Origin of the sequence: Desulfacinum infernum DSM 9756 (assembly GCF_900129305.1) — a bacterium.
GTDB lineage: Bacteria > Desulfobacterota > Syntrophobacteria > Syntrophobacterales > DSM-9756 > Desulfacinum > Desulfacinum infernum.
The window spans coordinates 113648-171318 of sequence record NZ_FQVB01000003.1; the positions used below are offsets into that span (position 1 = coordinate 113648).

Annotated in this window: 42 protein-coding genes (2 of these 42 running past the window's edge); 26 read left to right on the top strand and 16 right to left on the bottom strand. The window is 62.7% G+C overall.

The window, feature by feature from the left end:
* Positions 1-71, top strand: the end of a protein-coding gene (locus tag BUB04_RS00560) for a Rossmann-fold NAD(P)-binding domain-containing protein (RefSeq protein ID WP_073035931.1). Its footprint begins 658 nt before the window's first position; only the last 71 of its 729 coding nucleotides appear in the window; its start codon lies beyond the left edge, outside the window; its stop codon occupies positions 69-71.
* Here the strand turns inward: BUB04_RS00560 and BUB04_RS00565 are convergent.
* Together BUB04_RS00565 and BUB04_RS00570 are read right to left on the bottom strand one after the other, a co-directional pair.
* Positions 23-739 (bottom strand): MazG family protein, encoded by a 717-nt coding sequence (locus tag BUB04_RS00565; protein WP_073035933.1) that lies wholly within the window; start codon positions 737-739, stop codon positions 23-25. The genes BUB04_RS00560 and BUB04_RS00565 overlap by 49 nt on opposite strands.
* 32 nt (positions 740-771) lie before the next feature.
* Positions 772-1305, bottom strand: a complete 534-nt coding sequence (locus BUB04_RS00570; protein ID WP_073035936.1) for a CvpA family protein — start codon at positions 1303-1305, stop codon at positions 772-774.
* 196 nt (positions 1306-1501) lie between these two features.
* Between BUB04_RS00570 and BUB04_RS00575 the strand changes: the two genes are divergently transcribed.
* The 7 genes from BUB04_RS00575 (at position 1502) to tsaE (ending at position 9234) form a co-directional block, all read left to right on the top strand.
* Positions 1502-2500 (top strand): PhoH family protein, encoded by a 999-nt coding sequence (locus BUB04_RS00575; protein ID WP_245795088.1) that lies wholly within the window; start codon positions 1502-1504, stop codon positions 2498-2500.
* 20 nt (positions 2501-2520) lie between these two features.
* Complete coding sequence (locus tag BUB04_RS00580; RefSeq protein WP_073035938.1) at positions 2521-5016, top strand: HD family phosphohydrolase; 2496 nt, start codon at positions 2521-2523, stop codon at positions 5014-5016.
* A complete protein-coding gene (gene ybeY / locus BUB04_RS00585) occupies positions 4970-5413 on the top strand; it encodes an rRNA maturation RNase YbeY (RefSeq protein ID WP_084075799.1) in 444 nt (147 codons plus the stop codon). The genes BUB04_RS00580 and ybeY overlap by 47 nt, the downstream gene beginning before the upstream one ends.
* Positions 5414-5416: 3 nt before the next feature.
* On the top strand, positions 5417-6151 hold the full coding sequence (locus BUB04_RS00590) for a pyridoxine 5'-phosphate synthase (RefSeq protein WP_073035940.1): 735 nt from the start codon (positions 5417-5419) through the stop codon (positions 6149-6151).
* Positions 6133-6606: a holo-ACP synthase gene (gene acpS / locus BUB04_RS00595; protein WP_073035942.1), complete on the top strand. Its 474-nt coding sequence runs from the start codon at positions 6133-6135 to the stop codon at positions 6604-6606. The genes BUB04_RS00590 and acpS overlap by 19 nt, the downstream gene beginning before the upstream one ends.
* Positions 6575-8179, top strand: coding sequence for a bifunctional ADP-dependent NAD(P)H-hydrate dehydratase/NAD(P)H-hydrate epimerase (locus tag BUB04_RS00600; protein WP_073035945.1), 1605 nt, complete (start codon positions 6575-6577; stop codon positions 8177-8179). The genes acpS and BUB04_RS00600 overlap by 32 nt, the downstream gene beginning before the upstream one ends.
* 581 nt (positions 8180-8760) lie before the next feature.
* Complete coding sequence (tsaE, locus tag BUB04_RS00605; protein ID WP_073035947.1) at positions 8761-9234, top strand: tRNA (adenosine(37)-N6)-threonylcarbamoyltransferase complex ATPase subunit type 1 TsaE; 474 nt, start codon at positions 8761-8763, stop codon at positions 9232-9234.
* 67 nt (positions 9235-9301) lie between these two features.
* Here tsaE and BUB04_RS00610 read toward each other — a convergent pair whose 3' ends face one another.
* The gene (locus tag BUB04_RS00610) at positions 9302-10804 is read right to left on the bottom strand and encodes a B12-binding domain-containing radical SAM protein (RefSeq protein ID WP_073035949.1); all 1503 of its coding nucleotides are present in this window, start codon (positions 10802-10804) and stop codon (positions 9302-9304) included.
* Between the two features lie 288 nt (positions 10805-11092).
* Between BUB04_RS00610 and BUB04_RS00615 the strand changes: the two genes are divergently transcribed.
* Together BUB04_RS00615 and BUB04_RS00620 are read left to right on the top strand one after the other, a co-directional pair.
* A complete protein-coding gene (locus tag BUB04_RS00615; RefSeq protein ID WP_073035951.1) occupies positions 11093-11650 on the top strand; it encodes a glycine cleavage system transcriptional repressor in 558 nt (185 codons plus the stop codon).
* 78 nt (positions 11651-11728) lie between these two features.
* Positions 11729-13102, top strand: coding sequence for a PFL family protein (locus tag BUB04_RS00620; protein ID WP_073035953.1), 1374 nt, complete (start codon positions 11729-11731; stop codon positions 13100-13102).
* Positions 13103-13600: 498 nt separating this feature from the next.
* On the opposite strand, the gene cimA is transcribed toward BUB04_RS00620, so the two are convergent.
* From cimA to BUB04_RS00650, 6 genes are all read right to left on the bottom strand, one after another.
* Positions 13601-15199 (bottom strand): citramalate synthase, encoded by a 1599-nt coding sequence (cimA, locus tag BUB04_RS00625; protein ID WP_073035955.1) that lies wholly within the window; start codon positions 15197-15199, stop codon positions 13601-13603.
* A gap of 64 nt (positions 15200-15263) precedes the next feature.
* Positions 15264-16310 carry an HD-GYP domain-containing protein gene (locus BUB04_RS00630; protein ID WP_178371856.1) on the bottom strand — a complete coding sequence of 349 codons (1047 nt, stop codon included), beginning with the start codon at positions 16308-16310 and terminating at the stop codon, positions 15264-15266.
* 138 nt (positions 16311-16448) lie between these two features.
* Positions 16449-17018, bottom strand: a complete 570-nt coding sequence (locus tag BUB04_RS00635; protein WP_073035959.1) for a GAF domain-containing protein — start codon at positions 17016-17018, stop codon at positions 16449-16451.
* Between the two features lie 52 nt (positions 17019-17070).
* On the bottom strand, positions 17071-20730 hold the full coding sequence (locus BUB04_RS20040) for an NAD(P)H-dependent oxidoreductase subunit E (RefSeq protein WP_178371857.1): 3660 nt from the start codon (positions 20728-20730) through the stop codon (positions 17071-17073).
* A 22-nt stretch (positions 20731-20752) separates the two neighbouring features.
* Complete coding sequence (locus tag BUB04_RS00645; protein ID WP_073035963.1) at positions 20753-25693, bottom strand: (Fe-S)-binding protein; 4941 nt, start codon at positions 25691-25693, stop codon at positions 20753-20755.
* 207 nt (positions 25694-25900) lie between these two features.
* Positions 25901-32410, bottom strand: a complete 6510-nt coding sequence (locus BUB04_RS00650) for a hypothetical protein (protein ID WP_143156298.1) — start codon at positions 32408-32410, stop codon at positions 25901-25903.
* Positions 32411-33450: 1040 nt separating this feature from the next.
* Between BUB04_RS00650 and BUB04_RS00655 the strand changes: the two genes are divergently transcribed.
* From BUB04_RS00655 to BUB04_RS00670, 4 genes are all read left to right on the top strand, one after another.
* Complete coding sequence (locus BUB04_RS00655) at positions 33451-33738, top strand: HigA family addiction module antitoxin (RefSeq protein ID WP_073035967.1); 288 nt, start codon at positions 33451-33453, stop codon at positions 33736-33738.
* A 102-nt stretch (positions 33739-33840) separates the two neighbouring features.
* Positions 33841-34044 (top strand): addiction module protein, encoded by a 204-nt coding sequence (locus tag BUB04_RS00660; RefSeq protein WP_073035968.1) that lies wholly within the window; start codon positions 33841-33843, stop codon positions 34042-34044.
* A complete protein-coding gene (locus tag BUB04_RS00665; RefSeq protein WP_073035970.1) occupies positions 34041-34268 on the top strand; it encodes a hypothetical protein in 228 nt (75 codons plus the stop codon). Before BUB04_RS00660 ends, BUB04_RS00665 begins: the two co-directional genes overlap by 4 nt.
* A 383-nt stretch (positions 34269-34651) precedes the next feature.
* Positions 34652-36745, top strand: coding sequence for an acetate--CoA ligase family protein (locus BUB04_RS00670; protein WP_178371858.1), 2094 nt, complete (start codon positions 34652-34654; stop codon positions 36743-36745).
* On the opposite strand, the gene BUB04_RS00675 is transcribed toward BUB04_RS00670, so the two are convergent.
* Positions 36649-38493, bottom strand: coding sequence for a chloride channel protein (locus tag BUB04_RS00675; RefSeq protein ID WP_073035974.1), 1845 nt, complete (start codon positions 38491-38493; stop codon positions 36649-36651). The genes BUB04_RS00670 and BUB04_RS00675 overlap by 97 nt on opposite strands.
* Before the next feature lie 18 nt (positions 38494-38511).
* On the bottom strand, positions 38512-39093 hold the full coding sequence (locus BUB04_RS00680; RefSeq protein WP_073035976.1) for a PTS sugar transporter subunit IIA: 582 nt from the start codon (positions 39091-39093) through the stop codon (positions 38512-38514).
* 127 nt (positions 39094-39220) lie between these two features.
* On the opposite strand from BUB04_RS00680, the gene BUB04_RS19195 reads away from it, so the two are divergent.
* Positions 39221-39397 carry a hypothetical protein gene (locus tag BUB04_RS19195; RefSeq protein ID WP_178371859.1) on the top strand — a complete coding sequence of 59 codons (177 nt, stop codon included), beginning with the start codon at positions 39221-39223 and terminating at the stop codon, positions 39395-39397.
* Positions 39398-39582: 185 nt separating this feature from the next.
* Here the strand turns inward: BUB04_RS19195 and BUB04_RS00685 are convergent, their stop codons facing one another.
* From BUB04_RS00685 to BUB04_RS00700, 4 genes are all read right to left on the bottom strand, one after another.
* Positions 39583-40950: a sigma-54-dependent transcriptional regulator gene (locus BUB04_RS00685; protein WP_073035978.1), complete on the bottom strand. Its 1368-nt coding sequence runs from the start codon at positions 40948-40950 to the stop codon at positions 39583-39585.
* Between the two features lie 2 nt (positions 40951-40952).
* Entirely contained in the window at positions 40953-42386 is a 1434-nt protein-coding gene (locus BUB04_RS00690) for a two-component system sensor histidine kinase NtrB (protein ID WP_178371860.1), read from the bottom strand.
* Entirely contained in the window at positions 42383-43339 is a 957-nt protein-coding gene (locus tag BUB04_RS00695; protein WP_084075805.1) for a hydroxymethylglutaryl-CoA lyase, read from the bottom strand. Before BUB04_RS00695 ends, BUB04_RS00690 begins: the two co-directional genes overlap by 4 nt.
* A 398-nt stretch (positions 43340-43737) precedes the next feature.
* Positions 43738-44982: a THUMP domain-containing class I SAM-dependent RNA methyltransferase gene (locus BUB04_RS00700; RefSeq protein ID WP_073035982.1), complete on the bottom strand. Its 1245-nt coding sequence runs from the start codon at positions 44980-44982 to the stop codon at positions 43738-43740.
* Positions 44983-45052: 70 nt separating this feature from the next.
* Between BUB04_RS00700 and BUB04_RS00705 the strand changes: the two genes are divergently transcribed.
* From BUB04_RS00705 to lhgO, 5 genes are all read left to right on the top strand, one after another.
* Positions 45053-45634, top strand: a complete 582-nt coding sequence (locus BUB04_RS00705; RefSeq protein ID WP_084075807.1) for a nucleotidyltransferase family protein — start codon at positions 45053-45055, stop codon at positions 45632-45634.
* A gap of 61 nt (positions 45635-45695) precedes the next feature.
* On the top strand, positions 45696-45857 hold the full coding sequence (locus BUB04_RS19200; RefSeq protein WP_178371861.1) for a hypothetical protein: 162 nt from the start codon (positions 45696-45698) through the stop codon (positions 45855-45857).
* Positions 45858-45879: 22 nt separating this feature from the next.
* Positions 45880-46695, top strand: a complete 816-nt coding sequence (locus BUB04_RS00715) for a polysaccharide deacetylase family protein (protein WP_073035988.1) — start codon at positions 45880-45882, stop codon at positions 46693-46695.
* Between the two features lie 26 nt (positions 46696-46721).
* The gene (locus BUB04_RS00720) at positions 46722-48008 is read left to right on the top strand and encodes a radical SAM family protein (protein WP_073035990.1); all 1287 of its coding nucleotides are present in this window, start codon (positions 46722-46724) and stop codon (positions 48006-48008) included.
* Positions 48009-48208: 200 nt separating this feature from the next.
* Positions 48209-49435 carry an L-2-hydroxyglutarate oxidase gene (lhgO, locus tag BUB04_RS00730; protein ID WP_218588337.1) on the top strand — a complete coding sequence of 409 codons (1227 nt, stop codon included), beginning with the start codon at positions 48209-48211 and terminating at the stop codon, positions 49433-49435.
* Here the strand turns inward: lhgO and BUB04_RS00735 are convergent.
* On the bottom strand, positions 49399-49821 hold the full coding sequence (locus BUB04_RS00735) for a PaaI family thioesterase (protein ID WP_073035992.1): 423 nt from the start codon (positions 49819-49821) through the stop codon (positions 49399-49401). The genes lhgO and BUB04_RS00735 overlap by 37 nt on opposite strands.
* 385 nt (positions 49822-50206) lie before the next feature.
* On the opposite strand from BUB04_RS00735, the gene iorA reads away from it, so the two are divergent.
* The 6 genes from iorA to BUB04_RS00765 form a co-directional block, all read left to right on the top strand.
* Complete coding sequence (gene iorA / locus BUB04_RS00740) at positions 50207-52072, top strand: indolepyruvate ferredoxin oxidoreductase subunit alpha (RefSeq protein WP_073035994.1); 1866 nt, start codon at positions 50207-50209, stop codon at positions 52070-52072.
* The gene (locus BUB04_RS00745) at positions 52069-52629 is read left to right on the top strand and encodes a 2-oxoacid:acceptor oxidoreductase family protein (RefSeq protein ID WP_073035996.1); all 561 of its coding nucleotides are present in this window, start codon (positions 52069-52071) and stop codon (positions 52627-52629) included. The genes iorA and BUB04_RS00745 overlap by 4 nt, the downstream gene beginning before the upstream one ends.
* 225 nt (positions 52630-52854) lie before the next feature.
* On the top strand, positions 52855-53745 hold the full coding sequence (locus BUB04_RS00750; protein ID WP_245795089.1) for a branched-chain amino acid ABC transporter permease: 891 nt from the start codon (positions 52855-52857) through the stop codon (positions 53743-53745).
* A gap of 4 nt (positions 53746-53749) precedes the next feature.
* Positions 53750-55639 (top strand): branched-chain amino acid ABC transporter ATP-binding protein/permease, encoded by a 1890-nt coding sequence (locus BUB04_RS00755; RefSeq protein WP_084075809.1) that lies wholly within the window; start codon positions 53750-53752, stop codon positions 55637-55639.
* Positions 55633-56358, top strand: a complete 726-nt coding sequence (locus BUB04_RS00760; RefSeq protein WP_073035997.1) for an ABC transporter ATP-binding protein — start codon at positions 55633-55635, stop codon at positions 56356-56358. Before BUB04_RS00755 ends, BUB04_RS00760 begins: the two co-directional genes overlap by 7 nt.
* A 211-nt stretch (positions 56359-56569) precedes the next feature.
* Positions 56570-57671: the 5' portion of a phenylacetate--CoA ligase family protein gene (locus tag BUB04_RS00765; RefSeq protein WP_073035999.1), read on the top strand. Its footprint extends 200 nt past the window's final position; the window shows 1102 of its 1302 coding nt (coding positions 1-1102); its start codon is at positions 56570-56572; its stop codon lies off the right edge, out of view.

The following is a 57671-nucleotide window of genomic DNA, read 5'->3' on the forward strand; positions in this document are numbered from 1 at the left end:
GGTACGGAAAAGGGGTCTCGATTCAGGAATCCGGGCCCCCCGCCATGGAGGATTCCAGGGCATCCAAATAGGCGTGCAGGCTGTCTTCCGGTCGCTGTCCCAGCGCCCGGGCCAGGCACACGGTGCGGTAGAGCAGGGTTCCCAGCAACGCCCGGCTTTGGTCGGGATCACGCAAATCCGTTCGCCCCAGGCCGTTTACGCATGCACGGATCCCTTGCACGGCGTCTTCCAGCGAGGCGGAAACCGCCCCTCCGTCTTCCTGACGGGCCCGGATTCGGTAGGCTCGGGCCAGCGCCGGCAATGTTTTTGGAATGCCCAGCCCTTGGCGCTTTCCCCCCTTTTCCCTCTCCTTGATCTTTTCCCAGTTGGAACGCACGTCCTTGGCCGACTTTACCCGCACATCCCCGAACACGTGGGGGTGTCTACGGATCATCTTTTCGCAGATGGCCCGGCAAACGTCTTCCAGCGAAAAAGATTCCTCTTCTTCGTAGAGGTGCACGAGGAAAAGAACCATGAACAGCAGGTCCCCCAGTTCCTCCGCCACATCTTCCTTGGTTCCGGAACGGATGGCGGCGGCCGCTTCGTGAGCCTCCTCCACCAGATAGGTCTGGACCGTCTCCGGAGTCTGCTTCCGATCCCAGGGGCACCCGTTTTCTCCTCTCAGTCGATCGATGATCTCCCAGATGCGACCAACGCCGTCCCAGCGATTCGCGCTCTGGGAGGACTTGTCCTCCGACATTTGTACGCCTTCCATGGATGGTTTCATTCCTTTCACGCTTCCCGTCTGTCCGCCCAGTATTCGTAGAGCTTTTTGCGTTTCCGCTCGAACTTCTCTTCCAGGCTTTTGGGCGTGGCCTTCACGGCCAACCGGGCGGCCTGCTGAACGTAAGGAGCCAGTCTGGATTCCCTGAGAAGGGGGCTTTCGTAAGGGAGAAAGAAGGTCAGGAAGGAGACGATCAAAACAGCCGCCACCAAGCCTTTGGCAAGCCCCAGAGCCCCCCCGAAAGCCCGGTCCACCCACCCGGCGGGGCCCTGCTGCACCAGGCGCGACAACCAGGCACCGGTCAGTCCCAGGACGATCCAGGTGAGGACGAACAACAACACGAAAGCCACCATCACCGGCTGGGGAAGAGATGGAACGGCCTGGGCGATCTTTGCACCCACGGCCCCGCAATAATAGCCGGCAAGGTAAAAGCCTCCCAAAACCCCCACAATCCCGAACACCTGGGACACGGCGCCGCGCCACAAACCGCGCACGACGCACAAGATCCCGATGATCGTCAGCACCCAGTCCAAGCCGTTCATCCGCCTGTTCCTTTCTCAAACAGAAACTCGCCTTCCCGGCTCCCGCCACCATAGAGTATTTTGCCGTCGGCGATCAACGGCTTTGCCTTGCCTGCAAGCCGTGCCTATTGTCAGACGCCTCGGGGAGTGTTATCTGTGGCTTGCTTCGGCATGGGGCCATCGTTTCCCAAGTCCACAAAGAAAGGAAGACCGCCTGTTGGCAGCGAAAACCGGCACCGATCAGCCCTGGACGCACACGAAGGTCTTTGAAGATCCCCAGGTCCTGCAGGTTCTGGTGGGGGAACGCAACGCTCACCTGAAGATCATCGAAAAGCAACTGGACCTTCGACTCCACCTGCGCGGCACCCAGATCACCCTCTCCGGGGACCGCGCCCACGTGGAGCTGGCCGACCGGCTCCTGGACGAACTCGCCGGGCTGGTCCACAAAGGCTACCCTCTCTATGCCAACGACGTTCTCTACGGCATCCGCATCCTCAGTGAGAACATCAACCGGAAGCTCCACGAGATCTTCCTGGACAAGGTCTTTGTCACCTCCAGCAAGAGGGTGATCACACCCAAGAGCATCAAGCAGAAGGAATACATCGAAGCGATCCGGACCCACGACATCGTCTTCGGGATCGGGCCCGCCGGCACCGGAAAGACCTACCTGGCCATGGCCATGGCGGTGGCGGCGCTCAGCGCGGACCAGGTACGGCGCATCATCCTGGTGCGGCCCGCGGTGGAAGCCGGTGAAAAGCTGGGCTTTCTGCCGGGGGACCTGGCGGAGAAGGTCAATCCCTACCTGAGGCCGCTCTACGATGCACTTCATGACATGATGGACTTCGAAAAGGCGTCGCGGCTTCTGGCTCGGGGAACCATCGAAGTGGCACCTCTGGCGTTCATGAGGGGACGCACCTTGAACGAGGCCTTCGTTATTCTGGACGAGGCCCAGAACACCACCAGCGAACAGATGAAGATGTTCCTCACCCGTTTGGGCCTCGGCTCCAAGGCCGTGATCACCGGGGATGTGACCCAGATCGACCTGCCCGACAACAAGCCCTCGGGTCTCGTGGAAGCCATGGAGCTGCTCCAGGGCATCCGCGGTCTCCGCTTCGTCTTCTTTTCCAATGTGGATGTGGTCCGACATCGCCTGGTCCAGGACATCATCGAGGCCTATGAATCGGCGGAAGGTCGAAGCGTTAAGCCGGAAGCCTGAAAGACCGGAGCCGAGGGACCATGGAAAAAGAGAAGAAACCGGAAGCGAGACGACGGAAGCCGGAGGGCTTGGAGACGCCCAAGCCTCCGCGCAGGTGGGGGGCGGACCCGCATCATGCGAAAGTCCTCCTGCTCGTCGCCTTTTCTTTCCTCGCGGCCCTTCTCATCACCCCCTCCTTTCTTACCCGCACACCCGCCTACCAGCCGGGGGACGTGGCGGTCCGCAACGTCAAGGCGGACCGGGACTTTCTCCTTCCGGACGAGGAGGCCACAGCCCGCAAGAGAGAAGCCGCCAGGCGAGGGGCGCCGCTGGTCTTCGATCTACATGAAAAGGCCTACGAGACGGTTTCGGTGCGGCTTTCCAAAGCCTTCGCCCTCATGCGCCGGCAGATCCACGAGGCACAAAGGGCCCTCACCATGGGGCTGGCCCCGGACCGGTGGGAAGAACTGCACTCCCAAGGCCGGATCCCTTCGACCGAATCAGGAAAACCTCCGGCCGTTCCGGACAGACAGACCTTTCAAACGACCCTTGGGGTTTCCGTGCGCGATGAGGACTTTTCCATATTGGCCGAGCACCGCTTTTCACCGGAGCTGGAGAAGAACCTTCTGCGTTGGATTCGGGAATCCCTCGCCCAGGGGATTCTCGCCAGCCAGGCCCCTCCCGAGGTGGAGGCGGAAAGACGGTTCAAGCTGAAGACAGGTCCCATCGTCATTCGCAAGATCCCTTCCCTGCAAGAGTTCCGTGTCGCCTCCATTGAGCGGTTCCCGGATGTGGAGGGTGCGCGGCGGGATCTGGTCCAGCGGATTCGCAAGGAAGAACCCGATCCGGAGCTGGCCCGGTCCCTGGCTTCCCTGGCGGGATCTTTTCTGGAGCCCACCCTGTTTTACAACCCGCTGGAGACGGCGGCCTTTGAGGACGCCGCCACGGAAGCGGTCAAGCCGGTGTACATCCAGATCAAGAAGAACGAAATGCTCATCCGCGAAGGACAACGGCTGCACCCCGAGGACGTGAGGAGGCTCCAGGCTTACGCAGACAGCAGTCCCAAGCAGGACGGCGTCCTGGCCTTCGTCGGAATCCTCTTGTTTTTGTGCCTTTTCCTTGGGGTGGTGGGGCATGTGGTGGATGCCAGGGTGCCGTCCGTCCGGCTGGACGTGAAAGATTACCTGTTTCTGGCGACCATCCTGCTCATCATCGTGGCCCTCGGCAGGTGCGCCGATTGGATCAACGCCTCCATGGGATCCAGCCTGGCCTATCTGGACAAGAGGAGCCTTCTTTACGCCCTGCCCATGGCCGCCGGAGCCATGCTGTCGAGCATCTTTTTCGGGATCACCACCGCTGTCTTCTTTTCCTTTGCGCTGGCCGTGTTCGTGGGGCTTTTGTGTGGTACGGATTTTCACATCTTCACCTACACCCTGATCGGCTCCCTGGTGGGAAGCTACGGGGTGAACCCGTGCCGGAACCGCCTGGTGCCCATCAAGGCCGGCCTGCTCACCGGGCTGGCCAACGTGACGGTGCTCATCCTCATCGCCCTTTTCCAGGAAAGTCCGTCCACGCCCGCGCTCTTCACCAATTCCTTCCTGGCCTTCCTCAGCGGCATCATCGCCGGTGTGCTGGCCACCGGCTTCACGCCGCTGGCGGAGCTCTTATGCGGCTACACCACCGACATTCGGCTTCTGGAACTGGCCAGCATGGATCAGCCCCTTTTGCAGGAGCTGATGATTCAGGCCCCCGGCACCTACCATCACAGCCTGATCGTCGGGAACATGGTGGAAGCGGCCGCCAAGTCCATCGGCGCCAACAGCCTCCTGGCCAAGGTGGCGGGCTATTACCACGACATCGGCAAGATCAAGAAACCGCTCTATTTCATCGAAAACCAGCTGGATGGAGAGAACCGCCACGAAAAACTGGCCCCGTCCATGAGCAGCCTCATCCTCATCTCCCACGTCAAGGAAGGCGTGGAACTGGCCAAGAAACATCGGCTCGGCCGGCCCATCATGGAGATCATCAGCCAGCACCACGGAAAGAGCCTCATTTCTTATTTCTACCAAAAGGCCCTGGACGCCCGCGAAAAGGCGCAGAACACCAAGGGTGCCGAGCTGCCCCCCATCGATATCGAGGACTACCGATACCCCGGCCCCAAGCCTCAGACCAAGGAAGCGGGCCTGGTGATGCTGGCGGACGTGGTGGAGGCCGCCTGCAGGTCCCTGACGGAACCCACCGCGGCTCGGATCCAAGGCCTGGTGAACCGGTTGATCAACAACGCCTTCATCGACGGCCAGCTGGATGAATGCGAACTCACCCTCAAGGACCTGCATCAGATCGCCAAGCACTTCAACCAGATCCTGGCCACAGTGCATCACAAACGCATCGAATACCCCGGCCAGCCCGGGCAAACCGGCAAAGGAAAGACCCATGGCGGAGATTCAAATCAGCGTGAGTCCAAGCCGGACAAGGATAAACCGGCGGCGAATGGAACAGGCGGCCGAGCGGATCTTAAGCGCCTTGGGCTGCAGTGACGCCGAGTTGAGCCTCGCCGTTGTGGACGATGAGACCATCCGGGAATTGAACTCCCAATACCGGGGTGTGGACGAACCCACCGATGTGCTTTCCTTCCCCATGGGCGAAGGGGAATTCGGGGACGTCGCTCCGCAGATGCTGGGAGACGTGGTTTTGTCTGTGGAAACGGCGGGGGCCATGGCGGACGAACACAACCTGTCCCTGGAGGCCGTGCTGGACCTGCTGCTCATCCACGGCGTCCTTCATCTGGTCGGCTACGACCACACCGACCCGGAAGAGGCCCGCGAAATGGACCGCAAAACCCTGGAGCTTTTGGCGCTCTTGGGGCACGATCCCGGCGGGTTTGCGTGGTATGAGACTTCGTCCCCTTATGGGAAACGGGAAAAGGAGGATTAGGAAGTGGCACGGGTAGCCATCAATGTGGATCACGTGGCGACGGTGAGACAGGCGAGGCTGGCCCCCGAGCCCGATCCTGTAACGGCGGCGGCGCTGGTGGAACTGGCAGGAGCTCACGGCGTGGTGGTGCATCTACGGGAAGACAGGCGCCACATCCAGGACCGGGACGTGGAGATCCTTCGCAAGACGGTCAAAACGCGTCTCAATCTGGAAATGGCCGCAACCCAGGAAATGATTCAAATCGCCCTGCGCATCAAGCCGGACATCGTCACCTTGGTTCCCGAAAAACGACAGGAACTGACCACCGAGGGCGGCTTGGACGTGGTCCTCTATGAAGACAATCTGCGCGAAGTCATCAAGGTGCTCCATCAGGGGGGAATTCCGGTCAGCCTCTTCATCAACCCGGATCCCAAACAGATCAAGACGGCCCACAAGATCGAAGCGGACTGTGTGGAGATTCACACCGGTCCCTTTGCGGAGGCCGCCACCTATATCCGCCGGCAGGAAGAGTTCGAGCGGGTGGAAAACGCCGCCAAACTGGCCGCCAAGCTGGGCCTCGCCGTCCATGCGGGACACGGCGTGGACTACCGGAACATTCTGTGGCTTCGAAACATCCGGGAAATCGAGGAATTCAGCATCGGCCATGCGGTCATCGCCCGGGCCGTTCTGGTGGGACTGGAAAGGGCCGTTCGGGAGATGATCGCCCTGGTGACCGGATCATGGCAGTCTATGGTATAGGGATCGATCTGGTGCGGGTGGATCGCATCGGGGCGGGCCTTCAGCGTTGGGGGGCCCGGTTCCTGGACCGCCTGTTCACCCCGCAGGAGCAGCAGGCGTGCAGCGCCAAGGCCGCACAGGTGCCGTGCTTGGCCATGCGGTTCGCCGCCAAAGAGGCCTTTGCCAAGGCCCTGGGCACGGGCATCCGGGCCCCTCTGCACTGGCGGGACATGGAAGTGAGAAACGACGCCGCCGGAAGACCCTACGTGGTCCTTTCCCAACGGGCTCGCCGATTCGTGGAAGAACGCGGCGTTCGATCGTGGCACGTGAGCCTCACCGACGACGGCCTTTACGGCGCGGCGGTGGTGGTCCTGGAAGGCGATCCGACGGACAGCAGCCGAACATCCGATCCCCACGTCACGGACGGTGAGGAGGCCGAACACCATGCTCCTGGCAACCGCCTCGGAAATGGCTGAACTGGATCGAAAGACCATTGAAGAGATCGGCATCCCGGGAATTGTCCTGATGGAAAATGCGGCGCGCGGCGCCGCAGCCTTTTTCGAAGCCGTGATCCCCGACCTGGCCCGTCGGCACATCGTCGTGCTGGCCGGTTCGGGAAACAACGCCGGAGACGGATTCGCCCTGGCGAGGATCTTCCATGGCAAAGGGGCTCCGGTGCGCGTGGTGTGTCTGCGCCCCGCCCATCGACTGAAGGGCGACGCCCTGATCAACTACAACATCCTCCATCGTCTGGGGATTCCCGTCTATCACTGGGACGAAAGGGAAGACTTCGCCCTGCAGTTCGCCCACGTGCAGAAGGCCGACGTGATCCTGGATGCCCTTCTGGGAACCGGCCTCCAAAGCGAGGTGCGGGGACTCTACCGAGAGGTGATCGACGCGGTCAATGCCCTCGGCAAACCCGTCCTTTCGGTGGATGTTCCCTCGGGTCTGCATGCCGGAACCGGACGAGTGTTGGGCACCGCCATCAAGGCCACGGCCACGGCCACCTTCGGCCTTCTCAAGGTCGGGCACGTGATGGGTGAGGGCCCCGCCCGGTCGGGACGCGTTCAGGTGGTGGACATCGGCATTCCACCCGCCGTGACGGCATCCAGCGGGATCCAAAGGTGGCTCCTGGACCGGGGGCTGTGCTCGTCCTGGATATCTCCAAGGCCGGCGGACACCCACAAGGGTCGCGCGGGGCACTTGTGCGTCCTTTCCGGGTCCGCGGGCAAGACGGGGGCGGCCGCCTTGGTGTGTGAAGGCGCGTTGCGGGTGGGGGCCGGACTGGTCACCCTTTTTGTGCCGCGCTCCCTCAACCCCGTGATGGAGGTGAAGCTCACGGAAGCCATGACCCTCCCCGTGGAGGAAACGGAAGCGCAAAGCGTATCGCTTGCAGCTCGCGAGACCATCTTGGAGTTCTTGGCCGATAAGGAAGCACTGGCGGCGGGCCCCGGCATTTCCCTCCACGAGGGAACCCAGGCCCTTCTGAAAGAGCTGGTGGAAAAGAGCCCCGTTCCCCTCGTCCTGGACGCAGACGCACTGACCATCCTCGCCCGCGATCCCGCTCCGCTCCAAAACGCATCCTCGCCGGTGATCGTGACTCCCCATCCGGGCGAGATGGCACGGCTCGCCGGACTTTCGGTCCCCCAGGTCCAGAAGAACCGTCTCGATGTGGCCGCGGAATTCAGCCGCCGACACAACGTGATCGTGGTCCTGAAGGGCCATGGCACCCTGGTGGCTGCCCCCGACGGCCGACTGGCGGTGAACACTACGGGAACCCCCGCCATGGCCAGCGGAGGCATGGGAGATGTCCTCACGGGGATGATCGCAGGCCTGGTGGTTCAAGGGCTGGAGCCGTTCCGAGCGGCCTGCCTGGGCGTTTACCTCCATGGGCTGGCCGCCGAAGAGGCCTCCGGAAACGCCACGTCCCGCGGGCTCATCGCAACGGATCTTCTACCCGTGATCCCCCGACTGATCGGAAGACTGGAAACGGAGGATCCTGGATCATCGCACCTGCAGGCTGACGATGACCCACACCAGAGGAGGTGACTAGGAGCCTGGCCGAGAAGACTGGGACCTTGTCCGAGAAGGGGCACCCTTCATCCATCGACAAGGGACCCGACCTCTTTCGTAGCCGAGGGGCTTCAGCCCCGCGGGCAAGGGCCATCGTAACCCCTTGAAGCGAGTGGAGCCCATCCCGGATGGCCCGTCCGACAACCGACGGCTCTTCCGCAGCCCTAAAGGGCTGCGCTATACCTGAATTGGACGATTCTTTCTCATGGACAGGTTCTGAAGGGCGGGCGTAAAGCCCGCCCCTACAAAAGGGCACGGATCCATTGGGTAGGGGCGGGGTTTATCCCCGCCCGCTAATCACGCGGTGTAAAAGACACCCGAAGAAAAAATCGCTCAGTTTAGGCTATAAAAAAACGGACATCCCTGACGTTCTCGGGCAAGGTCCTTGGACCATGGGAGAGACTTGGGCCTTGCCGGTGCAGGCGGCGTTGCACACTGCAAACAGGCGTCATGCCTGGACGAATCATGTTTCGCCCCGACCTCCCGGTCCAGGTGCGAAGCCCCGGCCGGACGGGCATAGCGGAACCCAAAAGCTTTGGAGCAACTCAAAGGACATCATGAAGGAATTGACGATCACCACGGATTGTCCGGAAGCCAGCCGTACCTTGGGCCGGGCCATCGGGGAGCGCCTCCGGGCCGGGGACGTGGTGGCTTTGTGGGGAGAACTGGGAGCCGGGAAGACCTTCCTCACAGGAGGCATCGCCCAAGGCCTGGGCGTTCCCGAAGAGATTCCGGTGACGAGCCCCACCTTCACGATCATCAATGAATACGAGGGTCGAGTCCGCCTCTATCACCTGGACCTCTACCGCATTGGAGATGTGGACGAACTGGAGACGCTTCCGTGGCGAGAGGCTCTCTTCGGAAGCGGGGCCGCCGTGGTGGAATGGCCCGAAAGGCTGGGGGGCTATCTTCCCGACGAGCGGGTGGACATCCACATCGAAATCCGGGACGTCACCGCCCGAAGCTTCCGTCTTGTCTTCGGGACCAAAAGCCTGGAAGAGCGCTTCGGTGATTTAGACAAGACCCTGTAGGGGCGGGGGTTATCCCCGCCCGCAGGGAGCGCCATGACAGAGAAACCCGATCAAAGGCTCCCACCGATTATGTTCCGCTCTCTTCGGAGGATCCGGACCAGAAAAGTTTTCGAAAATGATAACCGTAGACCAGCATGGTCACCACATCCGCCAGCGACTTCCGGTAGTGAAAAAGCGCGTCCTTCATTGCCTTCCAGTAACAGGCTCTGGCTTCCTTGCTATCCCGAACCCCCAGATACCACAGGGTGCGCAGGAGTGTGACCAGATCGTTCTTTTCCAGAACCGCCTTGGCGCGGGGCTGATAGCTTTCCAAAAAGGCCTTGATCCGCTCGTAATACATCTGGGGGGAATAGATGGTGTCCATGACCCACCGGTATCCCTCCAGGATCTTCTCTCTGTCCATCTTGGGCACGAAATTGAGGGTTCCCTCGGTGCTGGTGTTGTCTCCGCTGGCCTTGAATAGCAGGCGCCCCTCCCGTTCCAGCCTCTTGTAGAGCCGGGTCTCGGGCACCGCCGTCAAAAGCCCGATCATGGCCGTGACCACGCCGGTGGATTGCACGAATTGGACCTGTCGTTGAAAGATGTCGGGCGGATCACTGTCAAATCCGATAATAAAACCGCCCATCACGGCCAATCCGTGATTCTGGATGATGCGCACCGACTCATCCAGGCTGCGGCGCAGGTTCTGGACCTTGCCGCATTCCTTGAGGCTCTCCGGTTCCGGAGTCTCCAGGCCCAGAAAGACCTTGTTGAATCCGGCCCGAACCATGAGATCCATGAGTTCGGGATCGTCGGCCAAGTCCACGGAAGCCTCCGTATAGAAGCTGAATTTCCGCCCCATCCGTTCCTGCCACCGGATGATCTCCTCCAGCACCTCCTTCACCCGGCTTTTGTTGCCTATGAAGTTGTCGTCCACGATGAAGACCGAGCCTCGCCACTTGCGGCGATGGAGCGCTTCCAGTTCGAGGATCATCTGTTCCGGCGACTTGGTCCGGGGCCGACGGCCGTTCAGCACGATGATGTCGCAGAATTCGCAATTGTAAGGGCATCCCCGGGAATACTGGACGGCCATGCTGGCGTACTGATTGAGCCGAATAAGATCCCAATGGGGCAGCGGCGTGGAATCCAACGGCGGATGAAGATCGGAACGGTAGATCCTTCGGGCCGTTCCAGCTTCCAGATCTTGCAGAAACTCCGGGATGATCGCTTCTCCCTCGCCGATGACCAGGTGGTCCACTTCGGGGAAATCCTGCGCGTACCCATAGAAAAGGGGCCCCCCTCCCACCACCGGAACGCCCAGAGCCTTGCAGCGAGCCACCACCTCTTGAGTGGACTTGCGCTGAGCGATCATGGCGCTCACAAAGACGTAATCGGCCCATCGGATCAGGCGGTCCTCCAAAGGTTGCACGTTCATGTCCACCAGCCGCCGCTCCCAGTGCGCGGGCAAAAGCGCCGAGACGGTAAGAAGCCCCAGTGGGGGGAAGGCGGCCTTCCGGCCCGCCAACTTGAGCGCGTGTCTGAAACTCCAGAAGGTCTCGCTGACTTGGGGATAGACCAGCAGAATTTTCATGGCTCACCCCTCCTCCCGTTGGACGGCTTGTGATCCTGGATCGAACGCAATGGATTTCTTCATCAAATGGTCGCACATTATTTATCAATTAGACACAATAAGACCCGTAAAGTCGAGTGACAACTTTGTTCCGATGCCAAAGTAGGCATTGACTTGCGGAGCGCTCGGCGATAGCGTCGGTATCCCCGATTAGGCGAGGGTGCGCGCCCTCGCCGGTCGCCTTGGTTAGGTGGGGAACGGTGGGGAACCATATCGACTAGAGTCTCCAGTGACGGGAGAAAGCACTTCATGAATTCCGACAAGGTCGTCATCTGCGTTCTGGGTTCGGACCGGCCGGGCATCGTGGCTTCCGTTTCCAAGGTTTTGTACGAAAACCGATGCAATATTGAAGACGTGAGCCAAACCATCCTGCAATCCGTTTTTGCGGGCGTTTTCATCGCCGGCATCCCCGAAGAGATTTCCCTGGAAACCTTGCATGAAAGGCTGCAAGAACGGCTCGCCCCTTTGGGCCTCGCTGCCTTGGTGCGCCCCGTGAGTCCGCAGCCTGTTTACGAGCCTCCGCCGCGCGAGCCGTTTGTGGTCATCACCATCGGTCCGGACCGCGTCGGGCTGGTGGCGGGGATCACGGAAGTCATGGCCCGGTTCGGTGTGAACATCACCAATCTTCGGGCCGCCTTCCGCGGAGGGACGGATCCCCACCGGAACGTGATGATCTACGAGGTGGACATTCCTTTGGAAATAGATCAGAAGGCTTTCAAAAAGGCTCTGCGGGACCGTGCCGAGGAACTGGGGCTGGATCTCAGCCTGCAGCACCGGGACATCTTTCAGGCCATTCACCGCATTTAAAGGGGTGGGGGTTTTCCCTCCGCCCATTAGGACCGGCTTGCCTGCCGGATATCTTGAGAACGGGAGAAGACCGAAGCCATGTTATCCGATCGCGAGATCCTTTCCACACTGGAGATGCTCCGAAACGAACACCTGGACGTGCGCACCGTCACGCTGGGAGTGAGCCTCTTCGACTGCGCGGCCCAGGACGTGGAATCCTTCTGCCGCAAGGCTCACCGCAAGATCCTCTCGCTGGCGGAACGGCTGGTGGACACCTGCAATGAGGTGGGGGAAAAATACGGCATACCCGTGGTGAACAAGCGCATCGCCGTGAGTCCCATCGCCGTGGCGGCGGCCCCCTTCGACAGCCGAGAGATGGTTGCCGTGGCGCACACGCTGGATCAGGCCGCCAAGGAAGCGGGGGTGGACTTTATCGGCGGATTCAGCGCCTTGGTGGAGAAAGGATTTACCACGGGGGATCTCTCTCTCATTGAAGCCATCCCCGAGGCGTTGGCCCAAACGGAACGGGTCTGCGCCTCCATCAACGTGGCCAGCACCCGGGCGGGCATCAACATGGACGCGGTCTATTTGATGGGGCAGACGATCAAGGAGGCCGCCGCCAAGACCTCCCACGCTGACGGAATCGCGTGCGCCAAGCTCTGCGTCTTTGCCAACATCCCCCAGGACATTCCTTTCATGGCCGGTGCCTATCTGGGCGTGGGGGAACCGGACGCCGTGATCAATGTGGGCGTGAGCGGCCCCGGCGTGGTGAAAAAGGCCATCGACAGGGCTCGGAGCACCCAGCCCTCTCTGGACTTGGGCCAATTGGCGGACATCATCAAGCGCACGGCCTTTAAAGTGACCAGTGTGGGCGAGCTCATCGGCCGGGAGGTGGCCCGCAGGCTCGACATCCCGTTCGGGGTGGTGGACCTGAGTCTGGCGCCCACGCCCAACGTGGGCGACAGCGTGGGAGAGATCTTCCAGAGCCTGGGGCTCAGGAGCATCGGGGTTCCCGGCTCCACGGCTCTTTTGGCCCTGCTCAACGATGCGGTGAAGAAGGGCGGCGCCTTTGCCAGCAGCTACGTGGGCGGGCTTTCCGGCGCCTTCATTCCCGTAAGCGAAGACCTGAACATCGCACAAGCCGCCGCGGAAGGGTTCCTGAGCCTGGAAAAACTGGAAGCCATGACGAGTGTCTGTTCGGTGGGCTTGGACATGGTGGCCCTGCCCGGCGACGTATCGTCGGAAACGTTGGCGGCGATCATCGCCGATGAGATGGCCATCGGGGTCATCAACAAGAAGACCACCGCCACCCGGTTGATCCCCGTACCGGGCAAGAAGGCGGGCGAAAAGGCCCATTTCGGGGGCCTTCTGGGAGAGGCCGTCATCATGCCCGCACCCAAGGGCGACCTGTCCTCGGGCTTTATCAAGCTGGGAGGGCGCATCCCCGCTCCGACCCAGAGTTTGATCAACTAGTGCCTGTCCGATAAGGCCAGGGATGACCGGTTTCCTCGCAACGCAGCCCTTCAGGGCTGCGGAAGGGCCCCGAACGTCGGTGAGGCCAGCGGGTCTGCCTGCCGCTTCACGGGATCACGATGACCCTTCTCCGCGGGGCTGAAGCCCCGCGCCTCTAAACGGAGAGGAAATCCCCCGGCATTTTGAAGCCGAAAGCCGTCATCGGGAATCCCTTTGCCGAACAGGAGGATTCCTTCCCATGGCGCGATTTTGGCGGGCGGGCGTAAAGCCCGCCCCTACGCAGCAGGTTCCTCCGCCTTCGTAGGGCGCGGTTTATCCCCACCCGCTAATCTCACAACGGCAAAAAATCACCCGAGCTTTCCGTGATCTTGCCCTCGGTAGTCTCACAGGGGCGGTTCGCGAACCGTCCCTACATCCCACCCGCGTTCTCGGCCAGCCTCTCCCCGGCAACGGCCATGATGATCGCCGTCTCGGCAGGAAGGTTGCACCCGCCCGCCGCTATGTATCCTTGCGGCTTTCGCCTTTCTCCTTTTCGCTCATGTACATTTTGTAATTGATGCTGTCCACCAGGGCCTGCCAGCTGGCCTCCAGGATATCATGGGAAACGCCCACCGTTCCCCAGTGTTCCTTGCCGTCGTAGGATTCGATGAGCACCCGGACCTTGGAGGCCGTGCCTTCCTTGCCGGGCAGCACCCGCACCTTGTAATCGCTCAGTTCCACGCCCTTGAGTTCCGGATAGAATTTTTCCAGCGCCTTTCTCAAGGCGTTGTCCAGGGCGTTGACCGGACCGTGTCCCAGGGCGGCCGTATGCTCTTCCTGCCCTCCCACGCGCACCCGAATCGTGGCCTCGGAGACGGGTTCCTCCTCCTCGCTGAGCTTCTGATCCACCACCCGGAAGCCGATGAGTTCAAAATAGCGCTTGGACCGTCCCATGGCCCGGTTGATGAGGAGTTCGAAACTGGCTTCCGCCGCCTCGAACTGGTAGCCCTGGTACTCCAGTTCCTTGATCTGCTTGAGCACCTCCAGGGCCACCGGGTCCGTGGAGGAAAGGGAAATGCCGTACTCGTCGGCCTTGTAGCGCACCGCCGCCTTGCCGGACACTTCCGAGATGAGAAAGCGACGACGGTTGCCCACCAGCTCGGGATCGATGTGTTCATAGGTGGCCGGGTTGCGCTCCACCGCGGCAATGTGTACGCCTCCCTTGTGGGCGAAGGCGCTCCGGCCCACGTAGGGCTGGTACCGGTTGGGAGGCATGTTGGCCAACTCCAGGATGAACCGGCTGACCGCCCTCAGTTTCTTGAGCTTGTCGGGTTCCAGGCAGGGCACGTTCATCTTGAGGCACAGGTTGGGAATGATGGAGCACAGGTTGGCGTTCCCACACCGTTCCCCCACCCCGTTGAAGGTCCCCTGCACCTGCACGGCGCCCATCTCCACGGCCTTCAACGAATTGGCCACGGCCAGGTCCGAATCGTTGTGGGCATGGATGCCCAAAGGAACGCCGGGGAAGCGTTCCCGAACCGCCCGCATGGCTTCCTCGATGAAGGACGGCAGGTTGCCTCCGTTGGTGTCGCACAAAATGAGGCATTCAGCTCCGCCCTCCACGGCCTTTTCCAGCGTCGTCAGGGCATACTCCGGATCGGCCCGAAACCCGTCGAAGAAGTGCTCCGCGTCATAAAAGAGCGTTTCCACATGGGGTCTCAGGTAGGCCAGGCTGTCGCGTATGAGTTCCAAGTTGCGCTCCAGGCTGATCTTGAGAGCGTCCTTCACATGGATCGTCCAGCTCTTCCCGAAAAGGGTGATGACCCGGGTTTTGGCGTCCAAAAGAGAACGCAGGTTTGCGTCCTTTTCCGGCCGGGTGCCGGGATGGTGGGTGGAACCGAAGGCGGCGATCCGGGCATGTTTCAATTCGTAGTTCCGAATCTCCTCGAAAAAGCCTTGATCCTTGGGATTGGATCCCGGCCATCCCCCCTCGATGTAGTCAATGCCCAGGTCGTCCAGTTTGAGGGCCACCCGGATCTTGTCCGGCAAGGACAAGCTGAAGTCCTCCGCCTGGGTTCCATCGCGCAACGTGGTGTCGTAGATACTCACACGCCTCATAACGCACCTGCCCCTCCTGACTGTGGTGAAAAAAAACGCCGGCGACGGCGCGTACCGGCTAGGGTCATGAACCAAGGAATTGAATGAATTTATACAGAATGTGGTGATCGAAGGAAAGCCTCATCTCATTCTGCATGAGCTTCAAGGCCCTGTAGGGGGAGGTGCGAAGCCGGTAGGGGCGGTCCGTGGTGATGGCATCGAAACAGTCCACCACGTGGATCACGCGGGCATAGGGATGGATGTCGGTCCCTTTGAGTCCGTGGGGATAGCCCGTCCCGTCCATGGACTCGTGGTGGGACAGGACGCCTTCCAGTTGATTGGCGTTCATCCACCCCATCTTTTTCAGATGTTCGTGGGCCTGTAGGGGGTGCCGGCGGATGTGGGCAAACTCCTCGCGCGTGAGAGAGCCCGGCTTGTGGAGAATCCGGGGATCCACCCAGGCTTTCCCCATGTCGTGGTAAAGGGCGGCCACGCCTGCATCCCGAACATCCTGGTTCCGCCACGCCATGGCCCTGCACACGGCCATCACCAGCAAGGACACTTGCACGCTATGCAGGTAGGCTTGATAGTTTTTCGAGAAGAGACGATAGAGAACCGCCGCTCCAGGTGACTTTTGGAACAGGAACCTGGCCGTCGCATCCGCCCACCAGGCCGCCGCCTCGAAGGTGTCCGGGTGGTGAGGATCCTCGAAGATGCCCTCGGCCAAGAAGGCGCCGTACGCCCGAAGCATGGCCGCCTGATCTTGCATGCCCAGCCACGAGTCCTCCAAAGCGGCCTCCACGACCTCCTTGAAGTACTCGTCTATGGCCTCCAGATCTCCCTCCTCAGCGTATAGGACGGTGATCTGCTCGTCCAGAAGTCTCAGGCGCCAATCTTCGGAAAAAAGCTGGCCCGGGTCCAGGACCTTCACGAAATTGGGAAGTTCTTCTCCCTGAACGAGAACAGGAACGTAGAGGGCACACGGAACAGGATATTCGGAAAAGAGGTATTCCAATCGGAACGGCACGTATCCGAGCTCCCGCAGGTTCAGTTCCTTCGGGAGAGAACGGGCTTCGGCCTTACGAAAGTCGAAGTCGTCCGAAGCTTGCCCCGCGGCTGTCTTTACGGCCATGGCCCTCACCTTTCCCATAAGCCCGTCGATGGGAATGCCCCAGAGACCCTACTTTTTGATTTCGGACGATTCGCACAATATCTTGAATTTTTTGTCCTTTCAATGTGCTATGTCGACCATTCCGCTGGGAATTGAAACTCAGAGGCTCCGCCGGTAGCCCACGAACCGAAAAACGTCCGCCATGACCTCCTCGTAGTCCTTCTTGAGCCGTTCGTACATCCGGGCGTTTTCGATGGCGATGGCCCCAAGCTCCCCCAGTGCTTCCACGAATCGGATCTCATCCTCGTCGAAATCCCTGGGCTCGGCCGTGTAGAGGCGCAACACGCCGATGATCCTCCCCTTCACCGCCAGGGGGACGGAACAGATGCCCGAGATCCCCTCGGCCTTGGCCGCCTCCCCGTACTGGGCCCTGGGGTCGGTGGCGGCGTCTCGAATCACCACGGTCTTTCCTTCCATGGCCTCGGCGATGCTCTGATCCGCATCCACGGGGCCCTTGTGCACATAGGCTTCGCTCAACCCGTGGGACGCCACCAGCTCCAGCGTCCTTTTCTTGGGATCCAGCAAGCGAACCGCGCACGCCTTCACGTCCAGCACCTGGGGCAGGGTTTGGACGAGAAGATCCAGCACCTCCCCCACGTCCAGGGTGGCGCTCACGGCCCGCACCACCTGCCGGAAAGCGTTGAGATAGCTCCTTTCCTTTTCCGTCATGACCCCCCTCCTTTCCACCCGGTCGGGATGTTTTCCGAAGCAGGCCGTTTCATCAGGCCGCTTCGGTCCACTGGCACGTCACTTCCCGCTCTCCCGCCTCCCATCGAGACAGGCCCAGGAGATCCAGAAAGCGCTCGGTCCTCTTCTCATGGCTCGGCCGGTACCGGTCCATGCGTTCCAACTCCTCCACCAGAAAGCGAGCCAAATGGCGCCGGAGCGTGAAGCTCGCCCCCACCACCTGGCGGCTCCTGCCCGCGCCGCGCACCACGTCCTGGCGGGTGAGCAGCCGCAGCGCCTCCAGGCATTCAAAGAGATCCCGCGGGGTCATCTCCGGGTTTCCCAGCAGATAATGGAGGAAGGCCGCCGGGAAAAACCGCAGGGCGCTGGTCACCGGATTGGCCGCCGTGGTTCCGAGGCCGCACTGGCTTCCCGCCTGGACCACATCGCCCAGGGCCCAGAGCCTGTGGATGTCGTCGGCCGCACCGGCACCGAGAAGAATCCTGTCCAGGACCCGTCCCAGCGCCGCCGTGCCCCGGAAACATGCGGGGCATTGACCACACGACTCCTCCGTGAGCCAATCGGTGAAATGGCGGGCCAGGCGCACCACATCATCGTCCTCGCCGATGAAGACCAGCCCCCCGGATCCCAGCATGGCTCCCGCATCGTTGAAGGTGTCGAAATCCAAGGGAGTGTGGAGCAGGTAGGCCCGTGGCCCGGTCAGGGACAAGATGGCCCCGGAAGGCCCCCCGATCTGCACGCCGGCAAGGCTTTTTCCCTCCTGAATGCCGCCGCAGATCTCGATGATGTCGGCCAGGGTCCGGCCGAAACGCACTTCCACCAGGCCGGTTCGCTTCACGATCCCAGCCACCGAAAAGATCTTGGTTCCGCCGCTCCGAGGGGTTCCCAAGGACGCATACCAGCGGCTTCCGCGGCTCAGGATCACCGGAATGTTGGCGAAGGTTTCCACGTTGTTGAGGAGCGTGGGTTTGCCCCACAGGCCCCGGACCGTGTTGGAGGGAGCGTTGATGGTGGGTTCGGCCGGTTTCCCTTCGATGGCCCGCATGATCGCCCGCTTTTCTCCCGCCACGAAGGCCCCCGCTCCCAGCCGGATCTCCACGTCGAAGTCCAGCCCCCGGACCCCCAGGACATTGCGCCCCAGCAGGCCCTTGCGGCGTGCCTGGAACAGGGCGTCTTCCAGCCTCCTCACCGCGTCCTCGTATTCCTTTCGAACGTAGATGACCCCGTAGCGGGCCCCCACCGCCACGGCCGCCAGGATCATCCCCTCCAGCACCTGATGCGGCTTTTCCTCGATGAGGGTCCGGTCCATGAAGGCGCCTGGATCGCCCTCGTCGCCGTTGGCCACGATCAGCTTCACGGGATCCTTGTTGCCGTCCTGCTCCTCCACACGGCATACGGCCCGGCGCACGGCCTCCCACTTTCTGCCGGTGGGAAACCCCGCACCACCCCGCCCTCGGAGCCGCGCGGCGGAAACTTCCTCCACGATCCGTTCCGGCGACCACCGCTCTTCTCCTCGAAGGCCCAGAACCCGATACACCGTCTCATAGCCTCCCGCCGCCATGTAGTCGTCGATCTCCTGGGGTCGGCCCCGGCGGGCATAGTCCAGGACCACCCGGTCCTGTCCCGCCTTAAACTCCTCGGCTTCCGGGCCCTGCCTCCTTTCTCGGGGAAACGTCGGCACCTGAGCGGTCCCCGCCCCGTCTTCCAGAACGATGAGCGCATAATGGTCGTCCGATTCCGCCAGGAGGACGTGGTCCGCCCGCTCCCCCAAGTGAAGCCGCCCCGCATCCGTCTTCAGATAGACCTGGCCGTCCCGAACCTCCACCTCCGGTCCTAAAGTCCCCTGAATGGAGGCCGCCTCCCAGACTTCCGGAACGTTGACCGCTCCGCAAACCATGCCGTGCGCATCGGGCAGCAAGGCGCCGTAGGCGGTTTCCCGCCACGGGGCGGCGTAGCGAAAGCAGACCGCATTCATCACCAGTCGGCCCAACCGGCCGGCTTCATCTCCCGCTCCCACACCCGGAACGAAGACACCTCCCGCCCCGTCCAGGATCACCGGCTTCCCCCTCAGATCGTCTTCCCACGCATCTTCCGGCAGGCGCCCGCGGACTGCATCCTTTGGGATGATCCCCAGCCGGGACAGGGTGAGCTCCTGGACCGGTTCACTCCGGAGCGTCGGAAGGAGCTTCTCCAGAAGACGCTGGACGAAGACACGCCGATTGCTGTAGTCCGGGCCCGTCACGAGGCGCTCCACCAACCCCGGAACGTCTTCCGGCCTCTGATTCCCGTAGAACCGATTTCCCGCCCGGATCACCGGTGCCAGGTGACACACCCCGAAGCAGTCCATTTCCACATATTGGATGCCGTAGGCGCCGATCTGCTCGCGTCCCGCTCCGATCGCCCGCCCGATGGCCCTGGAAAGATGGGGCTGTCCTCGCAGAAAGCACGCCGTGCCCTTACACACGTAGATCAGGATTTCCCCCGAAGGATCGGCGCTGTACTGCTTGTAGGAGGCGATGGCCCGGATGACGTCCTCCACGTCCAGCTGCAGGCACTCGGTGATCCTCCGGCAGGCCTCCGGGGTCACATAGCCGAACAGGCCCTGGGTTTCATGGAGCACCCGGGGCAGGTAGGCGCGCGATTCCAGACCCGGAAGGGCCTGATAGATGTCCTTGGCGCGTTCCCGGGCCACGAAACATTCAATCACATCGGGTCTGAAAAAGACGGCCCGAACCAGATTTTCCTCCTCATCCGGCTGGTAGGTGACGCGATGGGCCGCATGCTCCGGCAGTCTGTTGAAGCGCGCCGCTTCCTCCCGAAACGCCCGCAGCCGCACGTCTTCGGAGGCATAAAAGGTTTTCAGGATCCTTCGGTAGGCGTCCTCTTCTTCCAGCAGGTATCGAATGAAATGTCGATGATGCGGCGTGGACGCCGGGAACCTTTCCAACAGGTAGAGGGAGGCCTTTTCCAGGTCCTTGATGGGAAAGGGCAGGCCCCGACCGTCCCAAGCGGCATGCAAAGCACTCTGCATCCAAGCCCACAGGTCTTCGGCACCCTGGTCCCAGGGGTCCCTTCCGTCCGAATCCGTCACCTCGCCACATCCCGTCATCCAGGCCACGGTACGACACAACCAGCCAAGCTGCGCCTCATCGAAGGGAGACTCCCGGACCGGCTCCTCCAATCTGCCGTAAGCCCACAGGAGACCGCCCAGACAGCCTCGGGATTCGGCGATAAGCCCGGCCGTCGCCCGATCCCGCTCTTCCGGATGGTCTTGGAGCACGGCCTGATAAGCCGCCAGCGATCTTTCCGCTGACGGGTCCAGCCGGTCGCGGATCGCCAGAAGGTAGGAGACGGCCATGTCCGCCATATCCCGTTCGCGCCAGTCCGTTCGGGCAAGGGATCGCTCCAAGAAGTCGGCCAGGTGCCCCTGCGGATCCTCCCCCCACGGATCCCGCCCGACCCGGCGCACGTCCCGGATGAAGGACTCCGTCTTCTCGCCGTCCTCCCCCAGCAGAACCCGCACTTCATCCACCGCGGCGCGCAGCACCGACACCACCGCGGCCAACACGGCCAAAGTTTCGGGCAGTCGAGTATCCCGCACGCGCCCTCGGCGCGCCATCCCTTCCCGAAGGCGTTCCAAGAACCATTCCGGATCCGGCTGAATCGTGGGATTCAAGGGCCTGATATCCTCCATGGCTTCCCGCTCCTTCTCTTCTTCATCCATTAAGAAAAGCCCGGCCCACCGTTCGGCGCACTTGTCCCTCCCTTTCGGCCCACCACGACTTCAAAGCCGCTTCGGCCTCGGCGCGGGCCTCTTCTTCCACGGAAAGCGGAGACACTCCCAAGAGCGCCTGGAACGACTCATCCAGTTCGAGCAGCCGTTCCCGGGCGCCCTCCTTGCCTCCGGAACGGAGCTCTTCCACCCTCACCGTCCACTGCTCCAGGATGAAGCGCCGGAAATCCTCTGCGGTCGGAGGTGATCCCTCTTTCTGGCGCTGACGCAGGATATGGAAGACGCTGAACCGGTTCACCTCTCCGCACACCCAGCTTTTCACGATCTCCAGGCGCTTCCGGTCCAGCTGGTGGACGATCTGACGGATCCGCTTTCGAAAGGATTCCAGCCGCTCCCGCTCCAGCAACTCGGAAAGCTCCCGATAGACCTGCTCCTTCACCCGGCCCAGGGCGATGCCCCGACGTCGGCAGACGGAATCCATCTCACCGGTGCCATCCTCTTTCAGAAGGCTCTGACGAACCTTGGCGAAAGCCCGGTCCGCCTCCTGCAATTCGGTGCTGAGAGCCGCACAGCGCCGGGCCACGGCCATGGTCAAGATCCAGATGCGGTTCTGCCGATGAGCCGCACGGCGCTGCCACTCTCTACCGAAAGCCTCTCGGAGCGCCTCCGTATCCAGGCCCTCCAGGCTGTACCCGGCATCCAGAAAGGCCTGGAAAGCCTCCCTGGGATCCTCTTGCGATTCCGAGAGCTGGACGATGTGAAACCGCATGAAAAGGAGCAATTCACGCACCGCATCGGCCACCGTCCGCTTCTCCGAACGGGAAACTCCCCCCGTGAGACTTCGATGGAGCGCTTCCAGGTCCTTTACCTTTCCGGCCAGAAGCGGGATCCGCGGCGGCACGGTCCGGGGCAGCGCCGGAGGCGAGCCTTCGGCCAGTCTGTCCTTGGTGAACTGCAGCCACGCGGCCTCGATCACGTCCGAGGTTTCCCGAATTTCCCGAAGCAATCCCGTTATGACGTCCAGGTTGCCTTCCATCTTGGCCAGAACGAAAAGGTAGTGCAGAAGCCGTTCCCGGTCGAAATCGCCCCGCTGCCGCACAGCCTCCCGAATCTTCTCGAACCAGTTCGGATGGGACTCGGCAAACCGCCGCAAGGAGGGCGCCTGGAGCCCCTGGACCACCACGCCGGCAAAGGCGGCCACCAACTCCTCCCAACGGGCCATGGCCGCCAGCCGGCCGATCCATTCCGTCAGGAGATCCACCTTCCAATGGGGATGCGCCGCAAACCAGCCCCGAATTCGTTCCTCCACCTCCCGCGGCATCGAACCCGTGCGAAGCTCCCGCCGTATCCAGGCTTCCAGGGCGCTCAGGGGCGGGCTTTGGGTGGGCGACCTGATAAGAACATCCTCTAACCAGGCGGCCACTTGAGCCTCTTGCTCCCATTTCCGGGCCACGGCCTCCACCGACGCACGAACCGCTTCCGGAAGGGAAAGACGAGAAAGATCCCGCTCGGAAGGTTCCAGATCCTCGGCAGGTACGGAAAAATCCGGATGGAAACGGTACCCTGCTCGCTGAAACGCCTCCCAGAGCGCGTCCCGTAGCGGGCGGGTCCTGGCCGCCGGCCTCTTCGCCCCGGGAGAACCCCGATCTTCTCTTTCCCTCTCGATCCCAGCCGCCAGGACTTCCAGTTCCCGCCGCAGGTCTCCCGGATTCTTCAGAATCTTCCTGGCTCCGCCCTCTTGCGGCCGGCTGGCGGCCTCTCTTGCTTCCTGCGTTCCGTCGCCCAAAGCAGACTTCGCTTCCGCTCCAACCAGGAAGCGGATCCAATCCTCGGTGAAGGCTTCCGCTTCGTCCCCTTCGGACCATCCCTGGAAGATCTCGCGGCCCAGCCGGAGCGGGGCGGGGAAATCTTCCTGGTGCCAGTAGGCGTTTTTCACCACCTTGGAAAACTCTTCCCAGTTGTCGATCAGATAGTTGGGATGATTCATGGACACCAGGTCCTGATTCCACCATTGGGAAAACCCGTCCTCGTGGGCTTCCAGCCTCCGGAGAAGCACCCGGCGCCGGTCCTCCCCATCCAACTGGTTTAGATAGAAGACCCTTTCATAGGCCCTTTCGGCCAAGGTCGCCGGGTCGGCTTCCTCCAGGCGCGGCCGGCTCGCCACCTTCAGACGGCTCAGTTTCAGCCAGTCGCGCCGGAGTTCCAGCCGGTCCCATTCCGCCTCCAGCCGCCTGCTGCCGTGCTGAACCAGCCAGCGCCGCTCCTCTCCGGTGATCCGTTCGGTGGCGTCGAATCCCACGGTATCCACCAAGGCCCGGTAGAAGGCTTCCTCGTCCGGCCGTCGGTAGATGTCGGGCTTTCTGTCCAGGGCTTCCCAAAGGGTTTCCAATTTTTGAAAAAAGAGCCGCCTTGCTTTCTGGCGTTTCACGTCCAGCGCGTTTTCGACGGCCCTCTTGAGTGGATGACGGCCGGAGACCCGCCGCCACAGATCCGGGTCCGTCATGAGTTGAAACACGGACCGGGGAAGCCGGGCTCCGGGCGCCCCGGCGGCGAAATGCTCCAGCTTCTGCTGCAGATCCCCGCGCTGGCGTGCCGTCAGATGTACGCAGCCTCCCGGCTGGTAACGTCCTCGGATGAGCCCCAGGGCGAATCGCCGGCACCTCGGCTCACCGCACGAACCGCAGTCCAGGCCCGGAAGCCGTGCCATGACGTCCTGGACGATTTCGGGATCCGGTTCCGCATCCTCTCCGGGACCGATCCATTTCAAGATCAGGCGCCTCAACGGATTTCGCAGGGAAACCTCCGGAAGCGTTTGCCACTTTTCCGTCTGCTCCTCCAGGATGGATCGGATCCACTCCGGCTTGTGGGTTTCCAGCATCCTGGGAAGATCCGGCCCCAGGGTGGTGACAACGCCGTGGACAGCAGCCGCCTCCCATTCTTCATCGCTCAAGAGCAGAAGGCCGTCGTCACGGCGCTGGAAGCAGTTCGCCCGGGCCTGGAAAGCTTCCAGAGCCGACGCCTCCAGAGGCCCCTTCAGTTCACCGAGCGGGGCCGCCAAGACCGCCAGAATCCTTGTCAGATCACCATCTTCCAGCCTCGGGTGAAACCGGGAATCCGGGCTGCGCCGGGAGGCCACCGCCAGCTTGTGAAACGCCCCGGCGAACTCCCCCAGCACCCGGTCGTAGGCTCCGGCCGCCTCCGGCTCGGAAATCCCTTCCTTTTGCAGCGCCACCAGGATCGCCTCCCGGGGGACCACACACCGGACAGCCTCCAGCATCTCGAAAGGCGTACCCCCGGGGGGAAAGGGAGTCTCCAGGAAGAACCGGAAATCTTTCGTGAGGAGTTCCGGCGCCTTTCCGGCGGACTCCAGCCGTTTCAATACGTCTTCCAGCCGGCAGGCCCACTGGAAACCCTCGGGGGCTTCCTCCTCGGGAAACGGAAGGCCGGAAAGCGCCGCCAGTCGAACCATCACGTGGAAATCGCCCTCCCCTTCCAGGCGGCCGTCCGAAAGGGCCTTTTCCAAGACGTCGATCTGGCGGGAGCACTCCTTTTCCACGAGCGCCTGAAATTCCTTTCGGGTCGGCACTTCGAATCCGCGTCTCTGACGGACCAGGCGCCGCAACAATTCCTCCGGCAGAGCCCCCCGCACCCTTTCCGCCAGGCGGGGGACCGAAGGAACCTCTCCCCGCACGTGGCCGCTCAGCGCCCAACTGACCAGAAACCGCGCGCACCGGCGCAGGAGGTCTTTCCGGGGAAGAGGCTGTTCCAGAGCGCTGCGCATGTCGCGCACTTCCCCGAGAAGAGCCGCCAACACCCGCCGTTGGACCTCCAGCCACGATGCCGCGGCGGCCTCGCAGTCCTTTTCCAGGTCTCCCGTGAGCGAATCAGGGTCGGCGAAGAGCCGGACCACCGATTCATCAAATTGCGGAGTCTCTTCCGGTGGAACCAGGCAGGCCGTGTAGGGATCCTTGAAGGATTCGTGCTCCAGGTTGAATCCCGCCTGCATCAGTTCTTCCAACACCGCAGCGGGATCGGGAAGGGGGTCCACGTTCAGGCACCGGCGATAGATCACGAGCATGAGGTCCGTAAGACAATGGAGTTCACGGGAAGCCTCCACCGCGTGGGCACGCTCGTCGTCCCTGGGATCCACAACCTCGGCAAGACAGAACCGATGGCAGCGCATGAGCAGGTAGATCAGCGCCGGAATCGGTTCGGGGAAGCGGAGCCCCGGTGCCAGGCGATTCTCCAGGGCCCGGGCGCAGAGATTCGCCTTGTCCTCCAGTGTCACCGGGACTCCCCGAAAAAGCTCCTGCTCGGTCCACACCAGAACGTCTTCCATCTCCGTCAAAAGGGCATCGGGTCTTTCCCAGCGTAAATAGCGGTACCGATCGAGCCTCCCCTCGTGGCGTTCCGGATCCGTGCGATGGTAGTGCTCCACCTGAAGGATCCACCGAACCCAGGGGGTGACCTCCAAAGGAACGCGTTCAAAGAAACCCACGCGGGCGGCATGGGCCATGCCCGGAAAACGCCGATCCGACCCCGCGCCGTTGGGAGCGCCCTCGAACCAGAGACGGCGAAACAGCCGAAGGCAGGCCTTCCGCGGTTCCCGCGCAGCATCTCCGCTGGAAACTCCGTCCATCTGAAGGAGATCACGGAGGCTCTGCTCCACCCGGGTCGTCCACGCCGCCCCCCCGTGAGACAGCCCGAAAAAACGGCCCAGAATCGCCGCCGCATCCCAGGCCGTGCGGCTCAAGGCCGTTTGGCCGTTTCGAACCATCTCACCCAGGAAATCCTCGAAGGAAGGAGCGCGGACCTGAAGTGACTCCCGGCGGGGCGCCACCTCCGCAAGCGCCATGCGAGGCGCCCGCGGGAATCGACGTTCCACTTCATCGAAGGTCTTTTTCAGGGCGTTCAAGCGATCCATGGCATTCCCTTTTTGTGAAACAGATGGACGAAAGATGTCGGCACCGGAGGATCTTTTTTGTGGGACCCGGCTTGCCGGCGATCCGGACCGCGGCCAAGGCCGCTCCCACAGGGAACCGAAAACATTGTTCTTTCACATGAGCAGGGGGATTCCTTCATGGGGGGTTTCTATTCCCGCGCGCTCAACGGGCGGGGATAAACCCCGCCCCTACCCGAGATGTCCGTCGGCTTTCGCAAGGGCGGGCCAGACCCAGGTCCGAAAGTATTCCAGGTAGAATTCCGGCGTTTTCGGAAGCCGGGAGAGAACCCGTTCCCGCAGGAACGCCTCCACCGCCTCGCGAAGATCCTCCACCCCCTCCGTCTTGTTCAGCTCCTCCACCAAAACCTTCAGCCGTTCCAGCCCCTCCCCTTCGAAAACATGGAGCAGCTCCGGGGCGTACGTTCGGCCCAGCACTTCCCTCTGGACCGTGCGATCGATCACGTCCCGATAGGTCCAGAGGTGGGCCTGCACGATTTCCCCGCGTCCGCGCGTCGCTCGGCCTCCGGGACCTTCCGAATTCACGTGCGCCTGGTTGAGCAGTCCGAAAAGTTGGGAAGAGCTATCCTTTTCCAGGGCTTCCACGATCGCCCGGTCATAGTCTTCCGGGTTGAAGAGAAGCGGCCGATCTTCCCCTTCCCGCACCAAGTTTCGGATCAGGGTCTCGATGCGAGCTGCCTCCCTTTCGTCGAAAAGGACGGTTTCGCCCTGAGCCCCCTCCCCCTCGGCACCGGAAGGAAGGGCACACACATCCAGGGAAGGCCCGGTGCGGGTTGAATCCGTATCTCCCTGCAGACTCGGACGGCGGGCCTCGGCGGCGGAATCCGGTTCGGGAAGATCCGCGGCGAACTCCGCAAGACCCAGGCGGCCGAGCAGACCCGGCGAACAGGGAGGCTCTCCGGCCTTCGGAATCAACCGTCCGGCCGCCTCCAGGTCTTCCGCGGTTCCGTAGAGGGCCAGAAGGAGCGCACGACGCCAATCCCTGAACCCCCGCCGAGACGCCTCCAAGGCCAGGCGCCGCTCCAGGTAAAGGACCAGCTCCCGCCGAAGCTCCGTCTCGCCTAGCACCTCCCGGGGCGCGATGAATTCCACCTGGCCGTAGTGGGCCAGCAGGCCCACGGTGTCCTTGGCTCGGATCTTCTCCAGGAGTTCTCGGCGTAGTGGTTCGGATTCCGGGACCGAGGCGAGCTCCCGCCGCAATCGCTCCGGCATCCGGGTGTGCCGTCGGATGTTTCGAAGCTCCAGGGAGGTCAGCTCCTCCACCATGTCCCGAAGCAAGGAGTCCGACTCCGTCCATTGATCCAGCAGTTCCGCCTCCCACGGTTCCGCTCGGCTCAGGAGCAGATGGGAAGACAGGAGAATGGCCCGCATCTCCTCCACGGTGATCTCCCGGCCGCCCAGGCCGCCCACCAGAGACCGGAGAAGCGGTCTTTTGGAAGATCCGTTTTCCATTCGGGCCACGGCGTTGAAGATTCGGGAAGCCAGGGGCGGGACGGACCCGAAGCTGTTGGACCGGTCCAGCACCACCACCCTCGATGCCCGGGATGCCAGGGCCTGGATCTCCTTTTCCGGAAACGGGTTCATGAGCCGGACCGACACGCAGCCCAATCCGCGCCAGCCCTCCTCCTCCAGCTGCTGAAGCGCTTCCACCGCGTTGGGGAAGAGAGATCCCTGGAGGAAGAAGAGCGTGTCCGCAGCCCCGCCCCGAAGGGAGGCTTCCCGCCCCGGACCTCCGGCCACCCGCACCTCCAGGGGGTCCAGCCGCACGCCGGTCAGTTCCTCCACGGCTCTCACCGCATGGGGCCACACGTAACGGACAACCCCGTGAGCCTTTTCCAGCTCGGACTGGGTCTCCTGGTAGGTGGCCGCCGTGCAGCTGGGTCCGTGCACCACGCGCCTCCCCCGACTGTCGACGATCCGGTGTTCCAGAAAGTCGAAGCCCCGCAGGGTGTCCCGAAGCCACCGGCGCACCTGCAGGTCCGAAGGCACCCGCACCAGGCCGATCTTGTGGGTGTCCGTGATCCCGCCGATGGAGAGAATCACGGGAAGCTTGGCAAAATGGGTCAGGAGCCGCGCCAGATACAAGCTCGGCACGTACTCCTGCACGCTCTTGGGCGCCAGCATGATCCCGCCGTCGTCCCGAAAGCTCATGAAATCGGTGTGGCTTTCTTCGATGTTCAGATTGGGAGCCGCCAGGGCCCGCTTGGTCAGCACGAAGATTCCTTCCAGGCGCGCGCCCACGAACTGGGGGATGATCTCGGTAAAGAGGCGCCAGCCCTGGGAGGCGGTGAAAGTGACCGGGAGGAAGCAACCCGTTCGAGCCACCCCCAGAAGCTTTTCCGCCGCCACCTTTTCCGACGGGTTGTTTTCGTCCACCACGATGTAGGGATGCCCGTTGGCGAAGGCTTCGGCCATGGCGTAGAAAGGATTTCCCGCCGGCGTGATGGGAAAACCCACGTAGAAGAGAGGGTGTTCGGGAAGGGCGATCTGGGAAAGAACGATCCCCGCGAGGGTGCCGCCCATGATCATGAGGGAATCTCCGGGATCCGCTTCGCACCCAACGGCTTTCCCTTCGCTTCCCGTTTCCGCGAGGGTTTCGGGCGAAGGGACGTGCGGCACCGGCGATGGAAATTCTCGGTATTCTAGGCGAGCCCGTTCCATGGCCGCTTCGTAGTGGGCCAGGAGGCGGGGATTCTTGAGAACCGCATCCGGAAATCCCTGGATCAGCCCCTTTCTGTCCCTTTCCCAGTCCACGGGGAGCCCCGCATCCTCCAGGACCTTGAAGATGGGCCCCACGGCCACCAGGTTGGACACCAGACCGCTCCGTCCCGACACGCGCTCCATGATGCCGTCCATGTCCACGCAGAGCACCCGGCAGGAAACCATGGCAAGGCAGGTGTCCAGAAACGACCGGCCGGAGGAATCCCGCCCGGCGACGTCTCCGGAAAGGGCCTCAAGGGCCTCCCGGACCGCCCGTTCCAGGCGCTCCCGCGGCCATCCGCCGTTCCGGGCCGCCTCCTCCCTCACAGTCGTCACCACCTGCCGCACCTCTTCCGGGTAGAACCCCATCAGCTCCCGCCACAACTCTTCCGGAGGCGCGGTGTGGTTGAAGATGAGTGTTCCCGCAAACCGAAGCTGTCCGAAAAAGAGGTCGGGATCCCGTTTCATCTCCTCGAAGTTGGTGTTCACCAGAACGGCGCAGGGAAAGGCGAACATGGCGTCCTTGCGGTCCAGAGGACGGCTGTCCACGAAGGTGGCCGAAAGAACGGGAGTGCCCCGCTTGGATGATCCGAATTGCCAGGCCATGCCCGCCCAGGCGCCCTTGGCCGTGAGAAACTGGGCAAACACGCGGTTGATGGCGATCCCGCGGTCACCGGCCAGGCTCGCCACCGCAATGGAAAACGGACCGAAGGAGGCCACCTTCCGGCGCAGGGCCTCACGTTCCGGAGACGATGCCGTGCGGTGGGCGGCCCGAACGATCCCGCCCGATTCCAGAAAATCCTTCTTCAGCTGTTGAGACAGCCGATGCTGCTGGAATTCGTGGAAGACGGCCACCGCCCGCTCTTCCAACAGGCGGTCCAGAGTGCGCCGCAGGAAAGCCTTTCTTTCTTCGGCCACGTCCCGGCGGGATCCCTCCTTGGCGGCACCGAAAAGCTCACGACCCAGCCGATCCTTTTCCAGCTCCCGCCGGGCCGCATCCCGCAGCCTTTCGAAAGCCGTCCGGAGGGCCGCCAGTGCCTCCCGGGCTTCCGCAGCCGCACTGTCCACCGGAATTTCAGTGCCCTCCAGATCGCCCTTCAGTTCCTGCCCGTAGCTTTCCAGCTGCTCCAGCGCCTGGACAACCGCCCGCCAGCGCCGCTCCGATTCGTCCCAGGCCGCGTCGCGCTTCTCCACGTACCGGCGAAGGTCGTCCCAACCCAACACGCGCAGTACCAGGTCCCGGTGCAATGTTTCGGCGAATTCCGGTTTCCATTCCCCGCGCTCGTTGAAGAGAAAGGCGTAGGGAAATCCGGCGGGATGGCCCCGGGCGTTCTCCCATTCCCGGCGAAGTTCCTGGAGGAATGCGTCCACCCAGCCTTCGGCCTGCCTTACCAGATGGGTTTCCAGATCGATCTCCCAGTTGAGCTGGTCCCGGTAGGTTTCCAGTTGCAGGATGAGGAAATGGGCCGTGATGTTTCGAGGCTCGGGTTCCCCGGTCAGCGGGTTTTTCCTGAGGAGAGCCTTGTAGCGGGGATCCCGGGAAATCCAATCCAGGATCGGTCGGGGCGTGCGCCGCCACCGCTCGTAGGGCTTGTCCTCGTCTTCGGGATGGAGCGGCGCCACCCTCTTGCGGTACCGGCCGTAGAAGACCACCTCCGGCATCATGCCCGCCTGGGCCATGACCCGGGCCAGGTCGTCCGGATCTTCCCCGAAGAACTTTCCCGTCTCCGGGCAGGGCGTCACGTCCCAACGGATGGCCGACATGCCCAGACGGTCCGCCGTATGCCAGAACTCCTGGTTGGCCGTCCTACCGGCGCTGTGTCCCATGCCCACCAGCACGCCGGGGAATTCGGCGGCCAGGTTGATGAGATTCCACTGGATGCGCTGGTTTCCCAGAAGAAACTTCCCGATGGGGGTGGTGAGCGTCCCCATGCCCAGCATGGACGTGGCCGAACTTTCGCCGCCCGTGTTGGAATAGACCTGGGTGTCCGTGACGGTGATGAAGTGAAGGGTGTTGGCATGGCGGCTCCGGATGAGGCGCGCCTGTTGGCGCAGGGCGTTGAGCCATGCGGGAAGTCCGATGACCGCCCCGCCGTCCCCGCCCTGGCTCACCACATAGCGCCGGCCTTTGCGCAAAAGCCCCATGCGCACCGCCCGGTCCCACACAGACGCCATGGCTTCCCCGAAGGCGAACCCGCCGCCGAAGACGGTTCGGCCCCCCGGGACCTTTTGGGCCACTTCGTTCATCTTGTTGAGGGTCTCGCTCATGCAGCCGGTTTCGCAAGTGAAGGCCACCTGAGGCACCTCGCCCCGCGCCAGGCTCATGGCCATGGCCATGGTGACGGGGATGGCCAACACCTGCACCTCGGCGCAGGACGGACATGCCGAATGCCCGCCGGCGAAGGCCAGCGGCCGGTATCGGGCATGGATCAGGGTGGAATGGCGCCGCACGTCGGAAAGGAGGCGCCGGGCCCAGCGGGTTTCCACTTCCAGAAGCTCCGGGTGTTTGGGAAAGATCTCCCGGAGGGCCTCGGAAAGAGCGTTCAGCAACGGGCTGTGGGTCACGGGAAGCCGCTGCGGCAGATGGGGAGCCATGATGAGGGCATCCCGCCCTGTTTCGCGAACAACGGCCCCGGTGAGTTCGGCGGGCACATCGTCGTAGGAAGGCGCCAGGATCACGTCCACCTCACCGGCTTCCCAAAGCCGTTCCATGGGACGATCGTCCCAGAGCCCCGACCGGATCAGGCGATGCACCACGTCGTTGGAAGGAAGATGCAGGCGCTTTTCCGGATGCAGACCGCCGCCTCCCTCCTCTTCGCCGCCCTCCGTGACCAGGGGCGATGCCGCCGCCCGAACCTCCATCCCCAGGGTCATGGCCGTTTGCAGAAGATCCCGCTCCACACGGCCGGACTCGCCGGCGCAAAGAATTCCCGCAACCGCCCGGGACCGGAGGATCAGCCGGGGTCCTTCGCCGTCGTCCAGTTCGGTCACCACCATTCCCCGGGAGACGACGGGATCCGGTGCGGCCTCTCCAGGTACGATTTGGAGGTGTGTCTGGCAAAGGACCGGAAAGAGATCCGAATCGGATTCCCGGGAAAAGACGGTGGTGCATCGGATGGGCACGTCGCCCGGTGCTTCGGCCTCCAGCCCATGGAGCCAGTTCCTGAACCGTTCGGCTTCCAACCCGTAGAGGTGGATTCCCGAACCGCGTTCCAGGAGGAGCCGACGGAAGGAAGCCGATCCTTCCTCCGTTTCCTTGGGCACGGAAACCAGGTAGGGACAGCGCATGCGGCAGAGCCCGCAATCGGTGCAGTAGTCTTCGGACGGTCCCAGCAGACGGGGCCCTTCGGCTCCCACATGGACCTTCATTTCGCTGCACAGGGTGGCGCATTGCAGGCAGTGGGTGCACCGCTGGGCATCGAAATGCACCCGGCGGGAAAGGTGGCGGGGCCTCTTTTCCGTGCTGTGCCGTTCCACGATGTTGTGCCCGCCCGGAACCAGGAAGTCCCCGTGAGCGTCGAAGCGCGCGAAATCCACAGGCCGTGCGGCGAGGATCTGGAATCCCCCCAAGAGGATCGGTCCCAGCCGCTGGAAGTTTTCCAGGGCCGTTTCCAGCAGATGGTGATCGCCCTGGGCGTCCTCCAGCAGAACGGCCAGGGGGAGCCATCGTCTTCCCCCCTCTCCCGCCTGGACCAGCAGAACCCGGTACCGCCCTTCGTCTCCGTGTCGTTCCACCACTTGTCGGACGGCCGCATCGGAGGTGCCGGCGCGTACCGCCTCGCCGTAGCGGGCCCCCAAAAGCCCGGCCCAAAGGCCCGCCGAGAGAGGTTCCACATGAACCACGCGGAAACGCCCGGAAGGGGTGGAGAGGAAGAATCCCCGCGGAGACTCTTTTCGAAGCAGCCTCCAAGGAGTGCGTTCCTCTCCGTGGGCGAGTTCTTCCGAGCACGCCTCAAGCAGTCTCCCGATCCATGTTCTCATCGGTCCCGTCATCTTTCCTGCTCCGCACCACAGGCTTCGGCGTTGCACCCGGGCGCCCCGCCCGTGCACGCAAAGGACGGGACGCCGCTCGAAGAGAAAAGAAAAAAAGGCGATCACCCGGATCCGGCAGGTTCCGGAGAAGGAGGATCAGGTTCCTTGGCAGTCCGAGAACTCGAGGTGGTTCGTACGGGCTCAGCAGTCGTCGATGAAGGTGATCGTAGGATTTTTTGGGACGGAGGCTCTCTCCATCGGGGGTAGTCGATGGCGGGACACCTCCCAGCGGTAACATTCAGAAAAATGGATTTTTCGGGCCAAGTCAAGCAAGAAGTTTTTCACAACGTAACCCGACAGGGTCTTTCACGCGAACAATTCCCTATGAGGCTGTCCGACAATGACCGATTTCCGTCATTCAGCGGCCCTTCGACATCCCCCCGAGGCTTGTCCCCGGCTTGAACGGGGAGCGGGGATCCAGAATTTCCAGTAGGTTATGGACGCCCGCTTGCGCGCGAGTGACGGCTAGTGGAGTTCTCGGACGGGCTCCCATGAGCCTGTCTGAAAACGCTGGGGAAGACCGTTTTTCTCGTAGCGCAGCCCTTCAGGGCTGCGGAGGAATCCACGGGCGTCGGAGGGACCATCGGATACTGCCTCTCACTTCACTGGGTTACGATGGCTCTTTTCCGCGGGGCTGAAGCCCCGCGGCTACGAGGAGGACGGGAATCCTCCGGTCTCTTGCGCGCCGTGTGAATCGGAGATCCATTGTCAGACAAGCTCCTATGGAGCCGCCCGGGTTCCTTGCGAGTCGCCTCCAGTTTGACACCCGCTACGTGCCTGGTTACACTCCCATCCCATGATTTGCTCGTTTAAGCATAAGGGCTTAAAAAAATTGTTCGAAACCGGCAAGGTCACAGGCGTGAATCCGTCTCACGTAACGCGTCTCAGCCAAATTCCGGCCCTTCTTGAAACCGGCGGGTTACCTTCAGATTTGAAAAAGGCGATGTTTTGGACGTCGACGACGAGGATCACCATCGAAGGAGCACCCCATGCGCATGCACAACCCACCCCACCCCGGTGAAATCATCAGATCCCAATGTCTTGATCCCTTGGGTTTAACCGTAACCAAAGCGGCCGAAGCGCTCGGCGCAACTCGAAAAACTCTTTCGACGCTCTTGAATGGCCGGGCGGGTATCAGTCCCGAAATGGTCCTCAGGTTGTCAAAGGTCTTTGGCCGCACACCCGAGGGATGGCTGCGCTTGCAGGTGCGATGCGACCTGCGGAAAGCTCAACAATCCGTTGATGTCAGCAAACTGAGGCGCATCGAGGCTGCCTAAACCTGGACCGCTTGGCGCTCCGGAGGAAACAGAGCCAAATGCACAAGGCCACGAGAAAACGACCGGGATAGGCGGTCTTTAATTTCCCGGAAAGGAAACGCAATGGATAGACAGCAGATCAAGAAACTGAGCAGGATTGAGCGCCTCCGGGCCATGGAGGCCATCTGGGATTCTCTTCTGGAAGAAGAGTTTGAGATGGAATCACCAGAATGGCACCGGGACGTCCTGGCGGAACGATCGAAAATGATGGAAACCGGGAAGGCCGAGTTCCTTTCTCTTGAAAAATTGAGGGCGAGCCGTAAGTGAAGACCGTCAGAGATGTGGTCGTTCTGAAAGAAGTCGCCAATGACTTGAACGACGGAAAGGCCTTCTACGATCGAAGAGAGCCGGGCGTCGGCGACTATTTCTGGGACAGTCTTCTTTCCGACATAGAGTCTTTAGTTCTCTACGCCGGCATTCACCCCAAGGAGTACGGCTTCTTCCGCATGCTTGCCAAACGATTCCCCTACGCCATCTACTACCTAATCTGAGCGATTTTTTCTTCGGGTGTCTCTTACACCGCGTGATTAGCGGGCGGGGATAAACCCCGCCCCTACCCAATGGGTCCGGGGCTTTTTGTAGGGGCGGGCTTTACGCCCGCCCTTCAGGAGCTTTCCATTAGAAAGAACCGTCCAATTCAGGTACTACGATGTCGTGGATGACGTCGCCTGCGTGGTCGCCGTTCTTCCGATGCGCCGCAATCCCTTTATGGATTAGGAAGAAATTAAGCAGGCGCGCGTAGATGCTTTCCCGCCGGGACTTGGAACGTCCATTGACACCTTCCCCCCGCCGCATCTAGAAAGGGTTTGACTCTTCCAAACCGGCCGGCATGGCCCGGCGCTTTCCCGTGGCTCGCAATCCAAAGGAGGTGGCCGTGGATGGATTCCTCAACCCCGCATCGGTGGCTCTCATCGGCGTTTCCCGGCAGACGGGCGTGGGCGCCTACAACAACCTGGAGATGATGCTTCGCTACGGCTACCAGGGGAAGATCTACGTGATTCACCCCAAGGTGCCGAATATCCTGGGCTTCGATACCTATCCTTCCGTGGCCGATCTGCCCGAAGCCCCCGAACTGGCGGTCATCTCCGTGGGCCGGGACCGGGTGCTCCCCGTTTTCCAAGAATGCGCCGAAAAGGGAATCCGTCACGTGATCGTGATCAGCCAGGGCTTCGCCGACGCCGACGAAACGGGGGCGGACCTCCAAAGGGAGCTGACGGAGACGGCCCGTCGGTTCGGCGTCCGCGTGCTGGGGCCCAACACCATGGGGGTGCTCAACGCCTTTTCCCGGTTCAGCACCGCCTTCCTGGATCTTCCCAAGGACCCCTCGCCTCCGCCTCTCAGCCTGGTGGCCCAGTCGGGGGTCCTCCAGGTGGGGATCGAGTCCTTCACGGGCCGAATCGGAAAGGCCATCGATATCGGAAACGGCTGCGACGTCCACTTTGCGGACGTGCTTCCCTACCTGGCCGAAGACCCGCAGACGGAAATCATCGTGCTCCACATGGAAGGGATCCGAAGGGGCCGGGAGTTTCTCCAGACGGCCGCCCGCATGGCCGCACGAAAGCCCGTCATCGTCTTCAAGACGGGCCGGAGCGAAGCCGGGGCCAGGGCGGCTTTGTCCCACACAGGATCTCTGGTGGGAGAAGACGCCGTCTTCGATGCGGCCTTTCGAAAGGCGGGACTCCTTCGCGTTCGGAACATGGTGGAGCTCCGCGCCGTGTGCAAGGCGTTCCTGAACTTCCGCGCCATGGAAGGGCCCCGGTTGGGGGTGGCGACAGCCACCGGAGCCTGCGGCATCATGACGGCGGACGCGTGCGAAGACTACGGACTGAGGCTGGCTCCGTTCCCGGAGGAGGCCCGATCGTCGTTGGAAAACCCCCGTATCGCCTGGCATCGGCTGGGAAATCCGGTGGATCTGTGGCCCCTGGGCATGGTGGGCGGATCGTTCACGAACGTACTGGAAAGGACCTGCAACGCCCTCTTCCGAAGCGACGACGTCCACGCCGTTCTCGTGATCGCGCCGGTGATGGCCTCTCCGCTCCACGACGACCTGCGCCTCACCGAAACCACCCGACGCATCCAGGAACGTAACACGGGTCGAAAACCCCTGGCCTTCTGGCTTTACGGGGACGGGGCCCACGAAGAAGCCCCCAAGCTGGACGCCATGGACGGCGTGGCCTGCTTTGCAAGCATCGACGAGGCGGTCATGGGTCTTTCGGCCACCTACCGGTTTGAGCAGATCCGGCGGAAACCACCACGGGCGGAGATCCTGGAACACCCCGCCCGGGCGGAGACTCCGGTGCCCCTCGCCGCTCCGGAAGACGTGATCACGGGAGCGGACGCCGAAGAGATCCTCCGAAACTACGGCATCGTATCGGCCCCGAGCCGGATCACCCTGGATCCGGCGGAGGCCGTGCAGTGGGCGGATTCAGTGGGATACCCGGTGGTGCTCAAGATCGTCTCCCCCCAATGGCTCCACAAGTCGGACCGCGGCGGCGTGGTGACGGGTATCTCCGACCGCGCGTCCCTGGAGCGGGCGTTTTCCGATCTGTCGGAGCGGTTTCGGCATAAAACCCCCGACGGACACCTGACCGGAATCCAGGTGCAAAAGCAACTGGCCGGCAAGGAGCTCCTCCTGGGCGTCAGCCGCGACCCGCACTTCGGACCCGTGGTCCTGGCGGGCATGGGCGGCGTGTACACGGAGGTCTTCCGGGACGTGGCCCGGGGGATCGCCCCTCTCGAAAAAGAAGAAGCGGAACGGATGCTCAGGTCCCTTCGCATCTATCCGCTTCTCCAGGGGGTGCGTGGCGAGGCCCCCGCGGCGATCCCCGCCGTAGTGGACGCCCTATTGGCCCTTTCCCGTCTGGCGATGGATCATCCCGAAATCACCGAACTGGACTTGAACCCGGTCTTCGTCAACGACCAAGGCTGTTTTTCCGTGGACTGCCGGATCGTTCTCTCTTCCGGTTGATCCGCCGGGTGCATGAGCATCCGCTTTTGCATCTCCTGATGGTAGGCCTTAAGCAGGCGGCTTCGGGTGAGCACTCCCCGGAGCCGCCGAGCGCCGTTCACCTCCACCACCGGGAGCTGCTCCATGTCGATGAAGCTGAACTTGTTGAGGGACGAGGCCAGCGTCTCGTCCGGCGTCACGTAAACCAGGTCCTTGTTGGCCAGGTCCCTGGCCAGCACCAGCCCGTTCAGCCCTTCTTCAAAGACGAACTCCTTCAGGTCCGTAAAGGAAATGACCCCCTCCAGAGATCCCTGTTCATCCACCACATAGACGTAGTTGCCGCTGCCCTTCAGAAGCTTCTGGAGGACGGCGTCGTAGGAGGCCGTGGCGGGTAGGGTCACGGCCTCCGGCTCCAGGATGTCCCGAACCGTGAGGCTGGAAAGGATGCCCATCTCCCGGCCGGCGTTGATGTCGATGCCTTTCCGGGCCAGCCCCAGGGTATAGATGGACCCGTGGGCCAGTCCCTTGTGGACCACGGTGGCGATGATGCACGCCGCCATCATGGGCAGAATCACCGTGTATTCGTTGGTCAATTCGAAGACCATGATGATGGCCATCATGGGAGCTTGCACCACCGCGCCCAGGAGCGCTCCCATGCCCACCACACCGTAGGCGCCGGGACTCAAGACCAGTTCGGGGAAAAAGTGCTGGAAGACCATGCCCAGGAAGCTTCCCAGGGTGGCTCCGATGAAGAGCGACGGGCAAAGGATCCCGCCGGAACCGCCGGAACCCAGCGTGAAGGCCGTAGCCACCACCTTGACCGCCACCAGGAGGGCCAACGCTCCCAGGAGCATCTCCCCGTTGATGGCCTGCAGGATGGGTTCGTAGGAGTATCCGTACACTTCGGGACATCCCAGACCGATCAGCCCCACCACCAGACCGCCCAAGGCGGGCTTCAGCGCCCTGGGGCCGCCCACCCGGTGGTGGAAAAAGCGTTCCATGCCGTGCATGGTCTTGGTGAAGACCACGGAAACGATCCCGGCGGCCATTCCCAGCAACGCGTAAAGAGGAATTTCGGCCGCCCGAAAGCTCTCGTGAAACGGCAGGTGCAGAAGGGACTCTTCGTGCAGAAAGGCCCGGGAGAAGGCCGTGGCCACCACCGATGCGATCACGATGGGGCTGAAGGACGAGACGTTGAATTCGCCCAGGACCACTTCCAGGGCAAAAAGCACCCCGGCGATGGGTGCATTGAAGATGGAAGCCAAGCCGGCCGCGGCCCCGCACGCGGCGATGATGCGCAGCCGGTTGCCGGAAACCCGCAAGGTCTGTCCGATGCCGGAAGCCAGCGCCGAGCCGATCTGGATGATGGGCCCTTCGCTCCCCGCCGATCCTCCGGAACCCAGCGTAATGGCCGACATGACCATGCGGAGCACGGCCTGGGACCATTTCATGAAACCGTTTCGCAAAGCCACCGCCACCATGGTGGCGGGAACGCCGTCTTCCGTGGCTTCCTTGGGAAAGGCCAGGATGAAGGGCGCCAGCAAGGCACCGCCGGCAAAGGGGGCCAGCACCCAGACGTGCCGCCCCTCTCCCAACCAGGCCGGAAGGGTGTGGAAGAAAAAGAGTTCGGCGCCCTTGAGCATCAGCTCGAAGACGTAGGTGCCGCACCCCACCACCACGCCGATCAACACGGCCACGCCGATCAGAAAGGTCTGGTCACTGACGCGAAACCGCCTCAGAAAACGCGCGAAATCCAAGTAACGCCTCATAGATCGAACCACCCGTCCTTAAGCCAGAACTTCCGAAGCCGCCCGTGCCAGATACGCTCCCACCGCCTGTCGAGGGTTGAGCCACTTCCACCGCGGATCGTCCTTGGAGATGGTCACCGCAGGCTCCAACAATGCCCGGTCCACGGGCTTTTCCTTGCGTCCCAGGACGCTCAGAACCTCTTCGGGCGTGGCCGCCTGCATGAGGCGCCGGAACTGCTCGGGGTCCTTCAAGACTTGAACGGCATGGTAAAGACATTGAATGAAAAAGTTTTTCTTTCTCGGGCTGGCGAAGGCCACCAGGATCAGGTGCACCGGCCGGCCGTCCTTGGCCTGGAAGTCCACTCCCTTTTCGGATCGGGCAAAGACGAGCGTCGGGACGTTCGCCTCTTCGGTGAGAACATGGGGAACCGCAAATCCACCCCCGATTCCCGTGGTGGAAAGCAACTCACGGTCCAGAAGATCGCGAAGCGCCTTTTCCTTGTTTCGAATCCGACCGTTCTGGGGGATTCTTTCCATGATCTCCCGAAGCGCCGACATCCGGTCCCGGGCCTGCACATCCAGAACCACCAGATCCTCATTCAAAAAACGCCACAAATGCATCCTCTCCTCCTTCTGCACGGATGGTCCTCGTCTTTGTGGGACAGCGGCCAAGAGGGCAATCTCCGTGCCAGGACATCCCATCCGGACATTCTTTGCATTTTCAATTGGTTGCAGGATGGAGGAAAGGATGCAAACAGAGTGTCTGCAAGGTTTGCAGAAGATGACCGCAAAAGAGACGGAAGATCCTGCAGGATTTGCGGGCAACCCAACCGTCCGTCCACCGTCGTTCAGCTTCGGCGGCTTTGGTGTCGCGCTTGCGCAGGAATGGCTTATGGAGTGGCGGGTGGGCTGTAGGGGCGAATGATTATTCGCCCCTACAGCCCGCGTACACGAACAGGACAAGGTCGCGTTTCATGGAAAGCAGGCGGGGGACAACGCCACGTGAACCGACAGGGACCGACCCCATCACGATTCACGATTCACGATTCACGATTCACGATTCACGACTCACGACTCACGACTCACGACTCACGACTCACGACTCACGACTCACGCCGAAAGTCCGTACTTTTTGATCTTGTAGTAGAGGTCCCGCTCGCTGATGCCCAGGCTTTCGGCCGTCTTCCGGCGGTGACCGCCGTGCAGTTCCAAGGCCCGCGCGATGTGGGCCTTTTCCACTTCCCACAGGGGCCAGGCGGCCGGATAGCCCTCCGGCTTCCCGTCCTCCGGGGTCTCCGGCCGAGCCGCTTCGGGCAGGAAGGGGAAGAACCTTCGAGTGATTCGGTTCCCCCGGCAGAGAACGGCGGCCCGCTCCACGGCGTTTCGCAATTCCCGGATGTTTCCCGGCCAGGAATACGCCTTGAGCTCTTCCAGCACAGGGGCATCCAAGACCAGTTCGGGCCGCCGATACTTTTCCTTGAATTCCTCCAGGAAATGCACCGCCAGAATCGGCACGTCCTCTCTTCTTTCCCGCAGGGGCGGCAAGGTCACGGACACCACGTTGAGGCGGTAGTAGAGGTCTTCACGGAAGAGCCCCTGCCGGCACAAGGCTTCCAGGTCCTTGTTGGTGGCCGCCAGCACCCGCACATCCACCTCCAGAGGGCGGGTGGAGCCCAGCCGGTGCACAGTGCCTTCTTCCAGAAGCCGCAGGAAATCCACCTGGCTGGACGGGGCCATCTCCGCCACTTCATCCAGGAAAAGCGTTCCGCCGTGGGCCATCTCGTAGCGGCCGGGCTTGCGCGCGTGGGCTCCCGTGAACGCCCCTTTTTCGTAACCGAAGAGCTCGCTTTCGAACAGGTCGGCGGGAAGGGCCCCGCAATTGAGGCTGACGAAAGGCCCGGATGCCCGGAAGCTTCGCTGGTGGATGGCCCGGGCCACCAGCTCCTTTCCGGTTCCCGTCTCGCCCAGGATGAGCACCGGCACGTCGGTGGGCGCCACCTGGTCGATGAGTTCCAGAACCTCCATGAGGGCGTCGCTACAGCCCACGATGTTCCGGTACTGCCTCTCCCGGCTCAACTCTTCCCGGAGGCGGATGTTCTCGTCTTCCAGTCGCTTGGCCCGATAGATCTTCTGGACGTAGCTTCTCAGGCGCTTCAGGTTGACCGGCTTGGTCATGTAGTCGTAGGCCCCGTCCCGCAGGGCCTCCACCGCCGTCTCGATGGTGCCGTAGGCCGTGATGACCACCACTTCCGTCTTGGGCCACTTCCCCTTGACCGTCTTGAGGATCTCCAGACCGTCCATGTCCCCCAGAACCAGGTCCAGGAGGACCAGATGGAACCGGCGCGCCTCCAGATGTGCCAAGGCATCCCGGCCGCAGGAAGCCGTGGCCGTAAAATAACCCTCGTCGGCCAGCGCCTCATGGAGCGCCTCTCGGATGTTCGGCTCGTCGTCGGCGATGAGAATGGAAAAAGGTTCCATGGTCAGTGAGACGGCATCTCGCTGGAAAGGGGACCCGGAAGATGGACGGCGAAGAGCGTCCCTTCATTCACCCAACTGGAGACGTGGATCTCGCCTCCGTGCTGCTTCACGATGTTGTGTACCACACTCAAGCCCAAACCGGTACCCCGGCGCCTGGTGGTGAAAAAGGGATCGAAAATCTTGGACAGATTCTCCCAGGGGATTCCCGCCCCGTTGTCTTCCACCTCCACCACGACCCGGTTCGTGCGTTCTTCCAACCGGCAGCGCAGGATCACGCGCCCGGTTCGGCCCGCCACGGCGTCCTGGGCATTGAGCAGCAGGTTGATGAGCACCTCCTTGAGCCGGTCCGAGTCGGCCGTAATCTCCAGGGGCTCCGGCCACAGATCCAACACCAGCCGGTGGCCATCCTTTTCGAAGGAGGCGCGCAGCCCTTCGGCCACCTGAGTCAGCACGTCCTGGAGCACCACGGGCCTCAGGTGCACCGGCGGCGGGGTGACGCTGTGGTGTGTATCCCCCACCACCTTGTCCAGGCGATGAAGCTCGGAAAAGACCACCCGAAGATACCGCTCCGCTTTGGGATCGTGAAACCCCAGGACTTCCAGGCGCTCCTGAAGTAGTTGAAGGTTGAGGTCCATGGCACTCAAGGGATTGCGCACCTCATGGAGGATTCTGCGAGTGAGATGGCCGATGGCGGCCAGCCGCTCCTGACGACGGAGCCGCTCTTCCAGAGCCTTGATGGGCGTGAGGTCCTTGACCAGCAAGATGACCCCGATGAGGCGACCCTTTTCGTTTCGGAGGGCGCAGGTGGTGAGGCGCAGCGGCTTTTCCTCTCCTTCCGGCGTCGTGTAGACGATTTCGTCTTCCGCATCCATGTTTCCCGGGCTTTGGAGGGCCCATTCCACCATCCGGCGAAACGGACTCTCTTCGGGAAAGACGGAAGAAAAGGACCGGCCCGAACACAGAGATGCGGACAGGCCCAGGATTTCGCCGAAGGCCCTGTTGCAGCTGGTGATCCGCCGCCTTTCGTCCACCGTCACCACCCCGCGGGTGATGCTCTGGAGGATGTAGCGGTCGATGTTCTGAATATCCTTCATCCGCCCGGACAGCCGGACCCAGTGGGAAACATAGCCGCCCAGAAGAACGCCCATGACCAGGATGAGAGAGGCCAGCACCAGGTTGAGCGTGATCTCCTGGCGATACAAATCCTTCATGTCGGCCAGAAGAGGCCCGGAAACTCCGGCGGGAGGCAAAGCCCTTTGCCGTAGGAAGGCCTGCAGGTCGTTTCGCGCCGCCCAGATGTCCCAAAAGAGCCACAGGCACACCACAAAGAGAGCCAGGAGCGCGGCCGCCAGCAGCCAGTGAAGGACCTTGGCCGTGTCCCTTCCCGAAAGGCTCTCCCCGATGGTCTCTTGCGCCGCCTTTTCCTGTCCGCTCATGACGGTGTGTCCTTGCAGGGTGCGGGGCGCCGCCATCTCGAGTAGTGCCCGGAAAGCTCACGCCCCAGTTTCCTTTCCAGGTCATGCACCACCCGGACCAAGCCCTCCAGGTCCACGCCGGTGGATACCCCCATGGATTGAAAGAGATGGACGACGTCTTCGGAGGCCACATTGCCGGGCGCACCCGGGATGAAGGGGCATCCCCCCAGTCCTCCGCACGCCACATCGAATCGGCGCACGCCCATCTTCCACGCCGCGTAGACGTTGGCGATCCCGAATCCCCAGGTGTCGTGAAGATGGAGAGCCAGGGGCACGTCCAACTCCGGGACAAATTCCCGCAAAAGCTCCTCCATCTGCGCGGGATGGGCCATGCCCGAGGTGTCCGCCAAACAGAGCTCATGGGCCCCCGCCTCCCGAAGCGACACCAGGAGATGTCGGATCCGATCCAGGGGAACCGCCCCTTCGAACCGGCACCCGAAGGCGTTCATGACGCCCGCCTGCACGGTCATGCCGGCTTCCACGGCGCGGCGCACCACAGTGCTTGCTCGCCGAAGCCCTTCCTCCACACTGCAGCCGGTGTTTTTTCTGCTGTGGGTTTCGGACGCGGAAACAAAGACGGCCACATGATCCACCCCGCAGGCCAGAGCCCGGTCCAGGCCCCTTTCATTCAGAACCAGGACGGTGTAGGCCACGCCCGGTCTTTTCCGGATCCGCCGGCAGACGGTTTCGGTGTCCGCCATCTGGGGCACGGCCCGCGGATGGACCATGGAACCCACCTGGATGCGTGGAAAACCGCATTCGGTCAGAGCCTCCACCAGCCACACCCGTTCCTCCACCGTAAAGATGCGGGACTCGTTCTGGAGCCCGTCCCTGGGAGCCGATTCTTCCAGGATCACCGCTCGGGTCATGTCCTTATCCACCCTTTGCACGAAGCTCATGTTTCGATCGCCCAAAACGCCTTCCTAAGAGCCTGTCCGGCAGCGGTAGATTTGCGCCGTTCAACGTCCATTCGTCATCCCCGCGGAAGCGGGGATCCAGGATTTCCTGCAACTTATGGACTCCCACCCGCGCGGGAGTGACGGTTTGAGAAGTTCTCCGACAGGCTTCTAGGAGCCTGTCGGAGAACGCCGCGGACGACCTTTTATCTCGTAGCGCAGCCCTTTAGGGCTGCGGAGGAACCCCCGGCCGTCGGATAGGCCATCGCGTATTTCCCGCTAATTCATGGAGTTGCGATGAGCCTTTCCGCGGGGCTGAAGCCCCGCGGCTACGAGGAGGACCAAAATTCCTCGGCCTTGTAAGTCGGAGAGCCATTGTCGGACAGGCTTCTAGTCACGCCGCCCCGTGACGGGGACTAGCGCGAAGAAAGCCGGTAGAATCCCACATGGACCGGCAAGCCTCCGTGGCGCACCTTCCAGATCCGATCGGGACGAACTCCCCCGTCCGACAGGAACTCCCGGACGGGGGCGATCACCGCCGCCTGCCAGCCTGCGAAATGCTTTCCCAGATGACGCAGAATCCGGCGATACATTTCCATATCCCCTCCGGAAAGCCGCACCCCGTAAGGCGGATTGAGAACCACAAGCCCTCCGGACAAACCGTGATCCCCCGGCCGGAAACTCTCAAAAGGCGCCCGCACCCACCGGATGTCCGCGGCCGCCTCGGCCCGGCGTGCGTTGTCGGCGGCGATGCGCAAGGCGGCCGCATCCCGGTCGATCCCCACGATCCGCAATTCCACGGAACGGTCGACCGCCTCTTCCGCCTTTCGCAGCAGATGGAGCCATGTCTTTTCCTGGAAAGACGGCCACTTTTCAAAGAGGAAGCACCGCTTTCGACCCGGCGCCGCCCCCCGTCCCATCCAGGCCGCCTCGATGGCCAGGGTTCCGGAGCCGCACATGCCGTCCACCAGCGGACGCCGGCCGTCCCAACCCGCTCGTTGCAGGATGGCCGCTGCCAGGGTCTCCCGAAGCGGCGCCCCGGTGTGGCGCAGCCGGTAGCCCCGCTGGTGCAAGTGGGGCCCTGTGGTGTCCAAGCTGATGACACAGCGGTTGTTTTCAATCCGAATGAGGATCCGCTGGACAAAGCCTTCCGCCCCGGCTTCGGCCGGACCGGAAGGAAAATCCTCCCGCGGGCGGTCCTCCGCAAAATGCGGCTCCAGGCCCGCTTCTTCCAGCCGACGGCGGACGGCATCCTTCACCGCCTGCGCCGCCGGCTCGGTGTGGCGGATGCGGGATCGGATTACGTAGGCCTCCACCGCCAGGGGAACACCGCGGGGAAGCCAGAGATCCCAGGGGATCTTGGCCGCCTTGGCGAAGAGTTCCTCGCGGGCCCCGGCCCGGAAAGCCGGCAGACGGCACAAAACTCGCCCCGCCGTCCGGAGCCACAGATTGGCTTGGTAGCAGAGGTCCAACCTTCCCTCGAATTCGACCCCGGCCTCCGAAATTTCCACCACTTTTGCTCCAATTTTCTCAAGTTCCCGCCGACACATGCCGATCAATTCTTTTGGAGCCGTGGCGGCGAACCGGTGCACCCGGGATCGGATGTGGGTCCGGATCCTTCGTTCCAAGGCCTTGGGATTTGAACCGCCCGGTTGAACCATGTCCCACTCCCCATGCAAGAGATTGTGAGAAACCCATTGTCTTTTCGGACCGCCTCGGGTAACCAAAAAGATGCCTATCCTTCCGGAGGGGTCGTGTCAATCTTCACAACAAAGAGTCGCCCGCGCCATGAAATTTCGAAAGACCGTCGAGGTCCTCGTCAGTTTTTTTGAAGAACAGGGGATCGACTACGCGCTCATAGGCGCCTTCGCCCTCCATGCCTATGGTTACACGCGGGCCACGGGAGACCTGGATTTCATCGTGAGACGGGAGAGCCGGGAGAAGGTTGTCTCATTTCTGGAATCTCTGGGCTACCACACGCTGGAGTGCTCACGGGGCTTTTCCAACCATGTGCACCCTTTGGAAGGGTTGGGCAGAGTTGACTTCGTGTACGTGAGCGGAGAGACTGCGGACGCGATCTTTTCCGCCGTGCGTCGAACGCCACTCTTTGGGCGGCATGAGCTCCCGGTGGCCAAACCGGAACATCTGATCGCGCTGAAGGTCTTCGCCATGAAAAATGATCCTACCAGGCTGTTTCGGGAGATGGCGGATCTGGAATATCTGGTTCGGGTGGACGGTGTGAACCAGGAGGAGGTAAAAAAGATTTTCAGGCAGTACGGCATGGAAGATCGCTATGAGCAGCTCGTATCTTGAAAAACCGAGACACCTCCGGCTGGATGAGGAATTGCCCCGGGATGGATGGCCGGCGAGACCCTTGAAGACGCCGTCCCCGGCCGATGGCGATGCGTACCTGGATTTCTTGGAAGACATCGGGGCGTTTTCCAAATCCAAGGGCGCCGCCAAGGTCTTTGACGACGTGTTTCGCCTACCGGGCTGCGACGAAGACACTCCAGACCCCCAAGAATCCGAAGGCTAGACAACCAAAGGAGCCGATATCCGTGAAAACCTCCGCCACGTGGACCGCCGCCATTCGGCCGCGCACCTGCTCGCCTCTTTGGCGCAAGCCGCCCGAGAGCTGGAAGGCGCGCCTCGAAGCCGCGTGCCGTTTCCCCGGCGGATCGTACTCCCCGGAGCTTTTTTTTCGAGCCGACGACATCGGAGCGGGCGGGCGCGCGTTCCATGCCCTGTGCGATCTTTTCAGGAAACACGGGGTGCCGCTGGCTCTGGCCGTCGTTCCCGCATGGCTCAGCCGATCCCGGGTGGACCAACTCTTCCAGTCGGCCCCCTTGGAAGAAGATCTTTGGGGGTGGCATCAACACGGCTGGCGGCATGTGAACTGGCAGAAGGCGGGAAAGAAGTCGGAATTCGGGGAACAGCGTCCGCTGGACAAACAATGGAAAGACATCTGGCAGGGAAGCAACAAGATGAAGGAAATCTTCGGCGAGAGGGCCCTGCCGGTGTTCACTCCGCCGTGGAACCGATTCAGCGACGCCACCCTGGTGGTCCTGGAACAGCTGGGCTTTGAAGGCATTTCCACCACGGAACATCTTCCGCGAAACTCCAAGGCCGCAAAGCGCCTGACCAACCTCCGGATTCTCGTGGATCTGCACACTCGCAAAGGCGACGATCCGGAACAAGACTACGAGAAGCTCCTCCGGGAGCTTTCCGGCGTTCTGGCCCGCAAGGAGCCTGTGGGAATCATGATCCACCACCAGCGGATGACCCCCTTCGCCTTCCAATTCCTGGATGCGTTCCTGGAAATCGTGCGAAAGAACAAACCGGACGCCTTCCGCCACCTTTCGGATCTCATCTGATTGTCCATTCAAGCCACGACCGATTCATGAAGACCCGACACCCCGCGCTGCTCTACGCCGACGAAAACGGAAACATCCTGGATCACCCGTACCTGGAAATGGTGGGATCCCAGGCAGGCCAATGGAAAAGGCCGGCACCCGCCGACCTGATTCCCCTTCCGGAAGGAAGCGAGCTCTTCCGACTCCCGGGCCGGTACCCCGTGGGCTACGACCGGAAAAGGAAGCGCTTCCAGGTGCTCACCCGGGATCCCTACGATCCGTCCAAGACCGTGGAAGCCGTGGCGGCCTTCGTGGCCCCCGCCCACACGCAGATCTACACGGCGGCCTACAAGACGCGTCCCGGGGCACCCCTCCTGCCGCTCTTCGCCTACACGGCCGTGGGCTGGCACGAGGGCCGTTTCTTCACCACGGCCCTTCGGGTGGATCCGGACCCCCGGCAGGATTTTCGGAATTTCGACCAGGAAACAATCGCCCGAAACGCCCGGCGGCGCATGCAGCAAGAATCCACCAACCGGCTGGTTCAGCACCTGGGAAAATGCGCCCTCACCTACGGGTGCCCGGCGGCTCGAAACCTCTTCATGAACCGCTGGGAAGCGCCGCTTCCCACCTCCCCCGCGTGCAACGCCCGCTGCCTGGGCTGCATCAGCCTCCAGGAACGCGAAGATCTCTGCGCCACCCAGGACCGCATCACCTTTGTGCCCACGCCGGAAGAAATCGCCGCCGTGGCCGTGCCGCACCTGAAGAAAGCTCCCCGGGCGGTGGTGAGTTTCGGCCAGGGCTGCGAAGGCGAACCGATCCTCCAGGGCCCCGTCCTGGAAGAGGCCATCCGGATCATGCGCCGGGAGACGAGCCGAGGGACCATCAACTGCAACACCAACGGCAGCCTTCCGGACGTCATCGAGCGTCTGGGCCGGGCCGGATGCGACAGCATCCGTGTGAGCCTCAATTCCGCACGCCCCCAATACTACCACGCCTACTATCGCCCCAAGGGCTACGGCTTCGAGGACGTGGTCCGTTCCATCCAGGCCATGAAGGCGGCCGGAGGGTTCGTTTCCATCAACTATTTCGTCCTTCCCGGCTTCACGGACGATCCTGACGAAGTGGACGCCCTGTGCCGGCTCGTGGAGTCCACCCGCCTGGACTTCATCCAGATGCGCAACTTCAATGCCGACCCTGAATGGCTTCTCGCCTCCATCGGGCACAAGCCGTCGGGAAAGCCCCTGGGCATCCGAAAGCTCATGCAGCTGCTCCGGGATCGCTTTCCTCATTTGGGCTTCGGCTATTTCAACCCGTGCCTGGATCCCGATGCGTGAGTGATGAGTGACGGGTGATGGGTGACGGGTGACGAGTGACGGGTGACGAGTGATGGGTGATGGGTGATGGGTGAGGAGTTAGGGGTGAGGAGGAGTAGGCGGAGCACGATTCACGATTCACGACTTACGACTCAAGACTTACGACTCACGACTCACGACTCACGACTCACGACTCACGACATAATCCGGAGGACTCGGCAGTGATTCCCAACAAATCGAACCAGGCGGACGTGGTGGTGATCGGAGCGGGCATCGTCGGCTTGGCCACGGCGCTCCAGATCCTCAAGGCCTCCCCGGCCACGCGGGTGGTGGTACTGGAAAAGGAAGCGGGGCCCGGCCGGCACCAGACCGGCCACAACAGCGGCGTGATCCATTCCGGGATCTATTATCGCCCGGGATCGCTCAAGGCGCGGCTGTGCCTGGAAGGAGCCCGGAGTCTGATCACCTTCTGCCGGGAACAGGGCATCCCGTTCGAGATTTGCGGCAAGTTGGTGGCGGCCGCGGACGGGACCGAGGTGGAGCGTTTGGAAGAGCTTTACAGAAGGGGCGTCGCCAACGGGGTGCCGGGCATGGCGGTCCTCACCCCGCGCGAGGCGCGCTCCATGGAACCCCACGTGCGGTGCGTTCGGGCCTTGTGGGTGCCCACCACGGGCATCGTGGATTTCCGCCAAGTGGCGCGGGACTTCGCAGCATGGATCGAAGCCCGGGGAGGCCGCATTCAATATGGAACCCGGGTCCTGAAGATCCTCCCCAAACGGGGCGGATCGAAGGAGGTGGAGGTTCTCACTTCCCAAGGCCCATGGGCGGCCGCGGGGGTCGTGAACTGCGCGGGGCTTTATGCGGATCGAGTGGCCCGGGCGTCCGGATCGGATCCGGAGATTCAGATCGTGCCCTTTCGAGGCGAATACTACACGCTCCGAGGCTCCGCCCGCCGCCTGGTACGGAATCTCATCTACCCCGTACCGGACCCCCGGTTTCCCTTTCTCGGCGTTCACTTCACCCGCATGATCCACGGCGGCGTGGAAGCGGGCCCCAACGCCGTGCTGGCCTGGGCGCGGGAGGGATACACCAAGAAGACCGTGAACCCCCGGGAGCTGTGGGAGACGTTGCGCTATCCGGGATTCCTTCGGCTTGCGCTCCGTTACTGGCGACCGGGCCTGGAGGAAATGGCCCGCTCCCATTCCAAGACTCTATTCGCCCGGGCGTTGCAAAAACTCATTCCGGACATCGCCGAAGGCGATCTGGCTCCGGGAGGAGCCGGCGTGAGGGCCCAGGCCCTCGATCGCAACGGATCGCTTTTGGACGACTTCGCCATCGTGCGGTCCCCGGGGGTCGTCCACGTGCTCAACGCCCCCTCGCCCGCAGCCACTTCCTCGCTGGCCATCGGAGATTACATCTCCAGGATCGCCCGGTCCTTTTTCCGATAGACCAAGGCTTGGCAGAGGGCCACCAGGGTTCCGTCCGATCCCGTCACCCGTATCTGGTAGCTGGCGGTTCTCGGAGTCCGATGGACCTCGGAGGCTTCCGCCCGCAGGGTATCGCCCGGCCGGGGAGCGGCCATGTAGGTCACGTTCATGTTGAGCGCCACGGCCATGATGCCGTGGGAATTGGACGCCACTTCGAAGGCTTCGTCGATGAGGGAAAAGATGGCGCCTCCATGGGCCATGCCGAAGATGTTTTGCTTCGACTCGTCGAAATCCATCTCCACCAGGGCGTAGCCTTCGTCCATCCGGACGAGCCGCAGCCCCAGATGCCGAGCGTAGGGTTCCTTTTCCACGCGTTCCAAGAGATTCCTTCGGACCGCTTCGTCCATGCCTCCGCCTCCTTTTCCAACGCCCCCGTCTGGTCGCCCGCAACTTCGCCGACCGATCATTCCCGGCCCACCCCTTCATCCTTATCCCTTAATCCTCTAATCTTCCAAGTTCATCCCCTTGACCGGCCTCTCCCGGTTTTGCTACAAACAGGCTGATTTTTGAAGGCTCCTGTGAACGGATAAGAAATGTCGGGAAACCAAATTCTTGGAAACATCGGCCGATGGTTTTGGTGGTGGTCTTCACCCCAGGTGAAGCCCGTCCACCGCTGAAGCCATCTAAAAGGAATGTCAAAGGCCGTGGGCGGCTTCACCCCCACGGCCTTTTTCATTGCCGACTTTCCTGGCGAAAAGGACCGAACGGACTTTCGACGAAGAGGAGACAGGATTGGCGGAAAGAAAGATCTTGTTGGGCAACGAAGCCATGGCCTATGGCCTGTTGGAAGCCGGTTGCACCCTGGCGGCGTCCTATCCGGGCACCCCGGCCTCGGAAATCGTAGGCACGCTGGCGGCCTTGAAGCGATCCGGATCCATCGCCATGCACGTGGAATGGTCCATCAACGAGAAGGTGGCCCTGGAGACGGCTTTGGCCAACAGCTACGCCGGAAGGCGGTCCGCCGCGGCCATGAAGCAGGTGGGGCTGAACGTGGCGGCGGACCCCTTCATGAGCGCCGCTTACACGGGCGTCAAGGGTGGCCTGGTGGTGATCGTGGCGGACGACCCCGGCCCCCACAGCTCCCAGACGGAACAGGACACGCGACAGTTCGCCATGCTGGCCAAGGTGCCCGTCCTGGATCCCCTGGGACCCGCCCACGCAAGGGACCTTCTTCACACGGCCTTCGACCTTTCCGAGGACTACGAAGTGCCCGTGCTTTTTCGGCCCACCACGAGGGTCTGCCATGCGCGCCAGGACATGGAAATCCGCCCCTTCCGGCAGGATCAGCCCGCACCCGTTTTCGAAAAGGACCCGGCCCGATGGGCCGCCACTCCCAAGTTCCGGTTTCTGCTCCACAAGCAGCTCAACGAAAAGCTGGACGCCGTCAGCCGGGATTCGAGACTTCAGCCCGTTCAACTGAATCCCGCCGTTTCTGCTGAAAAGGCCGCCGGGGTGATCGTGGCGTCGGGAGCGGTCTGCACCCACGCGTCCGAAATCCTCAAGGACCTGGGGCTCTGGGAGGAGATCCCTCTCTACTACGCCCCCATGCCGTTTCCGCTTCCGGAAGATTTTCTGACCGGCCTTCTGGACCAAGCCCGCCGGATCCTGGTCCTGGAAGAAACCCAGCCGGTGATGGAGGCCCAATTCCGGGACCGCGCCAAGGTGCAGGGGCGTCTTTCCGGACACGTGCCCCGGGAAGGAGAGTTGCTGCCCGAAACGGTGGAAGGCATTGTGAGGACCTTCGCGGGCTTGCCTGAAGCCGCCGCTCCGAAGGGAGCGGCCGCCCCCGGGCGCCGCCCCACCCTGTGCGCCGGATGCGGGCACCGCGCCGCTTTCTTCGCCATCCGTAAGGTCTTTCCCCGCGGGATCTACCCCGGGGACATCGGCTGCTACACCCTGGGGTTGAACCTGGGAGCCGTGGACACCGTGCTCTGCATGGGCGCGTCCATCAGCCAGGCGGCGGGGTTTTACCACGCTTTCCGGGATTCCGGACAGAACAGCCGGCCCATCGTGGCCACCATCGGCGATTCCACTTTCTACCACGCCGGCATTCCGGCGCTCATCAACGCGGTCATTCAGGGGTGCCGGTTCGTGGTGGTGGTTCTGGACAACGCCACCACCGCCATGACCGGACACCAGCCCACCCCCGCCGAAGGCAACACCCTGGACGGCCGTTCCGTCCCCAAGGTGTCCATCGAGGATCTGGCGCGCGCCTGCGGCGTGCGGCACGTGAGTGTGGGCGATCCCTACGACTTCGAAGCGTTCACGGGGCTTCTCAAGGCCGCCAAGGAACACACCCGGGATCCGGAAAACGGAGGCATGGCGGTGGTCATCGCCCGGCGTCCGTGCCTCATGGACCGCAAGCAGCCGAAACCGGATCGAAAGCCGGTTCCGGCCATCAACGACAAGTGCCAGGGTTGCGGATTCTGCATCACCCACTTCGAATGCCCCGCCCTGGTTTTCCACGGAAAAGAGGAAGCCGTTACGGTGGACGACGTGTTGTGCAGCGGCTGCGGCGTCTGCGCCCATGTCTGTCCCCACGACGCCATCGAGATCCCGTCGCAGCCGCAGGCAGGCAAGGAGTCGAACCACTCATGAAGCAGCAGATCATCCTAAGCGGACTGGGAGGCCAAGGGGTTCTCTTCGTCAGCAAGATCCTGGGCGAGGCGGCCCTGGCGCGCGGCCTTTCCGTGCTCATGTCCGAAACCCACGGCATGGCGCAAAGAGGCGGAAACGTCATCAGCCACGTCAAGGTGTTTGAAAGAGAAAAGGGAAAACCTGAAGGCGAAAGGGACGCCGCGACGGATCCGGCATGGCACGTGAGCCCGCTCATCCGCCCCGGGCACGCCCACGTGCTGGTGGCCCTGCACGAGGAAGGCGTCAAAGCCCACGGACATTTCCTGAGCCCGAACGGCACTCTGGTGTGCAACCGGACGCCCCGGACCGGCCCCGGAGACGTGGACGCCACCGGAATCGCCCGAAAGCTGGGAAACCCCGTGGCCGCCAACCTGGTCCTGTTGGGGTTTGCCGCCGCATCCGGAGCCCTCTTCTGCTCGCTGGACGATCTTCGCCGGGTGTTGGAAAAGTTGGGCGGCCCCCGCCGGGACGCCAACCTGGCCGCCTTGGAAGCGGGAGCCGAGGCGGGTGGTGAGTGATGAGTAATGGGTGATGAGTGGTGAGTGGTGAGTGGTGAGTGGTGAGTGACGGGTGACGGGTGATCCGACGTGGGGGATACGGGTTACGGGACATGGGTTAAAGCAGGTAGGGGCGGGGTTTATCCACGCCCGCTGAGCACACGGCGATAGGGTGAACCGGTGAGATGATCGCCCGGGCAAAAAACAGGAAGGGTCAGTCCCACAAACCGGATAGGGAAACAATCGATGGATTCCATGCTCCTTCAGCAGCTGCCCCAGTTCGTGGTTTCCGGAATCACGAACGGCAGCGTCTACGCCCTGATCGCCCTGGGGTTCTGCCTGGTCCAGAACGCCACGGGCATCGTCAACTTCGCCCAGGGTGATTTCGTGATGCTGGGGGGGCTGGTGGCCGTCACCCTGCTTAAAACCTGGGGACTTCCCATGCCCTTGGCCTTTGTGTCGGCCATGGCCTTCACCGCGCTGGTGGGCGTGGCCCTGGAAGGAGGCCCCTTGCGCCGGGCCCGGAACCGGGAGGTGCTGGTGCTGGTGATGATCACCGTGGGGGCTTCCATCAGCCTTCGCGGCGCCGGCATGCTGGCTTGGGGGAAAAATGTGCACACCCTTCCGGCCATGGGCGGAGACACCCCGTTCATCGTTCTTTCCGCAGCCGTGCTTCCCCAGACCCTCTGGGTGATCGGCATTTCTCTGAGCGTCCTTGTATTTCTCTTCCTTTTCTACCGCCACACTCTGGTGGGAAAGGCCATGCGGGCCGTGGCCGACAATCCTTACGGAGCGGCCCTGGTGGGAATTTCCGTGAGGAAGCTCGTGGCGTTGGCCTTCGCCATGGCCGGAGCCGTGGGGGCCCTGGCCGGCGTCCTCATCACGCCTCTCACCAGCATGAGCTACAGCACGGGTCTCATGCTGGGCCTCAAGGGTTTTGCGGGAGCCATCCTGGGAGGCTACGGGTCCACACTGGGCGCCGTAGTGGGCGGGTACCTCCTGGGACTTCTGGAATCCCTGGGGGCGGGCTTCGTGTCGTCCGCCTACAAGGACGCCTTCGCCTTCCTGATCCTCCTGGGCATCCTTTTCGTTCGCCCGGCCGGCCTCTTCGGCAGCAAACGGGTACGGAGGCTCTGATTCCATGACGGAACGCCTGCCCTTTGTTCCCAAGGACTGGAAGCCTCTCACGGCCGTCGCGGCCTTCGCCGCCGTCCTGCCCCTGGTGCTTCCCAACGACTACTTTCTCGTTCTCTTCAACATCATGGCTCTGAACGCCCTGGTGGTTCTCGGCCTCAACTTCCTCATCGGGTGCGCGGGGCAAATCTCCCTGGGCCACGCCGCCTTCTACGGCTTGGGTGCTTACACCAGCGCCATCGTGACCACCACCCTGGGATGGCCGCTTTGGGCCGGTCTCGCCGCCGCCCTGGCGACGGCCGCCCTGCTGGGCTTTCTGCTGGCGGTGCCCACCCTGCGCCTGGAAGGCCATTACCTGGTCATGGCCACCCTGGGCTTCAACATCATCGTGAGCATCTGCCTCAACCAGATGGAAGAACTCACCGGAGGCCCCTCCGGCTTCCCCGGCATTCCTGCCCTGCACGTGGGCCCCCTGGTGATCGACACCGACCGTTCGTTCTATGGATTCATTTGGACGGCCTTCTTTTTCGTTTTCGCCCTCTTCCTCAACCTGGAAGAATCCCGCATCGGCCGGGCCCTGCGAGCCATCCACGACAAGGAACTCACCGCACGTACCCTGGGCGTCCCCACCCACGCCTACAAGGTGGGAGTCTTTGTGCTGAGCACCGTTCTGGCGGCCTTTGCCGGCTTTTGCTACGCCCACTACGTCACCTTCATCAGTCCCAAGACCTTCGACATCTTCTATTCCGTGCAGGTGGTCACCATGGTGGTGGTGGGCGGCATGGGAAATCTCTGGGGGGGCCTGGTGGGAACCGCGCTGCTCACCAGCCTTCCCGAACTGCTGCACCGATTCGAAGACCTTCATGTGCTGATTTACGGCCTGCTGCTCATGGGGTCCCTGGTCTTCTTCCCCAACGGGCTGGCGCCCGCCGCCGCTACCGGGCTGAGGGAGCTATTCCGGCGTCTTGGAGGGACGGCATCGGAAAAGGAGGAAAGGCGGACGCAGTCGGGACCTCCAGGTGCTAAACCGGCACGGCGCGTGGCCGGAAAGCCCATATCCCAGCCTGACTCCGAAAGCCCTCCGGACCGTGACGTGCTGGCCGTCCGGAACATTTCCGTCCGATTCGGCGGCCTCCAGGCCCTCCAGAACGTCTCCTTCACTGTGAAGCCGGGGCAGATCGCGGCCCTCATCGGTCCCAACGGCGCCGGGAAAACAACGCTGCTCAACGTCGTCTCCGGGCTGGTGGCGCCCCAGGAAGGGCGGATCGTGGCCGGGGATCGGGACATCACCGGCCTTCCGGCGCACCGGGTGGCGCGAGCTCGAATCGGGCGCTCCTTCCAGACGGTCCAGATGTTTTCTCACCTGAGCGTGCTGGACAATCTGCTCCTGGGGTTCCACCTGTCCGGCCGGGCCGGTTTCTGGAGGGCCTTGTGGCATACGCCTGCGGAACGCCGGGAAGAAGAAACCCTTCGGGACCTCGCTCGTGCGGCCCTCCGGGGCACCCCCCTGGAAAGCAAGGAAGATCTTCCCGCCGCCGTCCTTTCCCTCTACGAACAGAAGGTGCTGGAAATCCTCAGGGCCCTGGCGCTGGAGCCCCGCATCCTCTTGTTGGATGAGCCCGTGGGGGGGCTTAATCCCAATGAAAGCCGGCGTCTCATGGACTGGATCGGAGCCCGCAGGAAAGACGGCATGGCCATGGTGCTGGTGGAACACGACATGAACGTGGTCATGGAATACGCCGACCACGTGGTGGTTTTGCAGCACGGCCAAGTGATCGCCCAGGGGCCTCCGCGAAAGATCCAGAAGGATCCCAAGGTGATCGCCGCATATCTGGGCACCGGCCGGCGGGCCGGACGGACGGAGGCACGCTCCGGGATCGAGGAGACCGCATGCTGAAGCTGGTGAACATCTCCGCCCATTACGGGGCCGTCCCGGTGCTTCGCCGCGTGACCCTCCACGTGGACGAAGGCGAAAGGGTCTGCCTTCTGGGGGCCAACGGAGCCGGGAAAAGCACCCTGCTCAAGGTCCTGAGCGGCATGCACCGGCCGTCGGCGGGAGAAGTCCTCTTCCGGGGAACGGCCATCCAGGGAAAGAGCCCCGAAGAGATCGTGCGGAAGGGACTGGCCCAGGTCCCGGAAGCCCGCCAGCTCTTCCCCAACCTCACCGTGCGGGAAAACCTGGAGCTGGGCGGCTATATCCATGGGCGCCGGAAGCTCCGGGAAACCATGGATGAGATGATGGAGCTCTTTCCCGTTCTCCGGGACCGCCAAACCCAGAAGGCCGGTACCCTGAGCGGTGGGGAGCAGCAAATGCTTTCCATCGCCCGGGCTCTCATGACCCGGCCCAAGTTGCTGGTGCTGGACGAGCCGTCCTTGGGATTGGCCCCTTTGATTGTGGAAGAAATCTATGCCACATTGGAGGAGCTCAACCGGCAGGGAACGACCATTTTACTCGTGGAGCAAAACGCCCTGGGCGCCCTGGACGTCTGCCACCGCGGCTACGTGATGGAAACCGGCCGGATCGTTCTTTCCGGCACGGCCCGGGAGCTGGCCGAACACGACGAAGTGCAGCGGGCCTACCTGGGCAGGGACTACCGGCACAAGTGGGAACGGTAGGAGCGATGGGCGTGAGGCGTCAGGCGTTAGGGGTTAGGGGTTAGGCGTTGGGCGTTGGGCGTTAAGGGGGTGCGGTTCCTTCATCAGGCAATGGTTGGAAGGTAAGTAGGGGCGGGGTTTATCCCCGCCCACTAAGCGCTTTTGGGCAGCCTCCCATTCGGTGGCGGCGAACAACAGACCCGGATAGGGTCCTCGGGGTCGGAGGAAGGCCATGGACGGGATGGAACGGGAAACGAACGGCCGGGAGGCGTTGCGACAGCTCCAATTGGAGCGCCTCCAGATGACCCTCAACCGGGCCTACTTGAACGTGGATTTCTACCGGGCCCGCATGGATTCCCTGGGCATGGTCCCCGAAGACGTGGAAACCGAAGAGGACCTGCGCCGGTTTCCCTTCACCACCAGCGAGGACCTGGCGGACCATTACCCCTACGGCCTTTTCGCCGTGCCGCTCAAGAGCGTGGTGCGCCTCAAGATCGCCACCAGCCGGGACGGCCGGCCCATTGTCGTCGGATTCACGCGCCGGGATGTGACCCTGTGGCAATCGCTCATGGCCCGCCTTTTTCGCAGGCTGGGCATCACGGACCGGGACATCGTGCAGGTGGCCTTCAACTACAGCCTCTTTCCCGGCGCCTTCACCTTCAATCACGCGGCGGAGGCCATCGGAGCCACCTTGGCGCCGTCGGCCACCGTGTCCGCGCGCCTGCAGCTCCAGATCATGCGGGACTTCCGCTCCACGGTGCTCGCCACCACCCCGTCTTTCGCCCTGCACCTCATGGACACCCTGGAAGCCGACGCATACGGCGGCCGGGAACGCCACGAACTGAACCTGAACCTCATGATCCTCGGCCCCGATCCCACGCCGGAACGCCTGAAGCAGCGAATCCGTTCGACTCTGGGCATCCCCGTCTACGGGCTGTACGGCGTCTCCGAAATGGTGGAGCCGGGCCTGGCCGGCGAGTGCCCCCAACAGAACGGCTTTCATGCGGCCGAAGACCACTTCCTTCTGGAGGTGGTGAACCCGGCCACGGGACTTCCCGTGGAAGCGGGAGAGGAAGGCGAGCTGGTGGTGACCACGCTTTCCGCGGAAGCCTACCCGCTGATCCGATACCGGACGGGCGATGTGGTGCGGCGGGACCCGGGACCGTGTCCCTGCGGCCAGGCCACGCTGCGGCTATCCCCCGTGATCCGAAGAACGGACAACAGAGTGAGCGTACGCGGGATTCCCATCTACCCCGAGCGGGTGGGCAAGATCCTTCAGGCCGTGGATCCGCTCATCGCCGACTACCGCCTGGTGGTGGGCACCCGGTACGGAT

Coding starts and splice junctions, on each gene's coding strand:
- BUB04_RS00565 (WP_073035933.1), bottom strand. CDS start 739: ATGTCGGAGGACAAGTCCTCCCAGAGCGCGAATCGCTGGGACGGCGTT.
- BUB04_RS00570 (WP_073035936.1), bottom strand. CDS start 1,305: ATGAACGGCTTGGACTGGGTGCTGACGATCATCGGGATCTTGTGCGTC.
- BUB04_RS00580 (WP_073035938.1), top strand. CDS start 2,521: ATGGAAAAAGAGAAGAAACCGGAAGCGAGACGACGGAAGCCGGAGGGC.
- ybeY (WP_084075799.1), top strand. CDS start 4,970: ATGGAACAGGCGGCCGAGCGGATCTTAAGCGCCTTGGGCTGCAGTGAC.
- acpS (WP_073035942.1), top strand. CDS start 6,133: ATGGCAGTCTATGGTATAGGGATCGATCTGGTGCGGGTGGATCGCATC.
- BUB04_RS00600 (WP_073035945.1), top strand. CDS start 6,575: ATGCTCCTGGCAACCGCCTCGGAAATGGCTGAACTGGATCGAAAGACC.
- tsaE (WP_073035947.1), top strand. CDS start 8,761: ATGAAGGAATTGACGATCACCACGGATTGTCCGGAAGCCAGCCGTACC.
- BUB04_RS00610 (WP_073035949.1), bottom strand. CDS start 10,804: ATGAAAATTCTGCTGGTCTATCCCCAAGTCAGCGAGACCTTCTGGAGT.
- BUB04_RS00615 (WP_073035951.1), top strand. CDS start 11,093: ATGAATTCCGACAAGGTCGTCATCTGCGTTCTGGGTTCGGACCGGCCG.
- BUB04_RS00620 (WP_073035953.1), top strand. CDS start 11,729: ATGTTATCCGATCGCGAGATCCTTTCCACACTGGAGATGCTCCGAAAC.
- cimA (WP_073035955.1), bottom strand. CDS start 15,199: ATGAGGCGTGTGAGTATCTACGACACCACGTTGCGCGATGGAACCCAG.
- BUB04_RS00630 (WP_178371856.1), bottom strand. CDS start 16,310: ATGGCCGTAAAGACAGCCGCGGGGCAAGCTTCGGACGACTTCGACTTT.
- BUB04_RS00635 (WP_073035959.1), bottom strand. CDS start 17,018: ATGACGGAAAAGGAAAGGAGCTATCTCAACGCTTTCCGGCAGGTGGTG.
- BUB04_RS20040 (WP_178371857.1), bottom strand. CDS start 20,730: ATGGAGGATATCAGGCCCTTGAATCCCACGATTCAGCCGGATCCGGAA.
- BUB04_RS00645 (WP_073035963.1), bottom strand. CDS start 25,693: ATGGATCGCTTGAACGCCCTGAAAAAGACCTTCGATGAAGTGGAACGT.
- BUB04_RS00650 (WP_143156298.1), bottom strand. CDS start 32,410: ATGAGAACATGGATCGGGAGACTGCTTGAGGCGTGCTCGGAAGAACTC.
- BUB04_RS00655 (WP_073035967.1), top strand. CDS start 33,451: ATGCGCATGCACAACCCACCCCACCCCGGTGAAATCATCAGATCCCAA.
- BUB04_RS00660 (WP_073035968.1), top strand. CDS start 33,841: ATGGATAGACAGCAGATCAAGAAACTGAGCAGGATTGAGCGCCTCCGG.
- BUB04_RS00675 (WP_073035974.1), bottom strand. CDS start 38,493: ATGAGGCGTTACTTGGATTTCGCGCGTTTTCTGAGGCGGTTTCGCGTC.
- BUB04_RS00680 (WP_073035976.1), bottom strand. CDS start 39,093: ATGCATTTGTGGCGTTTTTTGAATGAGGATCTGGTGGTTCTGGATGTG.
- BUB04_RS19195 (WP_178371859.1), top strand. CDS start 39,221: ATGCAAACAGAGTGTCTGCAAGGTTTGCAGAAGATGACCGCAAAAGAG.
- BUB04_RS00685 (WP_073035978.1), bottom strand. CDS start 40,950: ATGGAACCTTTTTCCATTCTCATCGCCGACGACGAGCCGAACATCCGA.
- BUB04_RS00690 (WP_178371860.1), bottom strand. CDS start 42,386: ATGAGCGGACAGGAAAAGGCGGCGCAAGAGACCATCGGGGAGAGCCTT.
- BUB04_RS00700 (WP_073035982.1), bottom strand. CDS start 44,982: ATGGTTCAACCGGGCGGTTCAAATCCCAAGGCCTTGGAACGAAGGATC.
- BUB04_RS00705 (WP_084075807.1), top strand. CDS start 45,053: ATGCCTATCCTTCCGGAGGGGTCGTGTCAATCTTCACAACAAAGAGTC.
- BUB04_RS00720 (WP_073035990.1), top strand. CDS start 46,722: ATGAAGACCCGACACCCCGCGCTGCTCTACGCCGACGAAAACGGAAAC.
- BUB04_RS00735 (WP_073035992.1), bottom strand. CDS start 49,821: ATGGACGAAGCGGTCCGAAGGAATCTCTTGGAACGCGTGGAAAAGGAA.
- BUB04_RS00745 (WP_073035996.1), top strand. CDS start 52,069: ATGAAGCAGCAGATCATCCTAAGCGGACTGGGAGGCCAAGGGGTTCTC.
- BUB04_RS00750 (WP_245795089.1), top strand. CDS start 52,855: ATGGATTCCATGCTCCTTCAGCAGCTGCCCCAGTTCGTGGTTTCCGGA.
- BUB04_RS00755 (WP_084075809.1), top strand. CDS start 53,750: ATGACGGAACGCCTGCCCTTTGTTCCCAAGGACTGGAAGCCTCTCACG.
- BUB04_RS00760 (WP_073035997.1), top strand. CDS start 55,633: ATGCTGAAGCTGGTGAACATCTCCGCCCATTACGGGGCCGTCCCGGTG.